The sequence below is a fragment of the Burkholderia reimsis genome, assembly GCF_003294055.1.
Taxonomy (GTDB): domain Bacteria; phylum Pseudomonadota; class Gammaproteobacteria; order Burkholderiales; family Burkholderiaceae; genus Burkholderia; species Burkholderia cepacia.
Genome location: NZ_QMFZ01000032.1, coordinates 1 through 57,009, shown reverse-complemented (window position 1 = coordinate 57,009; position 57,009 = coordinate 1). Strand labels below are relative to the sequence as shown.

The 57,009-nt window shown below is 67.7% G+C and carries 50 protein-coding genes (1 of these 50 only partly in view); 30 read left to right on the top strand and 20 right to left on the bottom strand.

Translation table 11 applies throughout. From position 1 onward, the window contains the following. Positions 1-497: the end of a cobaltochelatase CobT-related protein gene (locus DPV79_RS30115; protein WP_113047186.1), read on the top strand. It extends 1,225 nt beyond the left edge of the window; the window shows 497 of its 1,722 coding nt (coding positions 1,226-1,722); its start codon lies beyond the left edge, outside the window; its stop codon occupies positions 495-497. Positions 498-573: 76 nt separating this feature from the next. Here DPV79_RS30115 and DPV79_RS30110 read toward each other — a convergent pair whose 3' ends face one another. From DPV79_RS30110 to pdxR, 6 genes are all read right to left on the bottom strand, one after another. Beyond that, positions 574-1,341: a sulfite exporter TauE/SafE family protein gene (locus DPV79_RS30110; protein WP_060373053.1), complete on the bottom strand. Its 768-nt coding sequence runs from the start codon at positions 1,339-1,341 to the stop codon at positions 574-576. Further along, complete coding sequence (pta, locus tag DPV79_RS30105) at positions 1,338-2,372, bottom strand: phosphate acetyltransferase (protein ID WP_113047185.1); 1,035 nt, start codon at positions 2,370-2,372, stop codon at positions 1,338-1,340. Before pta ends, DPV79_RS30110 begins: the two co-directional genes overlap by 4 nt. Positions 2,373-2,509: 137 nt before the next feature. Further along, complete coding sequence (xsc, locus tag DPV79_RS30100; RefSeq protein ID WP_059494990.1) at positions 2,510-4,327, bottom strand: sulfoacetaldehyde acetyltransferase; 1,818 nt, start codon at positions 4,325-4,327, stop codon at positions 2,510-2,512. Positions 4,328-4,487: 160 nt separating this feature from the next. Further along, complete coding sequence (locus tag DPV79_RS30095; RefSeq protein WP_113047184.1) at positions 4,488-4,886, bottom strand: nuclear transport factor 2 family protein; 399 nt, start codon at positions 4,884-4,886, stop codon at positions 4,488-4,490. Positions 4,887-5,287: 401 nt separating this feature from the next. Beyond that, positions 5,288-8,182, bottom strand: coding sequence for a GH92 family glycosyl hydrolase (locus DPV79_RS30090; protein WP_113047183.1), 2,895 nt, complete (start codon positions 8,180-8,182; stop codon positions 5,288-5,290). A 530-nt stretch (positions 8,183-8,712) separates the two neighbouring features. Next, on the bottom strand, positions 8,713-10,239 hold the full coding sequence (gene pdxR / locus DPV79_RS30085; RefSeq protein WP_113047182.1) for a MocR-like pyridoxine biosynthesis transcription factor PdxR: 1,527 nt from the start codon (positions 10,237-10,239) through the stop codon (positions 8,713-8,715). 269 nt (positions 10,240-10,508) lie between these two features. Here pdxR and DPV79_RS30080 point away from each other — a divergent pair, with 269 nt between their 5' ends. Both DPV79_RS30080 and phnY read left to right on the top strand, forming a co-directional pair. Continuing rightward, complete coding sequence (locus DPV79_RS30080; protein ID WP_113047181.1) at positions 10,509-10,850, top strand: GNAT family N-acetyltransferase; 342 nt, start codon at positions 10,509-10,511, stop codon at positions 10,848-10,850. A 58-nt stretch (positions 10,851-10,908) separates the two neighbouring features. Next, a complete protein-coding gene (gene phnY / locus DPV79_RS30075; protein ID WP_113047209.1) occupies positions 10,909-12,363 on the top strand; it encodes a phosphonoacetaldehyde dehydrogenase in 1,455 nt (484 codons plus the stop codon). A 45-nt stretch (positions 12,364-12,408) separates the two neighbouring features. Here phnY and DPV79_RS30070 read toward each other — a convergent pair whose 3' ends face one another. Further along, positions 12,409-14,649, bottom strand: coding sequence for a TonB-dependent receptor (locus DPV79_RS30070; RefSeq protein WP_059651037.1), 2,241 nt, complete (start codon positions 14,647-14,649; stop codon positions 12,409-12,411). A 322-nt stretch (positions 14,650-14,971) separates the two neighbouring features. Between DPV79_RS30070 and DPV79_RS30065 the strand changes: the two genes are divergently transcribed. After that, positions 14,972-16,036: an asparaginase gene (locus tag DPV79_RS30065; RefSeq protein ID WP_021161381.1), complete on the top strand. Its 1,065-nt coding sequence runs from the start codon at positions 14,972-14,974 to the stop codon at positions 16,034-16,036. Between the two features lie 99 nt (positions 16,037-16,135). Here the strand turns inward: DPV79_RS30065 and DPV79_RS30060 are convergent, their stop codons facing one another. Further along, positions 16,136-17,110, bottom strand: coding sequence for a LysR family transcriptional regulator (locus DPV79_RS30060; RefSeq protein WP_027791264.1), 975 nt, complete (start codon positions 17,108-17,110; stop codon positions 16,136-16,138). Between the two features lie 141 nt (positions 17,111-17,251). On the opposite strand from DPV79_RS30060, the gene DPV79_RS30055 reads away from it, so the two are divergent. Beyond that, the gene (locus DPV79_RS30055) at positions 17,252-18,658 is read left to right on the top strand and encodes an aspartate ammonia-lyase (protein WP_021161379.1); all 1,407 of its coding nucleotides are present in this window, start codon (positions 17,252-17,254) and stop codon (positions 18,656-18,658) included. A 106-nt stretch (positions 18,659-18,764) separates the two neighbouring features. After that, on the top strand, positions 18,765-20,276 hold the full coding sequence (locus tag DPV79_RS30050; RefSeq protein ID WP_113047180.1) for an amino acid permease: 1,512 nt from the start codon (positions 18,765-18,767) through the stop codon (positions 20,274-20,276). Between the two features lie 50 nt (positions 20,277-20,326). Here DPV79_RS30050 and DPV79_RS30045 read toward each other — a convergent pair whose 3' ends face one another. After that, on the bottom strand, positions 20,327-21,010 hold the full coding sequence (locus DPV79_RS30045) for an alpha/beta hydrolase (RefSeq protein WP_113047179.1): 684 nt from the start codon (positions 21,008-21,010) through the stop codon (positions 20,327-20,329). A 272-nt stretch (positions 21,011-21,282) separates the two neighbouring features. On the opposite strand from DPV79_RS30045, the gene DPV79_RS30040 reads away from it, so the two are divergent. The 7 genes from DPV79_RS30040 (at position 21,283) to DPV79_RS30010 (ending at position 28,865) form a co-directional block, all read left to right on the top strand. Further along, positions 21,283-21,591 (top strand): DUF485 domain-containing protein, encoded by a 309-nt coding sequence (locus tag DPV79_RS30040; RefSeq protein ID WP_021161374.1) that lies wholly within the window; start codon positions 21,283-21,285, stop codon positions 21,589-21,591. Next, the gene (locus tag DPV79_RS30035; RefSeq protein WP_060226388.1) at positions 21,588-23,318 is read left to right on the top strand and encodes a cation acetate symporter; all 1,731 of its coding nucleotides are present in this window, start codon (positions 21,588-21,590) and stop codon (positions 23,316-23,318) included. The genes DPV79_RS30040 and DPV79_RS30035 overlap by 4 nt, the downstream gene beginning before the upstream one ends. A 452-nt stretch (positions 23,319-23,770) precedes the next feature. After that, positions 23,771-26,143, top strand: a complete 2,373-nt coding sequence (locus DPV79_RS30030) for an ATP-binding protein (RefSeq protein WP_113047178.1) — start codon at positions 23,771-23,773, stop codon at positions 26,141-26,143. A gap of 10 nt (positions 26,144-26,153) precedes the next feature. Then, positions 26,154-26,894, top strand: coding sequence for a methyl-accepting chemotaxis protein (locus DPV79_RS30025; RefSeq protein ID WP_373925391.1), 741 nt, complete (start codon positions 26,154-26,156; stop codon positions 26,892-26,894). Continuing rightward, the gene (locus DPV79_RS30020; protein WP_113047177.1) at positions 26,891-27,472 is read left to right on the top strand and encodes a hypothetical protein; all 582 of its coding nucleotides are present in this window, start codon (positions 26,891-26,893) and stop codon (positions 27,470-27,472) included. Before DPV79_RS30025 ends, DPV79_RS30020 begins: the two co-directional genes overlap by 4 nt. Positions 27,473-27,504: 32 nt before the next feature. Beyond that, positions 27,505-28,464: a chemotaxis protein CheX gene (locus DPV79_RS30015; protein WP_042976276.1), complete on the top strand. Its 960-nt coding sequence runs from the start codon at positions 27,505-27,507 to the stop codon at positions 28,462-28,464. 35 nt (positions 28,465-28,499) lie between these two features. Next, positions 28,500-28,865 (top strand): response regulator, encoded by a 366-nt coding sequence (locus DPV79_RS30010; RefSeq protein ID WP_011355572.1) that lies wholly within the window; start codon positions 28,500-28,502, stop codon positions 28,863-28,865. Between the two features lie 40 nt (positions 28,866-28,905). Here DPV79_RS30010 and DPV79_RS30005 read toward each other — a convergent pair whose 3' ends face one another. Continuing rightward, complete coding sequence (locus DPV79_RS30005; RefSeq protein WP_113047176.1) at positions 28,906-29,436, bottom strand: DMT family transporter; 531 nt, start codon at positions 29,434-29,436, stop codon at positions 28,906-28,908. 90 nt (positions 29,437-29,526) lie between these two features. On the opposite strand from DPV79_RS30005, the gene DPV79_RS30000 reads away from it, so the two are divergent. The 4 genes from DPV79_RS30000 to DPV79_RS29985 all read left to right on the top strand — a co-directional run bounded on the left by DPV79_RS30000 (position 29,527) and on the right by DPV79_RS29985 (position 32,560). After that, a complete protein-coding gene (locus DPV79_RS30000; protein ID WP_059623303.1) occupies positions 29,527-30,432 on the top strand; it encodes a LysR family transcriptional regulator in 906 nt (301 codons plus the stop codon). A gap of 139 nt (positions 30,433-30,571) precedes the next feature. Further along, a complete protein-coding gene (locus tag DPV79_RS29995; RefSeq protein ID WP_059706632.1) occupies positions 30,572-31,159 on the top strand; it encodes a hypothetical protein in 588 nt (195 codons plus the stop codon). A gap of 91 nt (positions 31,160-31,250) precedes the next feature. Next, a complete protein-coding gene (locus DPV79_RS29990) occupies positions 31,251-31,616 on the top strand; it encodes a DUF3592 domain-containing protein (RefSeq protein ID WP_113047208.1) in 366 nt (121 codons plus the stop codon). 149 nt (positions 31,617-31,765) lie between these two features. Further along, the gene (locus DPV79_RS29985) at positions 31,766-32,560 is read left to right on the top strand and encodes an enoyl-CoA hydratase (protein ID WP_042976285.1); all 795 of its coding nucleotides are present in this window, start codon (positions 31,766-31,768) and stop codon (positions 32,558-32,560) included. Between the two features lie 151 nt (positions 32,561-32,711). On the opposite strand, the gene alr is transcribed toward DPV79_RS29985, so the two are convergent. After that, a complete protein-coding gene (gene alr, locus DPV79_RS29980) occupies positions 32,712-33,833 on the bottom strand; it encodes an alanine racemase (protein WP_059623299.1) in 1,122 nt (373 codons plus the stop codon). Positions 33,834-34,134: 301 nt separating this feature from the next. Here alr and DPV79_RS29975 point away from each other — a divergent pair, with 301 nt between their 5' ends. Continuing rightward, entirely contained in the window at positions 34,135-34,506 is a 372-nt protein-coding gene (locus DPV79_RS29975) for an MAPEG family protein (RefSeq protein ID WP_021161362.1), read from the top strand. Positions 34,507-34,548: 42 nt separating this feature from the next. Here the strand turns inward: DPV79_RS29975 and DPV79_RS29970 are convergent, their stop codons facing one another. Beyond that, the gene (locus DPV79_RS29970; RefSeq protein ID WP_113047175.1) at positions 34,549-35,508 is read right to left on the bottom strand and encodes a LysR family transcriptional regulator; all 960 of its coding nucleotides are present in this window, start codon (positions 35,506-35,508) and stop codon (positions 34,549-34,551) included. A 119-nt stretch (positions 35,509-35,627) separates the two neighbouring features. Between DPV79_RS29970 and DPV79_RS29965 the strand changes: the two genes are divergently transcribed. From DPV79_RS29965 to DPV79_RS29925, 8 genes are all read left to right on the top strand, one after another. Then, positions 35,628-39,167 (top strand): ABC transporter ATP-binding protein/permease, encoded by a 3,540-nt coding sequence (locus DPV79_RS29965; RefSeq protein WP_113047207.1) that lies wholly within the window; start codon positions 35,628-35,630, stop codon positions 39,165-39,167. A gap of 535 nt (positions 39,168-39,702) precedes the next feature. Beyond that, positions 39,703-40,455 (top strand): glutamine ABC transporter substrate-binding protein GlnH, encoded by a 753-nt coding sequence (glnH, locus tag DPV79_RS29955; RefSeq protein WP_113047173.1) that lies wholly within the window; start codon positions 39,703-39,705, stop codon positions 40,453-40,455. 15 nt (positions 40,456-40,470) lie between these two features. Next, complete coding sequence (gene glnP / locus DPV79_RS29950) at positions 40,471-41,178, top strand: glutamine ABC transporter permease GlnP (RefSeq protein ID WP_021160890.1); 708 nt, start codon at positions 40,471-40,473, stop codon at positions 41,176-41,178. After that, positions 41,175-41,903 (top strand): glutamine ABC transporter ATP-binding protein GlnQ, encoded by a 729-nt coding sequence (gene glnQ, locus DPV79_RS29945; RefSeq protein ID WP_021160891.1) that lies wholly within the window; start codon positions 41,175-41,177, stop codon positions 41,901-41,903. The genes glnP and glnQ overlap by 4 nt, the downstream gene beginning before the upstream one ends. A gap of 20 nt (positions 41,904-41,923) precedes the next feature. After that, positions 41,924-42,973 carry a C45 family autoproteolytic acyltransferase/hydrolase gene (locus DPV79_RS29940; RefSeq protein ID WP_113047206.1) on the top strand — a complete coding sequence of 350 codons (1,050 nt, stop codon included), beginning with the start codon at positions 41,924-41,926 and terminating at the stop codon, positions 42,971-42,973. 15 nt (positions 42,974-42,988) lie between these two features. After that, positions 42,989-44,323, top strand: a complete 1,335-nt coding sequence (locus DPV79_RS29935) for an aspartate aminotransferase family protein (RefSeq protein ID WP_113047172.1) — start codon at positions 42,989-42,991, stop codon at positions 44,321-44,323. 29 nt (positions 44,324-44,352) lie between these two features. Further along, entirely contained in the window at positions 44,353-44,907 is a 555-nt protein-coding gene (locus tag DPV79_RS29930; RefSeq protein WP_060315218.1) for a carboxymuconolactone decarboxylase family protein, read from the top strand. Positions 44,908-45,067: 160 nt separating this feature from the next. After that, positions 45,068-45,838 carry an extensin gene (locus tag DPV79_RS29925; protein WP_113047171.1) on the top strand — a complete coding sequence of 257 codons (771 nt, stop codon included), beginning with the start codon at positions 45,068-45,070 and terminating at the stop codon, positions 45,836-45,838. A 95-nt stretch (positions 45,839-45,933) separates the two neighbouring features. Here the strand turns inward: DPV79_RS29925 and ahpF are convergent, their stop codons facing one another. From ahpF to DPV79_RS29900, 5 genes are all read right to left on the bottom strand, one after another. After that, positions 45,934-47,532 (bottom strand): alkyl hydroperoxide reductase subunit F, encoded by a 1,599-nt coding sequence (gene ahpF / locus DPV79_RS29920; protein ID WP_113047170.1) that lies wholly within the window; start codon positions 47,530-47,532, stop codon positions 45,934-45,936. 128 nt (positions 47,533-47,660) lie between these two features. After that, positions 47,661-48,224 carry an alkyl hydroperoxide reductase subunit C gene (gene ahpC / locus DPV79_RS29915; RefSeq protein ID WP_006488685.1) on the bottom strand — a complete coding sequence of 188 codons (564 nt, stop codon included), beginning with the start codon at positions 48,222-48,224 and terminating at the stop codon, positions 47,661-47,663. A gap of 327 nt (positions 48,225-48,551) precedes the next feature. Further along, complete coding sequence (locus DPV79_RS29910) at positions 48,552-48,917, bottom strand: type II toxin-antitoxin system VapC family toxin (RefSeq protein WP_113047169.1); 366 nt, start codon at positions 48,915-48,917, stop codon at positions 48,552-48,554. Beyond that, complete coding sequence (locus DPV79_RS29905; protein ID WP_021160898.1) at positions 48,911-49,129, bottom strand: hypothetical protein; 219 nt, start codon at positions 49,127-49,129, stop codon at positions 48,911-48,913. The genes DPV79_RS29910 and DPV79_RS29905 overlap by 7 nt, the downstream gene beginning before the upstream one ends. A 90-nt stretch (positions 49,130-49,219) precedes the next feature. After that, entirely contained in the window at positions 49,220-50,116 is an 897-nt protein-coding gene (locus tag DPV79_RS29900) for a LysR substrate-binding domain-containing protein (protein WP_048026027.1), read from the bottom strand. A 177-nt stretch (positions 50,117-50,293) separates the two neighbouring features. On the opposite strand from DPV79_RS29900, the gene DPV79_RS29895 reads away from it, so the two are divergent. Genes DPV79_RS29895 through DPV79_RS29885 form a run of 3 tightly spaced genes read left to right on the top strand, consistent with a single transcriptional unit; the run spans position 50,294 to position 53,302 of the window. Beyond that, positions 50,294-51,460: a branched-chain amino acid ABC transporter substrate-binding protein gene (locus DPV79_RS29895; protein WP_027791290.1), complete on the top strand. Its 1,167-nt coding sequence runs from the start codon at positions 50,294-50,296 to the stop codon at positions 51,458-51,460. Positions 51,461-51,519: 59 nt separating this feature from the next. Then, positions 51,520-52,044, top strand: coding sequence for an L-2-amino-thiazoline-4-carboxylic acid hydrolase (locus tag DPV79_RS29890; RefSeq protein WP_021160901.1), 525 nt, complete (start codon positions 51,520-51,522; stop codon positions 52,042-52,044). Beyond that, positions 52,037-53,302 carry a Zn-dependent hydrolase gene (locus DPV79_RS29885; protein ID WP_059857875.1) on the top strand — a complete coding sequence of 422 codons (1,266 nt, stop codon included), beginning with the start codon at positions 52,037-52,039 and terminating at the stop codon, positions 53,300-53,302. The genes DPV79_RS29890 and DPV79_RS29885 overlap by 8 nt, the downstream gene beginning before the upstream one ends. A gap of 87 nt (positions 53,303-53,389) precedes the next feature. Here the strand turns inward: DPV79_RS29885 and DPV79_RS29880 are convergent, their stop codons facing one another. Further along, positions 53,390-53,872: a GNAT family N-acetyltransferase gene (locus DPV79_RS29880; RefSeq protein ID WP_113047168.1), complete on the bottom strand. Its 483-nt coding sequence runs from the start codon at positions 53,870-53,872 to the stop codon at positions 53,390-53,392. 29 nt (positions 53,873-53,901) lie between these two features. Then, positions 53,902-54,738, bottom strand: a complete 837-nt coding sequence (locus tag DPV79_RS29875; protein ID WP_059623286.1) for a c-type cytochrome — start codon at positions 54,736-54,738, stop codon at positions 53,902-53,904. A 257-nt stretch (positions 54,739-54,995) separates the two neighbouring features. Between DPV79_RS29875 and DPV79_RS29870 the strand changes: the two genes are divergently transcribed. Then, the gene (locus DPV79_RS29870) at positions 54,996-55,838 is read left to right on the top strand and encodes a DUF3626 domain-containing protein (protein WP_113047167.1); all 843 of its coding nucleotides are present in this window, start codon (positions 54,996-54,998) and stop codon (positions 55,836-55,838) included. A 46-nt stretch (positions 55,839-55,884) separates the two neighbouring features. On the opposite strand, the gene DPV79_RS29865 is transcribed toward DPV79_RS29870, so the two are convergent. Further along, the coding region (locus DPV79_RS29865; RefSeq protein ID WP_113047205.1) for a hypothetical protein at positions 55,885-57,009 on the bottom strand (1,125 nt) is incomplete at its 5' end.

Here is a 57,009-nt window from a genome sequence, read left to right as displayed (position 1 = left end):
CGACGCTCGCGTGGAACGGCGGCCGCGCGCGGCAGGACTGGCTCGCGCGCGGCAAGCCGCGCCATCCGGGCCGGCTCAACGAAACCGGCCATCTGGTGTTCAAGGACGCGGATACGCGCTGGCGGCATGCGCGCACGGGCATCGCCGCGCTGTTCAAGGCCGACCTGTTCCGCGAGGGCGTCGACGGCGAAGCGGTCGAATGGGCGTGTGCACGGCTCGCGGCGCGGCCGGAAGCGCGCAAGATCCTCGTCGTGATCTCGGATGGCAGCCCGATGGACGGCGCGACGGCGCTCGCGAACGATCCGTTCTACCTCGACAATCACCTGAAGCAGGTGGTCGCGCGCCAGGAGGCGGCCGGCCGCGTCGACGTCCTCGGGCTCGGTGTCGGGCTCGATCTCGGCCCGTACTACCGGCACCGGCTCGCGATCGACCTTGCGTCGGCGCCGGACATGAAGCGGCTCGTCGAAATCGCGCGCTGGATCGGCGCGCGGCGGTGAAGCGAGTAGTGTGCGTGCGCATCGCGGCGCGAATGCCGCGCGTCGGAGGGTTCGATGCGGCATGCGCCGCGCGGCACTACGCGCCGCGCAGCAGCGGCGGCAGCGACGTCGCGATCAGCCCGATGCCGATCGCCATCAGCACGCCGAACGCGAGCCGGCGCAGCGCGACCGGCGACAGCGGCGGCGGGTAGTGGCGCGCGGCGACCGTCGTCAGCATCACGACCGGCGTCGCGATCGCGGCCAGCAGCCAGATGTCGCGATCGATCTGGCCTTCGCATGCGCTGTACAGCACCCGCGTGGCCGAGGTCGTCGTGAACAGCACGATCAGCGCGCAGCGGATCTGCACGAGCGTCAACGGCTGCCGGTAGAACTGGAAGATCAGCGGCGGCCCCGACACGCCGAACATGCCGCTCAGCAGCCCACCGAACAGGCCGCTGACGAAGAAGCTGCGGTTGTCCGAGCGCGCCGTGAGCGGCGTCGGGCGCAGCGCCGCGCTCAGGCCGCCGTACAGCACGACCGCGCCGAGGATCAGTTGCAGCAGGTCGGCCGCCGAGCGGCTCAGGCATTCCAGCAGCAGCACGCCCGCGACCACCGACGGCAGGATGCCGAGCGTCGCCGCGCCGACCGCGCGCCAGTCGATGTGATGCAGCCGGCCGGGCAACGCGGCCGCGCCGTTCGCGAGCGACACGACGCTCATCAGCGTGGCGACGGTGGCGAGCGGCGCCAGCCCGAAGCCGCTCGTCGCGCCCATCACGATCATCCCGAGCCCGAAGCCGGTGACGGTCTGGAAATAACTGCCGGCGCCGATCACCGCGATCAGGATCGCAAGTTTGTCGGCCGTCATGCGTGCGCGGCCTCGCCGGTCGCGGCGCGTCGCGCGGCCGCCTGCGCCTGCACGGTGGTTGCCGCGATCACGTGATACACGTCGTCGGCGCCGCAGCCGCGCGACAGGTCGTTCGCGGGCCGGCGCAGCCCCTGCAGCAGCGGCCCGACGGCCTTCGCGCGGCCGATCCGTTCGGCGAGCTTGTAGCCGATGTTGCCGGCCTCGAGGCTCGGGAACACGAGTACGTTCGCATGGCCGCCCACCTGCGAATGCGCGATCTTGCGCTCGGCGATCTCCGCGACGATCGCCGCGTCGAGCTGCACGTCGCCGTCGATCGCGAGGGTGGGGCGCAGTTCGCGCACCTGCGCGGTCGCGGCCGTCACCTTGTCGACGGCCGCGTGATGCGCGCTGCCGCTCGTCGAGAACGACAGCATCGCGACGCGCGGTTCCTCGCCGAGCAGCGCTTGTGCGCTGTCGGCGGCGGCCATCGCGATTTCGGCGAGCTGGCCGGCATCCGGATCGACGACGAGCGCGCAGTCGGAGAAGATCAGCCCGCCCTTGATCGTGTGGAACGGTTCGCACAGCATCATGAGGAAGAAGCTCGACACGATCCGGAACGCCGGGTCCACGCCGATCAGCTGGATCGCCGCGCGCACGACGTCGGCCGTCGCATGCACGGCGCCCGCGACCGAGCCGTCCGCATCGCCGAGCCGCACCATCAGGTTGGCGTACGTCAACGGATCGCGCACCGCGTCGCGCGCTGCTTCGGCGGTCATGCCTTTTTTGGCGCGCAGCGCATGCAACGCGTCGGCATACGCATCGCGTTGCGGGGCGTCGGCCGGATCGACGAGCGTCATGCCGTCGAGATCGATCGCGTCGCGCGCGGCTGCCGCGTGGATGGCCGCACGGTTGCCGACGAGCACGATGCGCGCGATGCCGTCGCGCGTCGCGCGCGCGGCGGCGTGCAGCACGCGCGGATCGTCCGCTTCGCACAGCGCGATGCGCATCGGCGCGCGGCGCGCGGATTCGAGGATGCGGTCGAGGGCTTTCATCGTTCGCTCGCTGAGGAATGGAAAACGGGAAGGAAAAACGGCCGGATGCGGCGGCCCGCACGGGGCACGGCGTCCGGCCGGGTTCAGGCCGCGCGGCGATGCGCGCGGCCTGAAGCGGTTGCGTCAGCGACGCGGGCTCACACGTAGTCCTTGTATTTGTCGAGCATGCGAACCGGCTTCGACAGCGCATCGCGGCGGAACGGATCGCCGAGTTCACGCGTGCACATGATCTCGATGATCGTGGTCTTGCCTTCGTTCATCTGCATGTCGATCGCGCGCTTGAGCGCGGGGCCGACGTCCTCGAGGCGGTCGACCGTGATCCCTTCGGCGCCCATCGCGCGCGCGATCGCCGCGAAGCTCTGGTTGTCGAGTTCGCCCGCGACGAAGCGGCGGTTGTAGAAGTCGACCTGGTTCTTCTTCTCCGCGCCCCACTGGCGGTTGTGGAATACGACGGCCGTGACCGGGATGTTGTGGCGCACGCAGGTCATCGTTTCCATCAGGCTCATGCCCCACGCGCCGTCGCCCGCATACGACACGGCCGGACGATGCGGGGCGGCGACCTTCGCGCCGATGATCGTCGGGAACGCATACCCGCAGTTGCCCCAGCTCATCGCCGCGAAGAAGCTGCGCGGCTTGTTGAAGCGCAGGTAGCTGTTCGCGACCGAGTTGATGTTGCCGATGTCGGTCGACACCATCACGTCCTCGGGCATCGCCTTCTCGAGCTCGCGCAGCACCTGGCGCGGATGCAGGTACTGGCCGCCGCTGAACGGCTTCTCGTGCTTTTGCTCCTCGATCATGTCGAGGCTGTATGCGTCGCGCTCGTGCGTCCAGTCGTCGAGTTCCTTTTCCCACGCGGCCTTTTCGGTCGCGATCTGGTCGGCGCGATCGCCGCGCGAGCCGTCGCACGCGAGCGTGCGGCCTTCGAGGCGTTGCGTGAGCGCGATGGCCGCCGCCTTCGCATCGCCGCAGATGCCGACCGAGATCTTCTTCACGAGGCCGAGCATCTTGTGGTCCGCGTCGATCTGGATGATCTTCGCGTCCTTCGGCCAGTAGTCCATCCCGTGCTGCGGCAGCGTGCCGAACGGCCCGAGGCGCGAGCCGAGCGCGATCACGACGTCCGCGCGCGACAGCAGTTTCATCGCGGCCTTCGAGCCCTGGTAACCGAGCGGGCCGCACCACAGCGGATGGTTCGCCGGGAACGAGTCGTTGTGCAGGTAGCTGTTGACGACCGGTGCGCCGAGCCGTTCGGCGAGCGCCTTGCATTCGTCGATCGCATCGGCCATCACGACGCCGCCGCCCGAGATGATCACCGGGAACTTCGCCTGCGCGATCAGCGCGGCCGCATCGTCGAGGCTCTGTTCGCCGCCGGCGCCGCGATCGAGCCGGCGCGGTTGCGGAATCTCGACCTTGACCTTGCCGTAGAAGTAGTCGCGCGGGATGTTCAGTTGCGTCGGGCCCATCTCGGCCTGCGCGCGGTCGAAGCAGCGCGCGGTGAATTCGGCCATCCGCGCCGGGTGCGTGACGTGGCCCTGGTACTTCGTGAATTCCTGGAACATCGGCAGCTGGTTCGCTTCCTGGAAACCGCCGAGGCCGATGCCCATCGTGCCGGCTTCCGGCGTGACGATCACGACCGGGCTGTGTGCCCAGTACGCGGCCGCGATCGCCGTCACGCAATTGCTGATGCCGGGGCCGTTCTGGCCGATCACGACGCCGTGGCGGCCCGACACGCGCGCATAACCGTCGGCCATGTGGCCCGCGCCCTGTTCGTGCACGACCGGGATCAGGCGGATGCCGGCGGGCGCGAAGATGTCCATCGCGTCCATGAACGCGGAGCCCATGATGCCGAACATGTCGGTCACGCCGTTGGCCGCGAGGGTTTCGACGAAGGCTTCGGACGGCGTCATGTCCTGCGGACCGCTGGCCGATGCACGCAGGGAAGTGGATTGTTCGCTCATGGGTTGTCTCCGATTGTTCAATTAACGGAACGTCTTGTTCCAGATGCTATTTGCCGGGAAAAGCCGGTCAAGTCATTCCACCTGCTGCGGGGAAATGTGGAATGAAATGAAATGATTCGTTTCAAAATGCGCGCGGGTACGGTGGGGCCGAGTGGTGCGCTCAGGCCTGCTGCTTCGGCCGTTCCTTGCGGAACGCACGCTTGACGGCGATCAGCCCGTCGCGGAATTCGAACAGGTCGCAGCCTTCGGCCTCGATGCGCCAGCCTTCGGCGTGCGTGCCGGTGAACACCCACTCGGACACGCCGCGCTCGCCGGTCACGTAGTGGCGGCCGTGGCCCCAGTGCGCGTCGGGGAAGGTCTTGAACACGGCTTCGAACGCGGCGCGCACGGCATCGCGGCCGACGAAGCGCGTGCCGTGGATGTCGGGGCCGCCGGCCGCGTCGAATACGCAGTCCTCAGTCATGAAGCCCATCAGCGCATGCGCGTCATGCCGGTTGAATGCGTCGGAAAACGCCGCGAGCGTGGCGGCCGTGGCGGGGGCGGTGAGCGTATCGGACATAACGTGTCTCCTGTCGAATGGTGGGCGGTGCGCAAGGCGCTGGCGCGCATGCGGCACGCGGTATCGACACGTTAGTGAGCGCTCGTTTTTGGCGGTAGCGCCAGTTCGGGGGATTCGGTTGGGCCAGCGGCGGATGCAGGGAAGGTTCGCCCGTTCACGGGGTGTCCGACCCGGCGGATTGTGTGGCTTGATCCGGTTTCGTGCCGTGTCGCATGGCGCGAATGACGTTGTCGCGAATCAGGTCGGTGACGGGGCGTGCCGGGAAATGACGGAAGAAGGATTCGACCGGCATCGGGGCCGGACCCGCGTCGCTCCGGCGGTTTTCAAACCGCGTCGCGGGCAGGCAGAAGGAGCCGGGGGTACATCGCTGCGTGCGACGTACCCCCGAGGTCATGCAGGCATCACGACGCCGTCATGCCGATACCGAACACGTGCATCTTGCCGGCGCTGACCTGCCGCGGCAGCACGATACTCGTCACCACCTTGCCGGGCGGCACCGGAATCTTCTGCGCGAAGATGTAGGTCTTGACGTTGTCCTGCTGGCCGTTGCCGGCATTGCGATAGGCCATCGTGACGGCCACCGTCGAGCGTGGGCTCGCGCTGCCGCCGTTCAGGGTCCAGTCGTCGAAGGCCAATGTGACGGCCTGGCTCGACCCGTCCGCGAAGTTCAGCTGCGCGATCCCGCTGCTCGGGCCGTTGTTGGACGAACCGAGCACCACGACGCCGGTGCCGGCCGATCCCGGCGGCAGCATCACGGTTTGGCCGACGGTCACGGTGTTGTCGAGCGAGAGCGGCCCGCCCGCCACCGTCACGGTGGCGCCGGCCACCGAGAACGGCTTGCCGGGCTGCACGCCCGCCGCGCCGAGCGCATTGACCGAGTAGCTGAACAGGCTGCCGTCGAAGTCCGCGCCCTGGCCGTCGGTATTGGTCGCACCGTCCATGCTGAAGCCGCGGTTGTTGTAGCTGTCGGCCGCGTTGAGCGCCACCGGTACGCCGAACGACGGCGGCTGCGCCTGGGCACCCCATCGAGACGGTGCGCTGCCCATCGCGAAGTGCAGCGTCGCACCGTTGGCGATGTCGTCATAGGCGACCCATGCGGCAGGGTGGGCACGACCGTCGATCGACAGCGACTGCACGTAGTTCGACGCCGGCGCGCCTGCGGCACGGATCCGCCAGGTGTGGCCGTTGCCGAGCCGCACGTCGATCTGCGGGAACTGCGGGCTGCCGATCGCCAGGCCCGCGACGCCGGGGATCTGCGGGTACAGGCCCAGCGCGCCCCACACGTACCAGCCCGACACGGCGCCGAGGTCGTCGTTGCCCGGCAAGCCGTCGGGGCCGGTGCCGAACGCGCTGGCCATGATCTGCTGCACCACGCGCTGCGTGCCCGACGGTTGCGCGGCCCAGTTGTAAAGCCACGGCACCTCGAAGGTCGGCTCGTTGCCCATGTAGAAATTCGGCAGGCTCAGGCCGGCATTGAGCACCGTGAAGAACTGGTCGAGCCGCGACGTCACGGCCGTATTGCCGCCGAGCTGCGCGAACAGGCCCGCCGCGTTGTACGGCACCATCCACGTGTACTGTTCGGCATTGCCCTCCACGTAGTTGTCGCCGCTGCCCGGCGTTTCGGGTATCCACGCGCCGTTCGATTGCCGCGCCGCGATCAGCGGCGGCGTCAGCGCGGTGTTGAGCAGGTTCTGCCAGTAGGCCGAGCGGCTCAGCAGCATGCGCTGCGTGGCGGTATCGCCGAGTGCGCCGGCAAAGCGCGAGATCGCGAAGTCGCTGCTCGTGTATTCGAGCGTCGACGAAGCCTGCCCCCACTCGCCGCCGGTGATGTAGCCGCCCTGCAGGTAGCTCGCGCGGCCGCCGTTGGTGGTCACGTTGTTGCAGGCGGTGCCGGGGATGTTCGCCATCTTCACCATGTGCTGCAGCGCGGCGCGCGTATCGAAGCGCCGCGCGCCGAATGCGTAGGCACTCGAAACGATCAGCGAACCGGCATCGCCCGGCATCACGCCGTCCTCGACGTTGTCGTTGACCCAGTGCGGAATCGCGCCGCACTGATCGGCGTCGTTGACCAGCGACTGGATCATGTCGCTGGTCTCGGACGGGTTGAGGATCGACTTGAGCTGGATCAGCGAACGGTAGATGTCCCAGCCCGAGAACGACGAATACTGCGCGTTCTGGCCTTTGGCGAGCTGGTGCACGGTATTGTCGAAGCCGATGTACTGGCCGTTCGCGTCGCTGAAGATGCTGGGCGCCCACAGCGCGTGATAGAGCGCCGTGTAGAACTTCTTCTTCGCGTCGAGCGTCCCGCCTGCCACGCGGATCGCGTTGAGGCGGTCGTTCCAGGTTCGGTCCGCCTGCGTGCGCACGCCTTCGAAATCCCAGCCGCGATTTTCCGCGTCGAGGTTGGCCTTTGCATTGGCGGCGCTGACGTACGAAATGCCGATCTTCATCCGGACCGCCTGGCCGGGACGGAAGCCGAGTTGCGCCACGCCGTGCGAGATCGACGCCGACGTGAACGCCTGGTCGAACGCGGCATAGAAGTAGACGGGCACCGGCACCGAGTTGCCGCAGAAGCCGCCGCCGATCGTGCTGCCCGAGAGGGCGCTGCCGGAAACCTGCGTAATCGCGCCGGTGGTCGAGGTCTTCGTATTGGTGCGTGTCGCGTCGAGTACCAGCAGCGCGGGTTTGCCGGCCGGGTAGGTGAACCTGCCGAAGCCGGTGCGCAGGGTGGCGGTCAGTTCCACCTTGATCTGCGAATCGAGCACGACCGAGTAGTAGCCGGGCCGGGCCGTTTCATTCGCATGACTGAAGGTCGGAACGAGCCGCGTTGCGTCGGTGGTCGGCATGACCGGGAATTCGCCGTTGTTGCCGCTGCAGCCGGCACCCGGCATGTGCGTGACGCTGAAACCCTGGATCGAATGGAGGTCGTAGTAATAACCGGCCGGCGAGTTCGGTTCCTTGCTGTCGTTCGGCGCCGGCGTGGTGTTGGTGTCGGGCGCCCATTGCACCATGCCCGACGGCAGCCCGGCGGCCGGCACGACGCTGCCGGCCTGTCCCGCCGGCACCGGGTTCGGCGAATTGCTCGCGAGTGTGCCGATCAGCGGGTCGACATACTGCGTCAACGACAGGCTGCGGTTGTCGTCGAGGTTGGTCGTGTCGGCCGCACCGGCCGACGATTCCGCCGGATGTGCGGCCAGTATCGACGCCGCCGTTCCATCGCTGCCGTCACCGCCTCCGCACCCGCTCAATGCGCACGCCGCGGCCAGCAACGCCGCGAGCGTCGTGAATCGACTCATGATCGTCCCCTCCAGTCGGAGATGCCTTTTTGCCTTGACGATCCCGACGATCGAATCACGGGATCGCTGTGGGTTGTTGCTGTCGTGTTGCGTCGTAACACTAGGATTCGTATGAATTCGCTGTCAATCCGAATAACGGATTTGTAATGTTTTTATTAGATTTACTAAACGAGTGGAAACGATGCGCAGGCGGTGGCGCGGTATCGGAAGGTGCAGCGGATGCAGCGAGCGCGTGGCGAATGCAGGGTTCTACGGCAAGGCGAGAAACAACGTGCCGATCTGGGGCGGCGCACGTGAACGCAGCCTCTACCCGAAAGGCAGCCTGCAGACGCGAGGCCGTGAGTTGCCCGGCAGCGCAACCCGATCGATCGTTACGATCGGCACCTGCGCGCGTCGCACGGGAGCGACACGCGCGACACCGGCGACATGCTTGCCGCGCAACGAAAGTCGCGATCGTTTCCGGATGCGTGATTGTGCACGAGGAGCGAGGGCGGTCATGCATCGGTGGCACGACGCCTCTCCGCATCCGGTCAGGCGCCCGGCTTCTGCGCCCGCACGCACTGCGCCAGCGCCCGCACGCCCGGCTCGATCCGCTCGAGCGGAATCGCGGAGAACCCCATCCGGAAGCAGCGTCGCGCGTCGCCCGTATCGTTCATGAAGAACACGTTCCCCGGCTCGATGAGGATGCCGGCCGCCTGCGCGTCGGTCGCGAGGCGCGTGGCATCGAGCCACGGCGGCCCCTCGACCCAGCACGACGCACCGCCCGTCACACGCACATGACGCGCTTCCGGCAGATGCGCATCGAGCGCGGCCATCAGCGCTTGCGAGCGCTCGCTGTACGCATGCGCGAGCCGGCGCAGCAGCGCGTCGTGATGGCCGAGCGCGAGAAAGGTTGCGAACGCACGCTGGATATACGCGACCGGATGGCGCACCATCAGCCGCCGCAGCGCGCGCAACTCGCGGATCAGCTCGCGCGGCCCGACCACGTAGCCGAGCCGCAGCCCCGGCGCGAACGTCTTCGACAGGCTGCCGACGTAGATCACGCGGTCGGCCGTGTCGAGGCTCTTCAGTGCCGGATGCGGCGTGCCGGAGAACGTGTTCTCGCTCTCGTAGTCGTCCTCGATGATCACGAAATCGTGCTGCCGCGCGCAGTCGAGCAGCGCGCGGCGGCGTTCGACCGGCATCGTCGCGGTGGTCGGGCACTGGTGGCTCGGCGTCACGTACACGTAGTCGCAGCGCGCCAGCGTATCGGCGAGCGCATCGGGCGCGATCCCGTGGCCGTCGACGGGCAGCGGCAGCAACCGCGCGTTGCGGTTCTCGAAGATGTTGCGCGCGTCGGGATAACCGGGATTCTCGAAGCCGACCGTCGTGTGCTTGCCGCACAGCAGGTCCGCGATCAGGTACAGCGCCTGCTGGCAGCCGTTCGTGACGACGATCTCGTCGGGCATCGCGAACACGCCGCGCCGCGGCAGCACGCGCGTGCGGATCTGCTGGATCAGCGATTCGTCGTCGCGCTCGATCAGGTCGGGTGCCCAGTTGCGGATTTCCATCACCGACAGCGCCTTCAGGCAGCATTCGCGCCAGTCGTTGGTCGGAAACAGCGACTGGTCGAATTGTCCGTAGATGAACGGGAATTCGTAGTGCTGCCAGTTCGCGGGCTTCACGATGTTGCGCTGCCTCGACGGCGGATGCGCGATGCGCTTTTCCCATGCGGGGCGGCCCGGCATGTTGTCGTTGCCGTCCGGTTTCTCGCCGGTTTTGGCCGCCGCGAAGCCGGGCACGCCCTCGAGCATCTTCGGGTTCACGAAGTGCCCGCTGCGTTCGCGCGAGATCAGGTAGCCCTCCTCGACGAGCATCTGGTACGCGAGCACGACGGTGTTGCGCGCGACGCCGAGCTGGTCGGCGAGCTCGCGGCTCGACGGCAGCGCGGCATCGGGGGCGAGCTGGCCGTCGAGGATCGCGGCCACGAGCATCCGCCGGATCTGGTCCTGCAGGCTCGACGCCGACGACCGCCGGAACTGCTGGGCCCATAGGGCGGTCGGGGTACGGCTCGGCATGCTTCCTCCTGTGATCGGTACGGGAAACGCGGGGCGGTGCGCGTGGGGTGCGCGCGGCCCGCGAGAGGCGCGGTTTCGCGAGAATACGCGCGTCGCGCCGCGGATGTGGACTCAATGAAAGGTGTCGTCTGGCACTACTGCGCGCCGACGTGGCAAGACGATACTCAACTCGTCGCCCCTGGACGATCCGGATAACTCCCCGGTACGCGGGCGCGGGAGGGCGTGCGCGCATCGCGTTCGCCCGCATCGTGATGCGAAGGGAGGAGGCCATGCACGTCGTCGTGTTCAGGGATCGCTGCGAGCGCGTGATCCGCATCGTGTTCGACGACACGCGCGCGACGGCGGTCGCGTATCGCGACGACGAGGCGATCGGCGAGCTCGGCATCGACGACGACGGCGGCGGTGCCACGCGATCGCCATCGCTTGCGCGTCTGTACGTGGAACCCGCCTATCGACGCAGCGGCATCGCGCACACGCTGCTGGCGTGTGCATCGCGCGAATTCGGACGGCCGATCCGCATCGATCCCGGCGCGCGTGAGTGGCCCGACTCGCCGGCATGGGCGACGTTGTGCCGCTGCCTCGAATACGAAGGGCTGGTCGTGGTGCGCTAGTGCGCGCCGGGCACCCGCTGGCGTGGCCACGATCACGCATCACGACAACGGAGACGACATGAGTACGGTCCTGAAGCCGATTCCCGCATCCGACGTGCGGCACGAAGCGTTGCGTATCGACGGGCAGCGCGTGTGGCGCGACGCGGTGATCGAAGTGCGCAACCCTTACGACGGCGCTCTGGTCGGCACCGTGCCGAAGGCGACGCTCGACGACGTGCGGCGCGCGTTCGCGGTCGCGCGAGCATACCGGCCGGCGCTCACGCGCCACGATCGCGCGGCGATCCTGCGCCGCGCGGCCGACATCGTGCGTGCGCGCACGGCGGAGATCGCGGCGCTGATCACGGCCGAGGCCGGGTTGTGCATCAAGGATTCGACATACGAGGCGGGCCGCGTGGCCGACGTGCTGACGTTCGGCGCCGGTGAAGTGCTGAAGGACGACGGGCAGATCTTCTCGTGCGACCTGACCCCGCACGGCAAGAAGCGCCGCGTGTACACGCAGCGCGATCCGCTGCTCGGCGTGATTTCGGCGATCACGCCGTTCAACCACCCGATGAACCAGGTCGCGCACAAGATCGTGCCGTCGATCGCGACCAACAACCGGATCGTCGTGAAGCCGTCCGAGAAGGTGCCGCTGTCGTGCTACCTGTTCGCGGACATCCTGTACGAAGCGGGCCTGCCGCCGCAGATGCTGCAGGTGCTCACCGGCGACCCGAAGGAGATCGCCGATGAACTGATCACGAACCCGGCGATCGACCTCATCACGTTCACGGGCGGCGTGTCGATCGGCAAGTCGATCGCGGCGCGGATGGGCTACCGGCGCGCGGTGCTCGAACTCGGCGGCAACGATCCGATCATCGTGATGGAAGACGCCGATCTCGACGAAGCGAGCACGCTCGCGGTGTCGGGTTCGTACAGGAACTCGGGGCAGCGCTGCACCGCGATCAAGCGGATGCTCGTGCACGAGTCGGTGGCCGATCGCTTTACGGAGCTGGTCGTCGAAAAAACGCGTGCGTGGTCGTACGGCAATCCGGCCGATCCGTCGGTGGACATGGGCACGGTGATCGACGAAGCGGCCGCGAAGTTCTGCGAGCAGCAGGTGAACGACGCGATCGCGCGCGGGGCGCGCCTGCTGGTCGGCAACGTGCGCGACGGCGCGCTGTATTCGCCGACGGTGATCGATCGCGTGACGCCCGACATGCCGCTCGTGAAATACGAGACGTTCGGGCCCGTGTCGCCGATCATGCGTTTCCGCGACATCGACGAAGCGATCAGGATGTCGAACAGCACCGACTATGCGCTGTCGTCGTCGGTGTGCACGAACCGCTTCGACCACATCACGCGCTTCATCACCGAGCTGGAAGTCGGCAGCGTGAACGTGCGCGAAGTGCCGGGCTACCGGCTCGAGCTGACGCCGTTCGGCGGCGTGAAGGACTCGGGGCTGGGGTACAAGGAAGGCGTGCAGGAAGCGATGAAGAGCTTCACGAACGTGAAGACGTATTCGCTGCCGTGGTGAGCGCGGCGAGGAGGGGCGTACCACGCCCTCCCGCCGCCAACCGCGTTACTGATAGAAGTTGAGCGTGACCATCGCCGAACGGCCCGGCGCCCAGGTCGCGTAGATCGGGTACGCGCTCGCGTAATACTTCTTGTCGAACAGGTTCTGCACGTTCAGCTGGACGTCCATCGTCTTGTTCACGCGCCAGGTGGCGGCCGCGTCGAAGCGCGCGTAGCCGGGCGTCCATTTCTTCGTCGTCGCGGATACCGACGCATAGGTCTGGCTCATCACCGTCGCACCGGCGCCGAGCGTGAGCTTCGGCATCACGTCGTAGCTCGTCCACAGCGTGAAGTTGTGCTTTGGCACCATCACCATCGGCAGGCCCGATGCGCCCGGGCTGCCGGGGCCCGCGTCGGTCGTGATCGCGTTCAGGTACGAGTAGCCGCCGAACACGTGCCACTTCGGCGTCATGTTGCCCGCGAAGCCGAATTCGAAACCGCGCACGCGCTGCTTGCCCGCGTTGACCGTGTGACCGAGGCCGTCGCTCACGCGCGCATTGGTCTTCTCGGTCTGGAACAGCGCCGACGTCAGCGACAGTTGATCCCGCAGCACGTCCCACTTCGCGCCGATCTCGATGTTGCGCGAGCGCTCCGGCGCGAGGTCCTGGTTCGTCGCGGTGATCTGGTCGGTGCCGCCGCCGAGGCCGCCGTTCGACCCCGGCGGGTTCGACGACGTGCCGTACGACGCATACAGGCTCACGTTGCTCACCGGCTTGAACACGAGGCCGAACTGGTAGCTGAACAGGTTCGACGTGTTCGACAGGTCGGCGACGCCGGCCTGCTTGCCGGTCGTGTCGTAGCGGTCGAAGCGCAGCCCCGTGTTGAACTGCCAGCGCTCGGACAGCTTCACGGTATCGAAGATGTACGCCGACACGGTGTCGGTGCGCGTGTTCGTCGTCGCGCCGGGGAAGCCCTTGTCGCCGTTCAGCACGATGCTGCCGGTCCACGGCATGTTCGGGTTCCAGCCGCCCGCGAGCGGCGTGCAGTTGCCGGCCACCGAGCACGGGCCGCCCGAGCGGATGTTGTGGCCGGCCGAATCCGACACGAGGTAGCCCTCGTAGCGCGCCTGTTCATGGCTGAACTCGACGCCGGCCGTCATCGTGTGCTTCATGCCGAACAGGCTCGCGCTGCCGGTCACCTCGGTCTGGTTCGAGAAGCCGTTGAGCGCGTACTTGCCGCTCTTTGCCTGCAGGCTCAGCATGTTCGGGTTCGACGCGAGGATCTGCGGGTTCGTCGCGACGTAATCGAGCGTCGAGCGGCCGAACATCGTCGTGTTCTTCAGCTTCCAGTCGTCGTTGAGCTTGTGCTCGACGCGTACTTCGGCGGTGTCGGTCTGCCCGTAGCGGTAGTCGCGCGTGTTCAACCCGAAGAACTGCCCGCGATCGGTCGGCACCGGCGTGCCGCCCGACGCGCGGAACGGCACGCTGAAGTCCGGCATGTCGTACGAGTTCATGTGGTAATAGCTGACCGTGACCGTGGTCGGCGTGTTCAGCCCGAACACGATCGACGGCGCGACACCCCAGCGCTTGTTGTAGACGTCGTTGCGGCCGGCCTGGTTCGCGTCGTGACCCATCACGTTCAGGCGCACGGCCGTCGTGTCGTTGATCTTGCGGTTCGCGTCGACCGTCGCGCGCTTGTAGCCGTCGGTGCCGAAGCCGATGCTGCTGTTGATGAAATCGTCGTTCTTCGGTGTCTTCGTGACGATGTCGATGCTGCCGCCCACCGAGCCGCGGCCCGCGTAGACCGAATCGGGGCCCTTGATCACGCTGATCTGCTCGACCGCGAACGTTTCGCGGTTCTGCAGCCCCGAGTCGCGCATCCCGTCGACGAAGATCGAGTTGCGCGATTCGAAGCCGCGGATCACCGGGCGGTCGGCCGACGGGTTCGCGGCCGCATCGCCGCCGAGGAACGTGATGCCCGGTACCGAGCGCAGCGCGTCCGCGAACGACGTGACGTTTTTTTCCTTGATCAGTTGCTCGGGGATCACCGTGACCGAGCGCGGCGTATCGAGCAGCGGCGCGGTGAACTTGTACGACGGCGATTGCTTCACCTGCATGTCCGACGGCGCGGACGACTGGATCGTGATTGTCGGCAGCGTCGCCTGCACGTCGGCGGACGGGGCCGGCTGGTCGGCGGCGGGCGCGGGAGAGGGTACCGTTTCGGCGGAAGCGAGCAGCGGGGTCAGGAACACGGAGCAGGTCAGCGCCGACACGAGGGCGCGAGGCCTCGTCTTGAACTGGGCGGGCATATCGAGAGGCAGCAGAAGGTTCGGTGAGCGGGCGCGTCTTCTCGATGCAGGCCGGGCAGTGCGGAACATCGGAAAACGTCAATGTAAATGCGTATGATTCGCGTTTGCGATCGCAATTGTACGGATTGGTACCAATTCTGTAAACGATTGAATGGTTTTTGTACTAATTCGGTCAGGTCTTCGTGGGGGCGCGATCGCCTTTGCGTCATATGCAACACCGCTTTCCATGGCCGGGCCGGCGCGTGGCGCGGCGACTCGCTACACTGCCGTACCGGTTGGATGGGCCCCGGCAAGCAGGCCCCGAGCATGGAGACAACATACGATGGACACCCAACGCGCAGCAGTCGTCACGTACCGCGGCAAGGCGATCGAGAACACGCACGTCGCCGATGTGGCGGTGGTCGATGCACGCGGCAGGCTGCTGGCCCGGTTCGGCAATCCGTTCCGGATGACGCTCGCGCGGTCGGCGGCGAAGCCGGCCCAGGCGCTGTCGGTGATCGAGACGGGTGCGCCCGAGCGCTTCGGCTTCGACGATGCGGACATCGCGCTGATGTGCGCGTCGCACAGCAGCGAGGACCGGCATATCGAACGCACGCGCGCGATGCTCGCAAAAGTCGCCGCGCAGGAATCGGACTTGCGTTGCGGCGGCCATCCGCCGTTGTCCGACGCGGTGTACCGTGCGTGGATCAAGCGCGACTACACGCCGACCGGCGTATGCAGCAACTGTTCGGGCAAGCATGTCGGGATGCTGGCCGGCGCGCAGGCGATCGGCGCCGCGATTGCCGATTACCATCTGCCCGAGCATCCGATGCAGGTGCGCGTGAAGCAGGTGATGGCCGATGCGTGCGGGCTGCGCGACGACGAAGTGGGCTGGGCGATCGACGGGTGCAACCTGCCGACGCCGGCGTTTCCGCTGGACCGGCTGGCGCGCCTGTACGCATCGCTGGCCGACGGGGCGGATACGGTGGAGGCGGGCGGTGACGCAATCAGCGATCGCGTGCGCGCGCTGGCGCGCATTCATCGTGCGATGACCGCGTATCCGGAACTGGTGGCCGGCGACGGGCGCTATTGCACGGTGCTGATGAAAGCGTTCGACGGGCAGGTGGTCGGCAAGCTCGGCGCCGATGCGTGCTACGGGATCGGCGTGCGTGCGTCGGCGCGCACGCGGCAGCTGGGCGCCGATGGCGCGCTCGGCATCTCGGTGAAGATCGAGGACGGTAATCTCGACGTGCTCTACATGGTCGTCAGCGAGCTCCTCGAGCGGCTGCAGATCGGCACGGCCGGGCAGCGCGCGCAACTGGCCGCTTTCCATCGGCCGCCGATGCGCAACACGCAGGGCGTCGAGATCGGGCACGCCACGTTCCCGTTCGAATTGCAGCCGGCCTGACCGGCGCGGATGCGCCGCTGCCGCCGGCCCGCACCCCGGGCCGGGCGCGGCGGCGGGCCCATGCCGGCCGGCTGGCCAGCGCGGGCGTGAACGCGGGTGCTACGTGCGCGCGCCGCGAATCTTCCCCAGCTCCAGCGCCGACAGCTCGCCGATATGCGCGAGGTGTTCCGCGAGAAAGTCCTTCAGGACGCGCAGCTTCGCCGAGCTGCGCCGGTTCGCCAGATACGCGATGTAGATGTATTCGCCCGTCAGCCGGTTCAGCAGCCGGTAGCGCGGCAGCACGGCTTCGAGCCGCCCGCTCGCGAGCAGGTCGCGCACCAGCCAGATCTCGAACTCCGCGATGCCGAGCCCCGCGCAGGTCGCTTCGAGCAGCAGCTCCGAATGGTCGGTGACGAGGTTGCCGGCCGGCAGCAGGCTGTGATGCGCGTCGCCGTTCACGAGCTCCCAGCGCGGATCGCCTTCGGGGTGCACGTAGCGCAGGCAGTTGTGTTGCTTGAGGTCGTCCGGCGTGGACGGGCGCCCGCAGCGGTCGAGATAGCCGGGCGTCGCGCACAGGATGCTGTCGTTGCGCGACAGCCGGTGGACGACGAGGTTGTCCAGATAGTTCTCGCCTTCGTGAATGTCGAGGTCGAAGCCGCCGGCCACGAGGTCGTTGTGGTTGTCGGTGAGGCGCACGTCGAGCTGGATCGTCGGGTAGCGCGCGAGAAACGGCGCGACCAGCGGGGCGAGATGGCGGCGGCCGAACGCAACCGGCGCGGTGAGCTTCAGCGGGCCGCTCGGCTGCGCATTCAGCTCGGCGACGACACGCAGCGTGTCGTCGAGATCGGCGATCAGGGTGACGGCGCGTTCCAGGTAGATATGGCCGGCCTCGGTCAGCGTGACGCTGTGCGTCGAGCGGTGCAGCAGCGCGACGCCGAGTGCCTCCTCGATCGCCGTGACCTTGCGCGCGACCGTCGACGTCGACACGTGCATCTCCTTCGCGACCGCCGAAAAACTCCCTGTTTCGACCACTCTCACGAACGCGCGCATTGCGCCCATGTGATCGATGCCGGTTTCTCTCGCGCCTTTTTTCATTCGATTCTCGCTGTTGCGTCCCACGCAAAACCGCTTTCGATAATACATAAGCGAGCTTGTTTTTGCAAAGGCATAGAATGCGAACCCGTCGCGTCGGGAAGCGGCGAACGGCAAGCGGTACGAGACATCCAGGAGGGCACGATGACAGAAAACGGCTTCCGCGTCGAAGCGGATCTTTTAGGCAAACGAAGTATTCCGGACGACGCGTATTACGGCGTCCATACGCTGCGCGCGAAAGAGAACTTCGACATTTCGGGCCGCACCATCGCGTCGCTGCCGTACCTCGTGATGGCGCTCGCTGCCGTGAAGGAGGCCGCGGCCGACGCGAACTGCGAGCTCGGGCTGCTGCCGCGACCGTACCGCGATGCGATCGCCGCCGCGTGCGTCGAGATTCGCGAAGGGCGCCTGCACGACCAGTTCGTCGTCGACGTGATCCAGGGCGGGGCCGGCACGTCGACCAACATGAACGCGAACGAGGTGATCTGCAACCGCGCGCTCGAACTCATGGGGCACGCGCGCGGGCAGTACGAATACCTGCATCCGAACGAACACGTCAATCTCGCGCAGAGCACCAACGACGTCTATCCGACCGCGATCCGCGTCGCGACCTGCTTCGCGCTCGAGCACCTGCTCGAAGCGATGGCGCGCCTGCGCGATGCGTTCGCGGAGCGGGCCGACGCGTTCGCCGGCCTGCTGAAGCTCGGCCGCACGCAATTGCAGGACGCGGTGCCGATGACGCTCGGCCAGGAATTCTCGACCTACGCGGTGATGCTGACGGAAGACATTGCACGCCTGCAGGAAGCCGGCTGGCTGATTCGCGAGATCAACCTCGGCGCGACCGCTATCGGCACGGGCATCACCGCGCATCCGCAGTACGCGGAGAAGGCGCTGGCGGCGCTGCGGCGCATTACCGGGCTCGACCTGAGCACCGCGCCGAACCTGATCGAGGCGACCCAGGATTGCGGCGCGTTCGTGCAGGTCTCGGGCGTGCTCAAGCGGATCGCCGTGAAGCTGTCGAAGATCTGCAACGACCTGCGGCTGCTGTCGAGCGGCCCGCGCGCGGGGTTCGGCGAGATCAACCTGCCGCCGGTGCAGGCCGGCTCGTCGATCATGCCCGGCAAGGTGAATCCGGTGATCCCGGAAGTCGTCAACCAGGTCGCGTTCGAGGTGTTCGGCAACGACCTGACCGTGACCTTCGCCGCCGAGGCCGGGCAGCTTCAGCTCAACGCGTTCGAGCCGGTGATCGCCAGCGCGCTGTTCCGCAGCTTCAGCCACCTGACGGCCGCCTGCACGACGCTGGCGCAGCGCTGCGTGAGCGGGATCACCGCGAACCCCGAGCGGCTGCGCGAAACGATGGAGCGCTCGGTCGCGCTCGCGACCGCGCTGAATCCGTACATCGGCTACAAGCGCGCGACCGCCGTCGCGGCCGAAGCGCACGCGACCGGCAAGTCGATTCGCGAGGTCGTACTCGAGCGCGAGTGGATGACCGATGCACAGGTAGACGAAGCGCTTCGGCCCGAAGCGCTGATCCGGCCGCGCGTGCTTTGACGCCGGCTGAAGGCCGCCGGCGCGCGCGTCGAGCGCCCGGCGGGCCGTCATTTCATCAGCGCCCCCGCGCGGGGCGCGACACATCAAGAAACTACGGAGACTCACGATGAACCACAGCAGCGAGCGCCCGGCCGGTCCGGCCGGCGGCGCGGATTCCCGTCATGCCGATCCCGACGCGATGTTCGCGTCGCACGAGGCCGGTTACGCGAAGCAGTTGAAGCCGCGGCACGTGCAGATGATCGCGATGGGCGGTGCGATCGGCACCGGCCTCTTTCTCGGTGCGGGTGGACGCCTGCAGAGCGCGGGGCCCGCGCTCGCGCTCGTGTATCTCGTCTGCGGTGTGTTCGCCTTCCTGATCATGCGCGCGCTCGGCGAGCTCGTGATGCACCGGCCGACCAGCGGCAGCTTCGTGTCGTACGCGCGGGAGTTCATGGGCGAGCGCGCATCGTTCGTCGCGGGCTGGATGTACTACCTGAACTGGGCAACGACCGGCATCGTCGACATCACGGCGGTCGCGATCTACATGAAGTACTGGGCCGTGTTCACGGACGTGCCGCAGTGGGTCTTCGCGCTCGGTGCGCTCGGGATCGTGTCGGTGATGAACATGATCGGCGTGAAGGTGTTCGGCGAGATGGAGTTCTGGTTCTCGCTCGTCAAGGTGGGGACGCTCGCGGTGTTCCTCGCGGTCGGCGCGGTGTTTCTCGCGAGCGGCCATCCGGTCGCCGGGCAGATGCCGGGGCTTCACCTGGTCGCGGATCATGGCGGGATCTTTCCGCACGGGCTCCTGCCGGCCGTGCTGATCGTGCAGGGCGTGGTGTTCGCGTACGCGAGCATCGAGCTCGTCGGCGTCGCGGCGGGCGAGACGGCCGATGCGCGCAAGGTCCTGCCGAAAGCCATCAACAGCGTGATGTGGCGTATTGCGCTGTTCTATGTCGGCTCCGTCGTGCTGTTGACGATGCTGCTGCCGTGGACGGCATACAGCTCGCACGAAAGCCCGTTCGTGACGTTTTTCAGCAAGCTCGGCGTGCCGTACGTCGGCACTGTGATGAACGTCGTGGTGCTGACCGCCGCGCTGTCGAGCCTGAACTCCGGCCTCTATTCGACCGGGCGCGTGCTGCGCTCGCTGGCGATGGGCGGATCGGCGCCGCGCTTCGTGTCGCGGATGAACGCACGCGGCGTGCCGTACGGCGGGATCCTGATCACGGTCGCGATCAACGCGATCGGCGTGCCGTTGAACTACATCGTGCCGGCGCAGGCGTTCGAGATCGTGCTGAACATGGCGTCGCTCGGGATCATCACGACGTGGGGCTTCATCGTCATGTGCCAGATCCTGTTCCGCCGCGCGGTCGATCGCGGCGAGCTGAAGGCGGTGTCGTTCCGGATGCCCGGCGCGCCGTTCACGTCGTGGCTCACGCTGGCCTTCCTCGTCGGCGTGCTGGTGCTGATGGCGTTCGACTATCCGGGCGGCACGTGGACCATCGCGATGATTCCGGTCGTCGTGCTCGCACTCGTGGTGGGCTGGAAGCTGGCGAAGCGCGGTGCCGCGCGAGAGCAGGCGGCGCATGCGCGTGCGTCCGTGGCCACGGGTGCCGTCGCCGATCCGGCGCGGGGCACCTGACGGGACACGCCGGGCGCGCCGGTGTGGTCGCGCCCGGCGCGCCGGTGTGATCAGTTCAAGCCGGCGCGTTCGCCGACCCATCGGCTGAAATCGCCGGCCATCTCCGCAGTCAGTTCGTGGCCGGCTTCGTACAGCCGCGTATCGTGCGCGACGCCGAGCGACGTGAGTTTCGCGTCGGCGGTGTCGGCCCACGCGACGGGCAGCTTGTCGTCGAAGCGGCCGTGCACGATCAGCGCATGGAGCGGGCGAAGCGCATCGCGCGGCGCGATCAGCGGATCGATTTCGGGCAGGATGCGCCCGCACAGCACCGCGAAGGCGGCGACATCCTCCGGCGACGTGAGGCCGACGCCCGCGCTCATGATGCCGCCCTGGCTGAAGCCGGCGATCACGGTCGGCAATGCGGAATCCGCGCCGTCGCGGGCGCGGAAGGCACGCAGCAGCGTGATCAGCTGAATGCGGCTTTCGTCCGCGCGGGCCGCGTCGATTTCGGGGCCGTTCGGGCCGAAGCGCACTGGAAACCATGCATGCTGGCCGGGCCCGAACGTGAGCGGGGCGCGCAGGAACGCGATCTCGATCCGCGGATCGATGATGCCGGCCAGGTTCAGCAGGTTGGTTTCGTTGCCGCCGACGCCATGCAGCAGCAACAGGCGGGCAATGGGGCGGCCGGCGGCCGGGCGCAGCCGGTATTGGAGGCCCGACTCGGGATCGGTGGTCAGCGGCAGGACGTCGGTCATTGCGTGAATCCGGAAAGGGAACGATGCGACAGTCTAGAGCGTACGGGCGGGCGGGTGAATCATCGGCGAGCGATTGATTGTTTCCTGACGGGAATGAATTCGGTGCATCGAGCCTGCCGCTCATGCGCAGGCGATGCCGCCACCACGCCCGAACCCGCTAGGGAAAACCATAGTGCCCGGAATGCCGCGCGCGCACGATCGAGTAAGCACGCAGTCAGCTTCGCTATTCAGAATCGCCGAACTCATTCAAAAAGCAAACCAGGAGACAGGCGATGCATGATGGGTTGGTGAAAAAAATCGAAGCGCATCCGAAGTATGCGCAGCTCAAGCGACGGCGCAATACGCTCGGCATCTGTCTGACCGTGCTGATGCTGATCGTCTACTACGGCTACATCGCACTGATCGCATTCGACAAGTCGTTTCTCGCGAAGCCCGTGAGCACCGGCGTGACGAGTGTCGGCGTGCCGATCGGCATGGCGGTGATCGTATTCACCGTCGTCATCACCGGCATCTACGTGCGCCGCGCCAACAACGAATACGACCAACTGACGCAGGACATCCTGCAGGATGTCGCCCGATGAACAAGACACTTTCGACGATGCTGGTTGCGCTGCTGGCCGCGAGCGCGTGCGGCGTGGCCGTCGCGGGCGGCGGCGATGTCGGGCAGACTGCCAAGCAGGCGACCAACACCACGGCCATCGTCCTGTTCGCGCTGTTCGTGGCAGGGACGCTGTGGATCACCAAGTGGGCGGCTTCCCGCACGCGTTCCGCCGCGGATTTCTATACGGCCGGCGGCGGCATCACCGGGTTCCAGAACGGGCTGGCGATTTCGGGCGACTACATGTCGGCCGCCTCCTTCCTCGGCATTTCCGCCGCGGTGATGACGTCGGGTTACGACGGCCTGATCTATTCGATCGGCTTTCTGGTCGGCTGGCCGGTCATCACGTTCCTGATGGCCGAGCGGCTGCGCAACCTCGGCAAGTTCACCTTCGCCGACGTCGCGGGCTACCGCTTCGAGCAGGGGCCGATCCGCAGTTTCGCCGCGGTCGGCACGCTGGTGGTGGTGGCGTTCTACCTGATCGCGCAGATGGTGGGCGCGGGGCAGCTCATCAAGCTGCTGTTCGGTCTCGACTACTGGGTGGCCGTCGTGATCGTCGGCGCGCTGATGATGGTCTACGTGCTGTTCGGCGGCATGACCGCGACCACCTGGGTGCAGATCATCAAGGCATGCATGCTGCTCGCGGGCGTGACGTTCATGGCGATCATGGTGCTCGCGCAGTACGGCTTCAGCCCGGAGGCGCTGTTCGCCCATGCCGTGGAGGTCAAGACCGCGATTGCGGCGAACGCGGGCAAGTCGCCGGACGACGCGACCCGTATCGGGCTGTCGGTCATGTCGCCGGGCGGGTTCATCAAGGATCCGGTCTCGGCCATCTCGTTCGGCATGGCGCTGATGTTCGGCACCGCCGGCCTGCCGCACATCCTGATGCGCTTCTTCACGGTGCCGGATGCGAAGGAAGCGCGCAAGTCGGTGTTCTGGGCCACCACCTGGATCGGCTATTTCTACGTGCTGATCTTCATCATCGGCTTCGGCGCGATCACGCTGGTGCTGACCAATCCCGAGCTGTCCGACGTGGCCAAGGGCGTGATCAAGGGCGGCGCGGGCACGGCCAACATGGCCGCGGTGCTGGTGGCCAAGACGGTGGGCGGCGACGTGTTCTACGGCTTCATCTCGGCCGTGGCCTTCGCGACGATCCTGGCGGTGGTCGCCGGGCTCACGCTGTCCGGCGCGTCCGCGGTGTCGCACGATCTCTATGCGACCGTCTTCAAGAACGGCAAGGCCGACAGTGCCGACGAGTTGAAGGTGTCGCGCATCACGACGCTGGTGCTCGGCGTGATCGCCGTGCTGCTGGGCATCGCGTTCGAGAAGCAGAACGTCGCGTTCATGGTGTCGCTGGCCTTTGCCGTGGCGGCGTCGGCCAACTTCCCGGTGCTGTTCCTGTCGATGATGTGGAAGGGCTGCACCACGCGCGGCGCGGTCATCGGCGGGTTCCTGGGGCTGGCATCGTCGGTGGGGCTGACCATCGTGTCGCCGTCGGTGTGGGAGGCAACGCTCGGTTATCCGAAGGGTTCGGCGTGGTTCCCGTACACGTCGCCCGCGCTGTTCTCGATGACCATCGGCTTCGTGGGCGTGTGGCTGTTCTCGGTGCTTGACTCGAGCGCGCGCGCACGGTCGGAAAAGGGCGCGTTCGCCGCGCAGCAGGTGCGCTCGGAAACGGGCCTGGGAGCGACCCGCGCCAGCAGCCACTGACCGGCCGCCGGTCACGCCCGCCCGGGGGCCGACGATGCCGTTCATCGCATCGTCGGCCCGGGGGCGGGCGGTATCGTTTTCACCCGTCCGTCCAATGATTCAACGGCAATAAAAAATCGCGCATTCAACCGGATTCGCCGATAATTCGCAAACGTTTTACGAAATCCATTTAGCGGTCAATTCGCGGATCGAATAAATAAAAACAAAATATCCGAATCCCGGATTTGCGGTCGCGTAGGCGCACCGGCAGAAGCCTTGAGGCACAAGGTTAACGGCAGATCCCGGCAATACTTTAGGGTTCTTTCGCCACAATTATTCATTGCATTTTTATCAATGAACGATTGATTTCCGGTCATCGGAGCGTCATACACCATCCCCGATAATTCGGCGCTCACATTCTTTCAATAGACCAAACGGCGGTCGAAGCCGGATCGCCGCGGGGAGCTGGACTCATGACCATCCGTCACCGCATTACGCTGCTAGTCGTCCTGACGTTCTTCGCGCTGTCCGCGATCGGCATCTATGCCGTGTACCAGACGCGCAAGAGCGCGTCGGAGGTGCGTCAGGTCACCCAGGGCATCGTGCCGAGCGCGCTCGCGTCGGCCGATCTCGTCGCCGATGTGAAGAACATCCAGATCGCGACGATGACGCTCGTCTACGCGCCCGACGCGAATACCGCCGCCCAGGCGCGCGACGAGCTGAAGGCGAAGCAGGCCGCGCTGCGCGCCGCACTCGACGTGCAGGCGAAGTCGGCGGTCGGCCAGGCGCAGGTCGGGCTCGTGTCGCAGGCGAAGGACAGCGCCGCGAACTATTTCGCGGCGATCGACGACACCGTGAAGATGAAGGCCGACGGCAAGTCGGAGATGGTGCAGGCGTATCTGTTCGCGAACGTCGCGCAGTATCGCGACGAACTCGAAAGCATCGTCGACACGCTGCGCGTCGAGAAGAACCGCCAGAAGGACGTCGCGATCAGCGCGCTGAACGGGATGCTCTCGACGACGGCGACCGCGATCGCGGGCGTCGCCGGCACGGTGATCGTGCTGCTGACCGCGCTCGGCTTGCTGCTGTATCGCCAGATCACGCGCCCGCTGATCGGGATGCAGACGGCGATGAGCGAGATCGCGGCGAGCCAGGATTTCACGCGCCGCGTGCCGGTGGGCCGGATGGACGAAATCGGCCATTCGATCGTCGCGTTCAACGGGATGATCGAGAAGATCCAGGAGAACGCCGCGCAGCTCAAGCAGAAGACGGCCGACATCCAGGCGATGCTGCAGAACATGCAGCAGGGGATCCTGACCGTCGTCGAAGGCGGCGTCGTGCATGCCGAGTATTCGGCGTACCTCGAGACCATCTTCGAGACGAACGACATCGCCGGCCGCGACCTGATGGCGCTCGTGTTCGACGATTCGGCGATCGGCGCCGACGCGCGTTCGCAGGTCGACGCGGCCGTGCATGCGTGCCTCGGCGAAGACAGCATGAACTTCGAGTTCAACGAGCACCTGCTGGTGAATGAGGTCGCGAAGCGGATGCCGGACGGCCGCGAGAAGTGGCTCGACCTGAGCTGGTCGGCGATCACCGACGAGACCGACACGGTGGTGCGCCTGATGCTGTGCGTGCGCGACGTGACCGAGATCCGCGAGCTGACCGCGCAGGCCGGCGAGCAGCAGCGCCGCCTCGAGATGATCGGCGAGATCCTGTCGATCAGCCAGGACAAGTTCCACGACTTCGTGCACAGCGCGAAGGGTTTCCTCAGCGAGAACGAGCGGATGATCCGCCAGCACGAGCGTGCCGATCACTCGATCGTCGCGGCGCTGTTCCGCAACATGCACACGATCAAGGGCAATGCACGCACGTACAGCCTCCAGCACCTGACGAACATCGTCCACGAAGCGGAGCAGGCGTACGACTCGCTGCGCCGCGCGGACGGCGGCCCAGAGTGGAACCGCGACGCGCTGATGGACGACCTGGCGCGCGTGCGCGAGGCTGTCGAGCACTACGCGACGATCAACGCGGTCACGTTGGGCCGCAGCGGTGACGCGGTGCAGGGCGGCGCCGACTTCCTGATGGTCGAGCGCGCGCACATCAGCGAGAGCCTGCGCGTGCTCGACGGCGCCGATCCGGCGAACGCGGCCGACTGGCACGCGGCACGCGATGCCGTACGCCGCATGCTGAGCCAGTTGGGCACGCAGGGGATCGGCGATGCGCTCGGCGGCGTGATCGAGTCGCTGCCGTCGCTCGCGGCGGAACTCGGCAAGCCGGCGCCCGTCGTGCATATCGACAGCCACGGCCAGCGCGTGCGCAGCGAAATCGTCGCGACGCTGAAGAACGTGTTCATGCACCTGCTGCGCAACGCGATCGACCACGGGATCGAATCGTCCGACGAACGCCGCGCGGCGGGCAAGGCGGCATCCGGCACGATCGACATCGCGGTCGGCGTGGGCGGCGGCGAGCTGTGGTTCGTGCTGAGCGACGACGGCCGCGGCCTCGCGCTCGACCGGATTCGCGGCATCGCGCGCGAGCGGGGCTGGATCGATGCCGACCACGACGCGGCGCTGTCCGACGACGCGGTGGCCGAGCTGATCTTCCGCCCGGGTTTCTCGACCGCGAGTGCCGTGACCGAAGTGTCGGGGCGCGGCGTCGGCATGGACGCGGTGCGCAACTTCCTGAAGCGCGACGGTGGCGATATCGCGCTGCGCTTCACCGACGATCGTGTCGGCGCGCCGTATCGTACGTTCGAAACGATCGTGTCGTTGCCGGCCCGCTTCGCGGCGGACGGTGCCGCTCACGAGCGCGCGCGCAGCGCGGACGTCGGCGCGGTGGAGTGACGAAGTGATCGTGCAGGCGTGGATGATCCAGATGGCCGCCGCGCTGGCGGGCGGCGCAGTCGTCGCAATCGTGGCGGCGATCGGTTTTCGCGTGATGCGCAAGCGGCTCGTTGCGGCGCTGGAGCGCGATGCGCGCACGTTGCGCGATGCGCTCGACGCGGCCGGCGAGCGTGCCGAACAGGCGGCGGCCGCGCACGCGGAGGCGGCCGACGCATGGGCGCACCGCGAGGCGCAGCTCGAGGATGCGCTGGCACGCGAGACTTCCGCGGCCGGCACGCAGCGTGACGCGCTGCAGGCCATGTCGGCCGATCGCGCCGCGCTGGCGCAGCACGCGCAGAAGATCGCCGACGAAGCCGCGCGCCTGCGCGGGCTCGCCGGCACCTTCGAGCGCTGGCACGAGCAGATGATCTCGCTGACCACGCAGAACCAGGACATGCGCACGAAGAACCAGGAACTGTCGGCGATCGTCGCGCACGTGTCGATCGTGTCGCTGAACGCGTCGATCGAGGCGGCGCGCGCCGGCACGGCCGGGCGCGGCTTCTCGATCGTCGCGAGCGAGGTGCGCGGGCTGGCCGCGCGCTCGCAGCAACTGTCGAACAGCTATCGCGACAGCCTGAACCGCAACGATCTCGTGACGGCCGCGACGTTCCAGGACATCCAGGCCGGCGGCAAGATGATCACGGCCGCGCTGGCGACCGTCGAGGCGCTGGCCGGGCAACTGCATGCGCGGATCGACGGAGGCGCGGCGTGATCAGCGCGCAGGCGAAAGCCGGTTTCGAGCGGATCTTCTTCGATGCGGCGCGCACGCGGCTCGCATCCGGCGGTGCGTGCGACATCCGGCCGTCCGCCGGCGCGGCGCATGACGGGCACGATCACGCACACGCGAAGTCGCGCGCGAAGCCGACGGTGCCCGAGCACGTCGCGGCGCTGACGATCTCGGCGCTGCATTTCCGCCTGCTGCTCGCGCTGCGCTTCAGCGACGACGACGCGACGCGCCGCTATTTCGCCGGCGCGACCGCGGGCACCGGCAGCCAGCGGCCGCTGCCCGAAGCGTTCATGGAGGTCGCGAACCTGTGCTGCGGCGCGATCAACCAGGCGCTGACCGCCCCGTTTCCCGACCTGGGGATGTCGACGCCTTATCTGCTGAGCGGATTGAGCATCGATTACCTGGGCGCGCTGTCGCCCGATCACGTGGCCGCTTACGACCTGACGCTCGACGGCGACGTGCGGGTCGGCGCGACGCTGTGCGTATGCGCGAACGCGCCGGTCGATTTCCATGTGCCGGAAACGGCCGTGATGGAAACCGGCGGCGAGCTCGAACTGTTCTGACCGACCCTGACCGACCATTAGGAAACCTTGAGATGACCGTAGACCAACCCGTCAGCAAGGTGCTCGTGCTGGACGACAGTCGCGCGCACGCCGACGCGATCAAGCGTTTCTGCGACGAGCACAACCTGGTCGGCCTGACCGTGCGGCGCAACCGGCTGCTGAAGGTGCTGCGCTCGAACATCGACCTCGGCGCGATCCTGCTGGCCGAGGATTACGGCGGCTCGCCGGCCGAGAGCGCGATCATCGCGACGCAGATCGATGCGCTGCGCCCCGAGCTGCCGATCATCCTGCGCCGCGACTCGCATGCGTCGCGCGACGGGTTGCCGGAGGCGCTCGCGCGTGTTGCGTGCGCGGCATACGTCGCGGACGACATGACGCCGCTCAAGCGCGCGATCGACGAATACCTGTTCGGCCGCGATTACCCGAACGCGCTCGTGCGCGGCATCTCGGAGATCACCGAGGCGCGCATCGACAGCCTGTTCCCGGGCATGACGATCGAGCACGAAACGCCGTGCATCGTGCGCGACCAGATCATCTTCGGCGAAGTGTTCAGCCTGATCGCGCTCGAAAGTGCGTGGTGCCGCGGCTACATGCTGCTGCAGACGAGCGAGCAGCCGCTGCTAGACATGCTCGGCGGCACGCGCGACGCCGGCCGCGCGCCGGATTTCCGCGACGTGAACAGCGTGCTCGGCGAACTCACCAATCTCGTGTGGGGCGCGTTCAAGAACCGCTATCTCGGCGACGCCGAGGCGCTGGCGCGCCATCCGGTGCAGGTGCCGCTCGTCGTCAATCACAAGCAGAAGTTCATCTCGTTCGGCGGCGACTGCCCGCAGCTCTGCTTCAAGTACCGGATGACCGACCCGGCGTCGGGGCGCGCCGTCTGCATCGACCAGCGCTTCGTGTTCAGCCTGAGCTGGTCGCCGGAGGATTTCCGCGAATCGGTGCAGGACGTGGGGCCGATGGTCGAATCGGGTGAACTCGAACTGTTTTGAATGTTGAAGTCGCAACAAGGAAAGGGGAATACAGCATGGCAAAGATTCTGGTGGTCGACGATTCGGGCACGGTGCGCGACGAGGTCGCGGGTTTCCTGCGCAATCACGGGCTCGACGTCGCGACGGCCGTCGACGGCAAGGACGGGCTCGCGAAGCTCAAGGCGACGCCCGGCGTGCGCCTCGTGATCAGCGACGTGAACATGCCGAACATGGACGGCCTGACGATGGTCGAGAAGATCCGCGGCGAACTGGCGAATTCGACGGTCAACGTCGTGATGCTGACGACCGAAAGCAGCCCGGCGATGAAGGAGCGCGGCAAGGCGGCCGGCGTGAAGGGCTGGATCGTGAAGCCGTTCAAGGGCGACGCGGTGCTCGACGCGTTGAAGAAGCTCGCGGGCTGACGCACCGGGCGCCGGGGCGCGCCCGCGACCGGTCGCGCATTCAGCGCTGCGGTTCGGGTTGCGCGGTCGTCGTTTCGCCGGCTGCGGCCGGCATGCGTGGCGCGGGCGTCTGCCATTGCACGACGATCATCCCCGCGAAGATCAGCGCGACGCCCGCGACGCGGCCGGGTGTCGCGAGCCGCTGCGCGAGCCCCATCAGCCCGTAGTGGTCGATCAGCAGCGACGCGAGCGTCTGCCCGGCGACGACGCACACGATGAAGGTCGTCGCGCCGAGCCGCGGCGTCAGGATCAGCGCGAGCGTGATGTAGATCACGCCCGCGAGGCCGCCGAGCCACATCCACAACGGGCGCTGCAGCGCGTCGCCGACGAGCGGCGCGTTCGCGCGGGTGGCCAGCAGCACGGGCAGCACCGCGAGCAGGCTGACCGTCAGCGACGCGACGCTCGCCCACAGCGGGTGGCCGAGCGCGCGCCCGAGCGCGGCGTTGCTGCCGCCTTGCAGCGGCACGAGCGCGCCGGCGGCGAAAGCTGCGGCGGCGAGCGGAAGGGTGGCGAAGGAAAGGGACGTCGTCATCGTGGTCGGTCGCGAAAGGATATTGAAATGAGTGTCGTCCATTAAGATGGCGAATGGAAATTCGTTCTTCGGATGCTTCATATTCCTTTCATGAATAACCTGGCCCGCATCGACCTGAATCTGCTCGTGACGCTGCATGCGCTGCTGAGCGAAAGGCACATCTCGCGTACCGCCGTCCGGCTGCACCGCAGCCAGCCGGCCGTGAGCCACGCGCTCGCGCGGCTGCGCGAGATCTTCGGCGATCCGCTGCTCGTGCGTCGCGCGGGCCGGCTCGAGCTGACCGCGCGCGCGAACGAACTCGTCGAGCCGCTGAACGACGTCCTCGGCCGGCTCGGTGCGCTGATCGAGCCGCCCGCGTTCGACCCGTCCGCGGCCACGCGCGTCTTTCGCATCGCGATGTCCGACTACGGCGCGCGGATCGTGCTGCCGGCGCTCGTGAAGACGCTGCGTGCCGATGCGCCGGGCATCGAGCTGATCGTGTCGCAGGCCACGCGCGAGGCGATGCGGATGCAGTTGATGGACGGCGAGATCGACCTCGCGCTCGGCGTGCTGCCCGCGTTGCAGCATGACCTGCATGCGCAGCCGCTGTTCGTCGAATCGTTCGCGTGCGTGGCCGATGCGGGCCGCCTGCCGCGCCGCGGCGAACTCGCGCTCGACGCGTGGCTCGCGCGGCCGCATGCGCTGGTCGCGATGCGCGACGGGATGGACAACGAAGTCGATCGCGCGCTCGCGCGGCTGCGCCGCGAGCGGCACATCGCGGTGATCCTGCCGTTCTGGGGCGTCGCGAACGACCTGATCGCCGGCACCGACCTCGTGCTGACCGTCGCGCGACGCAATCTCGACCGCGTGCGCGACGATGCGCGCCTGCGCGTGTTCGAGCCGCCGTTCCCGATCGACTCGTTCGAGTTCGCGCAGCACTGGCATGAACGCCGGCACGGCGACGCCGCACACATCTGGCTGCGTCAGACGATCGCGCGCGTCGCGAGCGGCGGGTAGGCGCGCGGCGCGGCCGGCCGCGTGCGCAATTTACAGCCTGCCGCGATGTCCGTATCCTGCGGGTGCCGAGGGCGGCGTGCCTGCGCGACATGCGCGGCACGCCCGGCATCCACAACAGTCAGGAACGGGACACTTCCCCATGAAACACAAAATCGATCGGGCAGCGCTCGTGCGCGGCGCATGCGTGACGCTGGTGGCTGCGCTGGCAGGCGGGTGCGCCGGTACCGCGCAGCAGAATGCACAACAGGCCGCCGCCGTCGGCAGCGGTTCGTCGTACACGTGCTACCCCACGCAGGCCGATGGACAGGTGACGGCCGGCAAGGGCGCGAACGGGTGTTATTTCGTGCTGCACGATCCCGCGACGAAACAGCCGCTGCCGAACACGCATTATGCGTTTGCGCTGTACACGAGCGCGGCCCAGGACAACCAGGAACTCGAAGTCGAAGGCACCACCGACGCGCAGGGGCGCACGGCCTACGTGCGTTCCGCCGCGCCGATCGACGCGGCGCGCATGGTGCTCGTCCGCACGATCGGCGACGGCCCGATGGGGCGCATCCCGGTGCTGGTCCGGCCGACGGACGGCAAGCGCGTTCCGTTCGCGAAGTACAAGGTCATCGGCTGCAACGGGCCGTACGAAGGCACGACCGACGAAACGGGGCGCGGCGTGATGTACCGCTGCAAGACGCAGTCGAAGATCGACGTGTCGTTCTACTCGTCGCGCCCGTAAGGTGAGCGGCCGGGTGTCCGGCGCCGCCGCCGCGCCGCAGACGGAGACGCTGATCGCGAAGGGCGTCGTGTTTACCGTCGTGGGCACGTGCATGCTGATCGCCGTCGCGCTGTACGCGCAGTCGACGCGTGAATTCCTGCGGACCTCGGTCGTCGTGCCGGGGCGCGTCATCAAGCTGAACGCGGGTCCGCATCATCCGGAGATCGCGTTCACGACGCTCGCGGGCGAGCAGGTCGAATACGCGCAGGGCGGCGGTGTCAGCGTGCAGGACGGTGAGGCGGTCGAGGTACGCTACGCGCCCGACGCGCCCAGGATGACCGCGCAGATGAATACGTTCGGTGCGATCTGGGGCGCCGTACTGGCCCTCGGCGGGATGGGCATGGTCTTTTTCGTCGGCGGCGTCGTTCAACTGCGATTGGGCGTGCGCGCGTGGCGCAGCGGGCGCAAGCGCGCGTGAGGGCCTGAGCGTTCGAGCCCGCTGCGCCACGACTGGACGCCGCCCGTAATGTGGAGGACGATTTCAACACCGTGCCGTGAACGGGCGTGCATCGCCGCTGCGCGTTCACGTCGTGTCGAACCCTGCCGAACCCCGTCGAGCGAATCATCATGGAATCCGATCAAGAGACTGCCGGGCCGATCCTGTTGCGCGACGCGCACGACGGCGTCGTCACGCTGCGACTGAATCGCCCGCAGCAATTCAACGCGTTATCCGAGGCGATGCTCGCGAGCCTGCACGATGCGTTCGATACGCTGGCGGCCGATCCGCACGTGCGCTGCGTCGTGCTGGCCGCCGAAGGCCGGGCGTTCTGCGCGGGCCACGACCTGCGGCAGATGCGCGGCACACCCGAGCTCGATTACTACCGCACGCTGTTCGCGCAGTGCAGCCGCGTGATGCTCGCGATGCGCGCGTTGCCGGTGCCGGTGATCGCACGCGTGCACGGCATCGCGACGGCGGCCGGTTGCCAGCTCGTCGCCGCGTGCGATCTGGCCATCGCAGCCGATACCGCGCGCTTCGCGGTATCGGGCATCAACGTCGGGCTGTTCTGTTCGACGCCGGCCGTTGCGTTGAGCCGCAACGTCACGGCGAAGCGCGCGTTCGACATGCTCGTGACCGGGCGTTTCGTCGATGCGGCGACGGCCGCCGCGTGGGGGCTCGTCAACGAGGCCGTGCCCGAGGACGCGCTCGACGCGGCCGTCGCACGCAAGGTCGCCGAGATCGTCGCGAAGAGCCCGGCCGCGGTGCGCTACGGCAAGCAGATGTTCTATCGCCAGCGCGAGTTGCCGCTCGACGAAGCCTATGCGTATGCGGGCGACGTGATGGCGCGCAACATGATGGAAGAGGATGCGGGCGAAGGGATCGACGCGTTCCTCGAGAAGCGCAAGCCGACGTGGCGTTCGTAGTGCGACGGCGAAGGCCGGCGAACGGCGCGGAAGGGCCGTAACCCGGGCCTGTCCCGTACACCGGAAAACGAACGGGCTGCCCGAGGCAGCCCGCAACCGAAGCGGCACTTGCGGCGTAGCGCGCGGCCGCGCGCCGCCGCGGCGACCCGTGTCAGCGCCCGTAGCTTCCGGTCCGCAGCGCCGGCTGTTCGCTCGACGCACCGGGCGGCACGATCACGACCGGCACGCGGCGCGCGAGCGCGCACATCAGCTCGTAGCCGATCGTGCCGCTGGCTTCCGCCACGTCGTCCACCTTCACCTGGTCGCCCCACAGCTCGACGCTCGACCCGATGCCCGCGTCCGGGCACGGCGTCAGGTCGACGGTCAGCATGTCCATCGACACGCGGCCGACGACGCGCGTCATCACGCCGTCCACCGCGATCGGCGTGCCGGTCGGCGCATGGCGCGGATAGCCGTCCGCATAACCGCACGCGACGACGCCGATCCGCATCGGCCGGTCGGCCGTGAAGCGGCGGCCGTAGCCGACGGTTTCTTCCGGCGCGAGCGTCTGCACGCCGATGATCTTGCTCGTCAGCGTCATCGCGGGCATCAGCGGCGTGTCGGCGATATCCCGCGACGCACCCGTCGGCGACGCACCGTACAGGATCGTGCCGGGCCGCACCCAGTCGCGGTGCGCGTGCGGATGCCACAGCACGGCCGCCGAGTTCGACGTCGAGCGCTCGCCGGGAATCCCCGCCGTGGCCGCATCGAACTGTTCGAGCTGCCAGTCGGCCTGGCCTTCGTCGGCGTTCGCGAAATGCATCATCAGCGTGATCTTGCCGATCGACGGCGCGCCGGCCGCGCGCTCCCACGCCGCGCGGAAAACGTCGGGCCGGTAGCCGAGGCGGTTCATCCCGGAGTTCATCTTGAGCTGGATGTCGATCGGCTGCCGCGGCTTTGCCGCGATCAGCAGGTCGAGCTGTTCGTCGCAGTGCACGGACACCGTCAGCCGATGACGGTCGGCCAGCTCGACGTCGGCCGGCTCGAAGATCCCTTCGAGCAGCAGCACGGGCTTGTCCCAGCCGAGTTCGCGCACGCGCACGGCTTCGTCGAGGTCGAGCAGCGCGATGCCGTCGGCGGCGGCGAGGCCCGGATAGATCCGCTCGATGCCGTGGCCGTATGCGTCGGCCTTGACGACGGCCCACACGCGCGATTGCGCGGCGGTGCGGCGGATGAAGTCGAGGTTGTGGCGGATGGCGTCGGGGCGGATATGGGCGACGATGGGACGGGGCATGGCGATGTCTCGGATCGGATGTCGTTGGGCGCGCGCGGCGGCGTGGGTCCGGCAGTCCGGCGCGAAAACACGCCGGGCCAGTGTTGAGCGCTATCTTATTGGTGTTCGACCAGTTTTAATTAACGTATTTGTCGACGATTTGGTGGAAATTTTTGTGTTCGTCCTGGCTGGGCGCTTCTGTCGACAGGCCGCGCAGCCGAGTCTCCCGTCTAGAAAACCGGTGCGCGAACGGCATGACGCAATGCTAAGCTCTCGGCGATCTTGTCATTGATCAATGTAACGATAAAGGAGGAGACTTTTGATGACGACGTCCCAGCTGTGCCTGTTCATCGTCGCGCTGTTGCCGTTCACGATGACGTTTCTCGCGAAGGCCCGCAAGGGTTACGACAACCGCGCGCCGCGCGACTACCTGGCGAAGCTCGAAGGCTGGCGCGCGCGGGCGCAGGCCGCGCACCAGAACGCATGGGAGGCGCTCGCGCTGTTCACGGCCGCGCTGGTGGTGGCATGGCACAACGGCGCGAACGTGCATCGCGTCGACCAGCTCGCGATGGCGTTCGTCGCGATCCGGATCGTCTACACGCTGATGTACCTGCTGAACTGGGCGTCGCTGCGTTCGCTCGTGTGGTTCGGCGGGATGGCGTGCGTGGTCGCGTTGTTCTTCGCTGCACCGTAGGCGCCGGCAGGCAAGGCGAGGCCGGCTTCGTGTGCCGGCCCGTCAGGCGCCGCCCGCGCCGCGTGCGTGACTGTCGTTGGATGCGGGCGCAACGATCTTCGCGAGCGTGGCGGGTGGCGCGGCTTCGGTTTCGGCTTCGCGACGCAGGAACGCGATCAACGGATCGAGCAGCCGGTGCCGCGCAAACGGGTTGCGACGCAGCACGAAGCGCCATGACGCATCGCGTGCGAGGCCCGGCACCAGCGGCACCAGGCGCCCGCTGCGCAGTTCGGGCTCGATCAGCGGCACGCGGCCGAGCGCGATGCCCGCGCCGCCGACCGCCGCGCCGATCACCTGGCTGAAACTGCTGTAACGGACGATCTTCGTCTCGAAGTCGTCCGGCAAGCCGAATTCCGATGCCCAGTTGTGCCAGTCGATCTCTGGGCTGTTCTCGTGCATCTCCTGCAGCAGCCGCGAGCGGCACACGTGCCCCGATGCGTACGGAAACAGCTCGGGGCTGCACACCGGGAACACCGTCTCCCGGATCAGCACGTCGTCGTCGTCCCGCAGCCGGTGCGCGGGCACGTGCACGATCGCCAGATCGACGCCGCTGCGCGCGAAATCCGGTTCGTCATCGAGCACGACGGCGTGCAGCGGCGTGTCGGGATGAAGCGACGAGAATTCCGCGAGGCGGCGCGCCAGCCACATTGCCGAAAACGGCGCGTTGGCGGAGACGGTGAGCCGTTGCGCGGTGCCGCGAATCTCGGCGCAGGCATCGGTGAGGCGCGACAGCGCGTCGCTGACGGCCGGCAGCAGGCGCTCGCCGGCGGGCGTGAGACCGATGCCGCCGAGCCCCGTGCTGCGTTCGAGCAGCCGCGCGCCGAGCGATTCCTCGAGCGCGCGAATCTGGTGGCTGACCGCGCTCGTCGACACGTTCAGCTCGACCGCCGCGCGCGCGAACCCGCCGAGGCGGACGGCCGCCTCGAAAGCCCGCAACGCGCTGAGGGGAGGGAGGTGCGACATGCCGGGTATTGTAGTTGACTCAACACCCGTTGAAAAATCATCTTTTGCCGCGCGCAGGCGGCGCGGGTAGCCTCGATCCGGTCAAGAAAAAATGCAACCAGACACTACCGGAGGGCTTCATGTATTTCGACCGACGACTATGGGCAATGATGGCGGGACTGCGCTGGCGGGTCGCCGCGGCCGTCGCGCTCGGACTGCTCGCGATGGGTGTCGGGATCCTGCGCTTCGTGTTCCTCGGCCGCGTGCTGGCGCTGGTCTTTTCCGGCGCGCCGGCGCGCAGCATCGGCGAAGCCGTCGTTGCAACGGCGGCCTGCGTGCTGCTGCGCGCGTGGCTCGACCATCGCCGCACGGTGCTCGCGCAGCACACGGCCGGGCGCGTGCAGGCCACGCTGCGCGCGCGGCTGTTCGACCGGATCGCGGCGCTCGGCCCCGCATGGTTCAGCGGCGAACGCACGGGCGGCGTGATGCTGGCCGTCGTCGACGGCGTCGAGCAGCTGCAGACCTTTTTCGGCACCTACCTGCCGCAACTCGTGATCGCCGCCTGCGCGCCGGTGATGATCTTCGCGGTGCTCGCGTGGTGGGACGTGCCGACGGCCGCCATCCTGCTGGTCGCGGCGATGGTCACGCTCGCGCTGCCGCAACTCGTGCATCGTGCCGACAAGCGCGCGGCGCTCGCACGCTCGGCCGCGTTCAAGGCGTTCGGCGAGGAGTTTCTCGACGCGGTGCAAGGCCTGCCGACGCTGAAGGCATTCGGGCAAGGCACGGCGTTCGGCGCGAAGCTGGCCGCGAAGGCGCGCGCGCTGTCCGACAGCACGTTCTGGGTGCTCGCGCTCGGCCTGCTGACGCGGCTCTTCACCGATCTCGGCACCGGCCTCGGCGCGGCCGCCGCGATCGCGGTCGGCGCGTGGCGCGTGCGGCACGGCGACATGAGCCTCGAGGCGCTGCTGATCGTGCTGATGGCCGGCAGCGAGATCTTCCGGCCGCTGCGCGACCTGCGTTCGGTATTGCATCAGGGGATGATCGGCCAGTCGGCGGCGAATGCGATCCACGCGCTGCTCGACGCGCGGAGCCACACGCCTTCCACCGATGCGCCGCGCGTGCAGGGCCTGCGGCCGGAGATCGCGTTCGACGCCGTCAGCTTCGCGTATCCGGGGCGTCGCGCCGACGCGCATGCGGCGCTGAGCTTCTCGGTTCGCGAAGGCGAGACGGTCGCCATCGTCGGGCCGAGCGGCGCGGGAAAATCGACCATCGTGCGCCTGCTGCTGCGCCAGCACGATGCGCAGGGCGGCGCGGTCCGCATCGGCGGCCGCGACGTGCGGACGCTCGATGCCGGCCAGGTGCGCGAGATGATCGCGGTCGTCGCGCAGGATGCGACGCTGTTCGACGGCAGCGTCGCCGACAACCTGCGGCTCGGCCGCCCCGACGCGAGCGACGCGGACATGATCGCCGCCGCGCGTGCGGCCAACGCGCACGATTTCATCTCGGCGCTGCCGGACGGTTATGCGACGCGCATCGGCGAACGCGGGCTCATGCTGTCGGGCGGCCAGCGCCAGCGCCTCGCGATTGCCCGCGCGCTGCTGCGCGACGCACCGATCCTGCTGCTCGACGAGGCGCTGTCGTCGGTCGACGCGGAGAACGAAGCGTTGATCCAGCAGGCACTCGACCGGCTCACGCGCGGGCGCACCACGCTCGTGCTCGCGCACCGGCTGTCCAGCGTGATCGGCGCCGACCGCATCCTGGTGCTCGACCAGGGGCAGGTGGTCGACGAGGGCACGCACGCGGCGCTGATCGCGCGTGACGGCCCGTATCGCCGCCTGATGGGGCCGCAACTGGAGGCGGTCGCCGAATCGGCCGGCGTGGCGACGACGGCCGGCGCGACCGCGCGCGCGTCGTCCGGCCCGCAGGTGCGGCCGCTGTACGACGATGCGGCGGAGATCGGCTGGCCGGAAACGCTGCGGACGCTGCTGCGGTTCGTGCGGCCGTGGACGGGCAAGGTCGTGCTGACGGTGCTGTTCGGGATCGGCCGCGTGCTCGCGTTCATCGGCGTCGGCGTGATCGGCGCGCTGGTGGTCGGTGCGGTACCGGGCGGCCATGTGAGCCCGGCGCTCGTCACGGCACTGCTTGTGATCGCGCCGGTGGCGGCCGTGCTGCACTGGCTCGAATCGTGGCTCGCGCATGACATGGCGTACCGGCTGCTCGCGGAAATGCGCATCGCGCTGTTCGCGACGCTCGAACGCCTCGCACCTGCCGGGCTGCTGCGCCGCCGTTCCGGCGATCTCGTGTCGCTCGCGACGCAGGACGTCGAGACCGTCGAGTATTTCTATGCGCATACGCTGGCGCCCGCTTTCGTCGCGGTGCTCGTGCCGGCCGCCGTGCTGGTGCTGCTCGCGTCGGTCGCGTGGCCGCTCGCGCTCGCGCTGCTGCCGTTCCTGTTGTGGGCCGGGCTTGCACCGGTGCTGGCGCGGCGCGAGGTCGACCGGCTCGGCACCGGCGCGCGCGAAGCGCTCGGCCAGCTCGGCGCGCACCTGACCGAGACGATCCAGGGGCTCGCGGAGCTGACCGCGTTCCAGGCCGTCGCGCGCCGGCGCGAAGCGTTCGTGGCCGAAGTCGATGCGTACCGGAAGCAACGCGCCAGGCTGCTCGACGACCTGTCGACGCAGAGCGCCGCACTGGAAGTCGCGAGCGGGCTCGGCGGGCTGGTCGTCGCGGCACTCGGCGCGCTGCTGTGCGCGCGCGGCTGGGTTCCGCGCGAGTCGTTGCCGCTGCTGGTGCTGGTCGCGGTGGCCGCCTTCATGCCGGTTGCCGAAATCGGCCAGGTCGCGCGCCAGCTCGCCGACACGATCGCGTCGACGCGCCGCCTGCGCGCGCTGGAGAAGGAGCCCGTGCCGGTGACGGACGGCACGCATGCGCTGCCCGCCGATCCGGCGGTGCGCTTCGAGGCGACGTCCTTCACGTACCCGGGCCGCAGCGTGCCCGCGCTCGACCGCGTGAGCTTCGACGTGCCGCCCGGCAGCACGGTCGCGCTGGTCGGTGCGTCGGGCGCCGGCAAGTCGACGGTCGCGAGCCTGCTGCTGCGCTTCTGGGATCCGCAGCAGGGCCGCGTGACGCTCGGTGGCGTCGACCTGCGCGACCTGCGGCTCGACGACCTGCGCCAGCACATCGCGCTGGTTGCGCAGGATACCTACCTGTTCAACGACACGCTGGAGGCGAACATCCGGCTCGCGGCGAACGACGCGTCCGACGCGGACGTGCAGCGCGCGATCGAGCATGCGGCGCTCGGCGAATTCGTCGCGCGGCTGCCGGACGGACTCGCGACGCGCGTCGGCGAGCGCGGCGTGCAGTTGTCGGGCGGCCAGCGCCAGCGCGTCGCGATCGCGCGTGCGTTCCTGAAGGATGCGCCCGTGCTGATCCTCGACGAAGCGACGTCCCACCTCGACACGATCAGCGAGCAGCAGATTCGCGCGGCGCTGGAAGACCTGATGACGCAGCGCACGTCGATCATCATCGCGCACCGGCTGTCGACCGTGCGTAATGCCGACCTGATCCTCGTGATGGAGCAGGGCCGCGTGATCGAGGCCGGACGGCATGCGGACCTGCTGGCGCGGCAGGGCGCGTATGCGCGGCTCGTGTCGCATCAGGCAAGCGGGGTGGCGGTGTAAGCGACGTCGCATCGGCGCGCTGGCCTCGCTTCCGGCGGTTCCGCGCGCGTGTCGCAACATTCGTCGAGTCACGCCGGCGGGTGCCTGCGTCTCGGGGGCAGCCACCCCGGCACCGTACCCGATCGCCGACGCTTCACGCTGACAAACCCTATGCGCGGGCCGCGACGATTGTCCGAGCGCCCGCGCGATCCTCCTCCTCTCGTGCGTGACGCCCTGGGCCGCAAGCCGGCCCGGTCACCGCCAACTGCGCCCAGGCGCCGCCGCCGTCCGGTGCGGCGTGATCCGGCCCGGGTGCTTCCCCCGGGTGCTTCCCCCGCGCCACCCTCCCATTCCTCCGATTGATCCGCGCCGCGCGCCCCGGGTTTGTTTCGATGCATTTATCCGTTGCGCGTTTTTTTGTTGTCGTAGTATCGCGGTTGACAACACTTGTTGCACTAAGGTCTAATTCGACATCGCATGTTGCGGTGCGGCTTGATGTCGTCGTTACCGCCGGCCGGCTGGCCGGTCACATCGCTCAATCATGCGGAGAGAAACCATGAGTCGCCGTTCCTTCCTGAAAGCCGTCGCGGTCGTTGCCGCGCTCGGCGCAAACCTCGCACACGCGGATACCAGGACGCTCGTCGTCGGCACCGATACGTCGTTCATGCCGTTCGAGTTCAAGCAGGGCGACAAGTATGTCGGCTTCGATCTCGACCTGTGGGCGGAGATCGCGAAGGACCAGGGCTGGAAATACACGATCCAGCCGATGGATTTCGCGGGCCTGATCCCGGCGCTGCAGACGCAGAACATCGACGTCGCGCTGTCGGGGATGACGATCAAGGAAGAGCGCAAGAAGGCGATCGACTTCTCCGCGCCGTACTACGACAGCGGTCTCGCGGCGATGGTGCAGACCGGCAACACGACGATCAAGTCGATCGACGACCTGAACGGCAAGGTGATCGCCGCGAAGACGGGCACCGCGACGATCGACTGGATCAAGGCGCACCTGAAGCCGAAGGAGATCCGCCAGTTCCCGAACATCGACCAGGCCTACCTCGCGCTCGAAGCCGGCCGGGTCGACGCGGCGATGCACGACACGCCGAACGTGCTGTTCTTCGTGAACAACGAAGGCAAGGGCAAGGTGAAGGTCGCGGGCCAGCCGGTCAGCGGCGACAAGTACGGGATGGGTTTCCCGAAGGGCAGCCCGCTCGTGCCGAAGGTCAACGCGTCGCTCGTGAAGATCAAGGCCGACGGCCGCTACGCGCAGATCTACAAGAAGTGGTTCGGTGCCGAGCCGCCGAAGATGTAAGCGCGACGGCGCACCATGGCGCGGCCGGGCGGCCGCGCCGGTCTTGAATCGAACGGGGAGCGACAAGTGAATTTCGATTGGTCGGCGATCTGGGCGGCGTTGCCGGACCTGATGGACGGGGTCCGGTTGACGGTGTTCATCGCATTTTTCGGGCTGGTGGGCGGCTTCATCGTCGGGATGATCGCGGGCATGTTCCGCGCATACGGACCGAAGGCGATGAACGTGCTCGCCCAGGTTTATATAGAGTTGATTCGCGGCACGCCGATCGTCGTGCAGGTGATGTTCCTGTACTTCGCGCTGCCGCTGCTCGCGCATATCCGCATCGACGGCCTGACGGCCGCGATCATCGCGATCACGGTGAATTCCGGCGCGTATCTCGCGGAAGTGGTGCGCGGCGCGCTGCTGTCGATCCCGAAGGGGCTGACGGAGGCGGGGCTCGCGATGGGGTTGTCGATGCCGCGCGTGCTGCTGAAGGTGGTCGGGCCGCTCGCGTTCCGGCGGCTGATTCCGCCGCTCGGCAACCAGTGCATCGTGAGCCTGAAGGACACGTCGCTGTTCATCGTGATCGGCGTCGGCGAACTGACGCGCAAGGGGCAGGAAATCATCGCGGGCAATTTCCAGGCGGTCGAGATCTGGAGCGCCGTGGCCGTCATCTACCTGCTGCTGACCGGCGCGATGACGCTGACGCTGCGGCTCGTCGAAAAGAGGATGAGAATTCTATGAGCATGATCGAATTCCAGAACGTGTCGAAGAGTTTTGGCCACGTGCCGGTGCTGAAGCACATCGACCTGAAGATCGACGCGGGCGAGGTGGTCGTCGTGATCGGCCCGTCCGGCTCGGGCAAGTCGACGATGCTGCGCTGTATCAACGCGCTCGAGAAAATCACCGGCGGCGAACTGCTCGTCGACGGCCAGAGCGTGCGCGGCAACGCGACGACGATCCGCAACATCCGGCTCGAAGCCGGCATGGTGTTCCAGCAGTTCAACCTGTTTCCGCAAATGACCGCGCTCGAGAACGTGATGTTCGGGCCGATCCAGGTGCGCGGCGCGTCACGTGCCGACGCACGCGACCAGGCGATGGCGCTGCTCGACAAGGTCGGCCTCGAATCGCGTGCGAATCATTACCCGTCGGAGCTGTCGGGCGGTCAGCAGCAGCGCGTCGCGATCGCGCGCGCACTCGCGATCCGGCCGCGGCTGATGCTGTTCGACGAGCCGACGTCGGCGCTCGATCCGGAATTGCGCCACGAAGTGCTGAAAGTGATGCAGGATCTCGCCAACGAAGGGATGACGATGATCGTCGTCACGCACGAGATCGGCTTCGCGAAACGGGTCGGCACGCGCCTGCTGTTCATGGATCAGGGCGGCATTGCCGAGGACGGCCATCCGGTCGACCTGATCGACCGGCCGCCGACCCCGCGCCTGAAGGAATTCCTGAAACACGTGTCCTGAACGAAACCGAAATGGCCGACCTGCCGCTTTCCCTTACCCCTGTCATCGCCGGTGCGCCGTTCGACATCGGCGTGCGCCTCGGCGAACTCGCCGGTCCCGTGTTCGACGCGTACATGCAGCAGAGCAGCGCATGGCAGGCCGTGCGCCGCTGGCGCGGCCATCCGTTCGTCGATGCGTTGCGGCAGGCGGCGCTGGCCGCGTACCCCGATCTCGTCGCGGAACTGGACGGGATCGCGGCGGGTGTCGGCTGGCCGGCCGAGGACATCTTCCTGTGGAACTGCCGCGGCGAGCTGATCCACAACGCGCCGGACGGCTGCACGACGCTGGCCGCGCGCGACGCGGCCGGCACGCGCTGGATCGCGCACAACGAGGACGGCGATCCGTTCCTGCGCGAACGCTGCCTGCTCGTCGACGTGCAGCCCGTGGGCAAGCCGGGCTTCGTCAGCTTCTACTACCCGGGCTCGCTGCCGGGCCACACCTTCGCCGCGAACCGGGCCGGCATCGTGCAGGCGATCAACAACTTGCGGATCAAGACGCCCGCGCCGGGCGTGCCGCGCATGATCCTGGCGCGCGCCGTGCTCGATGCGGCGTCGCTCGACGAGGCCGCCGACGTGCTGCGCGTGAATGCGCGCGCGAGCGGCTTTCACCATACGCTCGGCGCGACCGGCGACACGCGGCTGCTGAGCATCGAGGCGAGTGCCGCGCGCTGCTCGGTCGTCGACGTGGCGACGCTGGCCGGGCACGCGAACCATCTCGTGCATCCGGGCTGTGAAGCAGAGGCGCAGATCGTCACGCAATCGTCGGCCGACCGCCAGCGCCGCGTCGACGCGCTCGTGCCCGGGATCGACGCGATCGATGAAGCCGCGCTGCTGCGCGTGCTCGGCGATCGTGCACCGGAAGGGTTGCCGATCTACCGCGACGATCCTGCGGACCCCGACGACGAAAATACGCTGGCCACGGCCGTGTTCGCGATCGGCGCGGCGTCGATCGACGTCACCATTTACCAACAAGGCACGCAGCGTTTCGCGACGCGCATCGTGCCGTCCGGACGCGCGCACGACGCATCCTGATCCATGAGGCAACGCATGACGACCGTTTTCCATCGCGCTCCGCGCGCCACCTTGCCCGTCGCCGTCGCAGGCGACGGCATCGAGATCATCGACTCGACCGGCAAACGCTACATCGACGCGTGCGGCGGCGCGGCCGTTTCGTGTCTCGGCCACAGCAACCAGCGCGTGATCGACGCGATCAAGCGGCAGGCGCAGCAACTGGCCTACGCGCACACGTCGTTCTTCACGACCGACGTGGCCGAGGAACTCGCCGACCGGCTCGTCGAAGCCGCGCCGGCCGGCCTCGAACACGTGTATTTCGTGTCGGGCGGCTCCGAGGCGGTCGAGGCCGCGCTGAAGCTCGCGCGCCAGTATTTCGTCGAGAAGGGCGAGCCGCAGCGCCGCCATTTCATCGCGCGACGCCAGAGCTATCACGGCAACACGCTCGGCGCGCTCGCGATCGGCGGGAATGCGTGGCGGCGCGAGCCGTTCCTGCCGCTGCTGATCGAGGCGCACCACGTGAGCCCGTGCTTTGCCTATCGCGACCGGCAGGCGGGTGAAACCGACGAAGCGTATGCGCAGCGCCTCGCGGACGAGCTCGAGCAGAAGATCGCCGAGCTCGGCGCGGACAACGTCGCGGCATTCGTCGCGGAAACGGTGGTGGGCGCAACGGCCGGCGCGGTGCCGCCGGTGCGCACGTACCTGAAGAAGATTCGCGCGGTGTGCGACAAGTACGGCGTGCTGCTGATCCTCGACGAGATCATGTCGGGGATGGGCCGCACGGGTTACCTGTACGCGTGCGACGAAGACGGCGTCGCGCCCGATCTGCTGACGATCGCGAAAGGGCTCGGCGCCGGCTACCAGCCGATCGGCGCGACGCTGGTGAGCGACCGCATCTACCGGACGATCGTCGACGGCTCGGGTTTCTTCCAGCACGGCCACACGTACCTCGGCCATGCGACCGCGTGCGCGGCCGCGCTCGAAGTGCAGCGCGTGATTGCCGAAGAGAAGCTGCTCGACAACGTGAAAGCGCGCGGCGAGCAGTTGCGTGCGTCGCTGCGCGAGCATTACGGCGCGCATCCGCATGTGGGTGACGTGCGCGGCCGCGGGCTGTTCGTCGGCGTCGAGCTCGTGCGCGATCGCGACACGAAGGCGACGTTCGATCCCGCGCTGAAGCTGCACGCGGCGGTCAAGCGCGAAGCGATGCAGCGCGGGTTGATGGTGTATCCGATGGGCGGGACGATCGACGGCGTTCACGGCGATCACATCCTCGTTGCGCCGCCTTTCATTTGCACCGCGCAGCAGATCGACACGATCGTCGAGCGGCTGTCGGGCGCGATCGACGCGGCGCTCGCGTCGGCCGGCGCGTGAGCGCATCCGCACATCATCGGGACATGACCATGACAGACAGACTGCCGCCATTCGATCCCGCGTCGGCCACCGACGCCCAGAAGGCCGTGCTGGCCGACATTCTCAGCGGCCCGCGCGGCAACCTGAACGGGCCGTTTCTCGGCTGGATCGCGAGCCCCGAACTGGCCCAGCACGCGCAGAAGCTCGGCGCGTTCTGCCGTTATCGCACGGGCCTGCCGCTGCGGTTGTCGGAACTCGCGATTCTCGTGACGGCCGCGCGCTGGCGCTCGCAGGCCGAGTGGCACATCCACCATCCGATCGCGCTCGAAGCGGGGGTGCCGGCCGCGACGGCCGACGCCATTCGGCTCGGCGTCGCGCCCGCATTCGAATCGGACGACGATGCGCTGATTCATGCATTCGCGAGCGAGTTGTACGACACGCGTCGCGTGAGCGACGCGACGTTCGCGCGGGCGCAGGCACGCTTCGGCCACGAAACCGTCGTGAATCTCGTTGCATTGCTCGGCTACTACGCGCTCGTCGCGATGACGCTGAACACGTTCGGCATGCGTGCGGACGGGCAGACCGAGTTGCCGTTTCCGGAGTAAGGGCGGCGTTCCGGCCGTGCCGGAGCGGGGCGGCGATACGTCTGACGAACATCGTGACGACCTGCTCCCGGCACAATGCAACCAAATGTATTCGTGCGGGATCGACGGCCGATCGCCGCGTATGATGGCTTGTTCACGTCGACATGATCGGTGAGCAAGCATGACGAGTACCCGCAAGACCTTGATGATCGCCGGTGGGCTCCTGGTAGCCGCGGCCGGCACTGCCTACGTGATGCTCCTGCGCGCGGACCACCGTGCGATCGAAGATTCGGGCATCGGCGATTCCGCCGCGCCGGTTGCCGTGGCACCAGCGAACAACGATCACGCGGTGCAGGGCACGATCGCGCCGCCGGCCCCGGCGGCCCGGGCCGATACGGCATCGAAGCAGGCAGCCGTTTCCCCGCAGCCGCCCGCCCCGGCAGCGCCCGCACCTGCACCCGCGCGTGTCGGTGCCGCACCCGCATCCGTCCCCGCCGTTCCTGTCGTGAGCGAGAAAGCGCCGCCGAGCGCACCGGCGCCGAAGGTCAACGTCGTGACCGTCGATGCGCAGGATTCGACCCCGCCGGCCGCAGCGCCGGCTGCGAAACCTGCCCAGCCGGTCGCCCCCGCGCAGGTCACGCAACGCGCACCGCGCAAGCGCGACGGTCTCGAACGCCACGCGGCCGCCGCGCCTTCCGCCACGAAATCCGAAACGCCGGAGACGGCCGCGCTCGTGAGGGAATCCGCGAAGCTCGACCCGTCGTTGCCGCCGCCGCCGATGTCGTCGACATCATCGATATCGTCGAGCACCGGTTCGTACCGGCAGGGGAGTTCGTCGTCGGGCGCGAATCCGGTTGCCGCTGCGATGACCGAGCAACTGGTCAGGCAGTCGAGCAACTTCAAGCCGACGACACCCGCGTCGGCGAACGGCGATCCGGCCGCGACCAAGTAAGCGCGATCGGCTTCGACATAAAAAAGGACCCCGCACGCCGACCAAAGCATGCGGGGCCAAGAGAGACAAACTGTTGTGCCGATGGGCGACGCGCGTTACGCGGCGACCGCTTCCTCGGCCTGCGCTTGCGCGGCGGCCACCGGTGCGACGTCCTGCCGGATCAGGTGGTCGAACGCGCCGAGCGATGCCTTCGCGCCTTCACCCACCGCGATCACGATCTGCTTGAACGGCACCGTCGTCACGTCGCCGGCCGCGAACACGCCCGGCACCGACGTCGCGCCGCGCGCATCGACGACGATCTCGCCGTGCTTCGACAGTTCGACCGTACCCTTCAGCCATTCGGTGTTCGGCACGAGGCCGATCTGCACGAACACGCCTTCCAGATCGATGCGCTGCGTGTCGCCCGAGCGCAGATCCTTGTAAACGAGGCCGTTCAGCTTGCTGCCGTCGCCGGTCAGCTCGATCGTTTGCGCCTGCGTGACGATCGTGACGTTCGGCAGGCTGCGCAGCTTGCGCTGCAGCACTTCGTCCGCGCGCAGTTGCGCACCGTATTCGATCAGCGTGACGGCCTTCACGATGCCGGCGAGGTCGATCGCGGCCTCGACGCCCGAGTTGCCGCCGCCGACCACCGCGACGCGCTTGCCCTTGAACAGCGGGCCGTCGCAGTGCGGGCAGTACGCGACACCACGGTTGCGGTATTCACGCTCGCCGGGCACGTTGATTTCGCGCCAGCGTGCGCCGGTCGCGAGGACGATCGTCTTCGCCTTCAGCACCGCGCCGTTCGCGAGGCGGATCTGGTGCACGTCGCCCGGAATCAGCGCATCGGCACGCTGCACGTCCATGATGTCGACGTCGTACTGCTTCACGTGCTGTTCGAGCGCGGTCGCGAACTTCGGCCCTTCGGTTTCCTGCACCGACACGAAGTTTTCGATTGCCATCGTGTCGAGCACCTGGCCGCCGAAACGCTCGGCGACCACGCCCGTCGCAATGCCCTTGCGTGCCGAGTAGATGGCGGCTGCCGCGCCCGCCGGGCCGCCGCCGACGATCAGCGTATCGAACACCGGCTTGTTTTCGAGCGACTTCGCGGCACGTGCGCTGGCGCCCGTGTCGAGTTTCGCGAGGATTTCCTTCACGCTGCTGCGGCCCTGGCCGAACGAGGCGCCGTTCAGGAACATCGTCGGCACGGCCATGATCTGGCGCGACTCGACTTCATCCTGGAACAGCGCGCCGTCGATCGCGACGTGGCGGATGTGCGGGTTGATCAGCGACATCACGTTCAGTGCCTGCACGACTTCCGGGCAGTTCTGGCACGACAGCGAGAAGTACGTTTCGAACGCGTAGTCGCCGTCGAGCGCGCGGATCTGTTCGACCACGTCGTCATCGAGCTTGATCGGGTGGCCGCCCGTCTGCAGCAGCGCGAGCACGAGCGACGTGAATTCGTGGCCCATCGGGATGCCGGCGAAGCGGATGCCGGCCGGCTTGCCGGGCTCGCCGATCGAAAACGACGGCTTGCGCTCGGCATCGTCGCGGCGTTCGGTCACGGTCACGCGATCCGTCAGCGACGCAATCTCGTTCAGCAGCGCCAGCAGTTCCTGCGATTTCGCGCCGTCGTCGAGCGAAGCGACGAGTTCGATCGGGCGCGTGATTTTTTCGAGGTACGCTTTCAGTTGGTTCTTGAGATTGGCGTCGAGCATGGCGTTTCGGATTCCGTATTGATGATTCTGGTCGGGCACGTCGTGCCGGAGGAGGGCGCGGGCCGCATGCGGCGGCGGCCCGTCTTCGTGTGTCTCGCGCGCCTCGTGCGAGGCGCGCGGAGCGATCGTCAGATCTTGCCGATCAGGTCGAGCGACGGGGTCAGCGTTTCCGCGCCCGGCGTCCACTTGGCCGGGCACACTTCACCCGGGTGCGCCGCGATGTATTGCGCAGCCTGCACTTTGCGCAGCAGTTCGCCTGCGTCGCGGCCGATGCCGTTGTCGTGGATTTCGCACAGCTTGATCTCGCCTTCCGGGTTGATCACGAACGTGCCGCGCAGTGCCATCCCTTCTTCCTCGATCAGCACGTCGAAGTTGCGCGACAGCGTGAGCGTCGGGTCGCCGATCATCGGGTACTTGATCTTGCCGATCGTGTCCGACGTGTCGTGCCATGCCTTGTGTGTGAAGTGCGTGTCGGTCGACACGCCGTAGATTTCGACACCCAGCTTCTGGAATTCCGCGTAACGGTCGGCGAGGTCGCCCAGCTCGGTCGGGCAGACGAACGTGAAGTCGGCCGGGTAGAACACGACGACGGACCACTTGCCCTTGAAGTTCTCTTCCGAGACGGGCACGAAGTCGCCGTTGTGGTAAGCGGTTGCCTTGAACGGCTTGATTTGGGTGTTGATGATCGGCATCTGGTGAGTTCCTTTGCTTCAGTGGTGAGTGGAATGTTGCCAGTATCCGGGTTCACCCTGAGCTTGTGAAATTGCTTGTTTCAATCCGGGGCATCGGGAATTTCTATCTGCTTCCGGCCCTTGATTGGGTGGGGCTTGTGAGGCGGTGGGCGGATAGCCGATGAATGCGGGTTGACAGCGGGGCAGTTTGGCGTGATGTGCCGGCGCGAGTAGCTGGCACATTGCGTGCGCAGGATGGTCGTCTCGCGCGTTCGTATCAGGTGCTGCGGGAGGGCCGAGTTCCGGCGCATACAACGGGCTCGGACTCGGAGGTGACTTGGCGCTGACTCAGAGCTTGTAGGGCACGCGAACGCCGGGTTCGGTGGCAGGGAAGTCCTTCGTGTTGCGCGACACGAGCAGTAGACCGTTCACTTGTGCCGATGCCCAGACGATTGCATCGGGAAGGAGTATGCGGCGTTCCTTGCGGATTGTCACGGCACGATTCGCAACCGGGCTGTCCAGTGCGATGACATCGAACGACGACAGCCACGCGCGGATGGGTGCCTCGTCCTGTGCGGACGTGCCGACCAGGACCTCCATCCACGAGATCGTGCTGATCGCCCGATAGTCGTAGCGGCCCAGTTCCGCACGAGCGGATTCCACGCCGCCCAGATAGTCGATCAGGATGTTGGTATCGAAGAGAGCTTTTACCATTCCGAGCGCAGTTCTTCCTGATAGGTGAGCCCGTCGACCTTGCGATCTTTCCAGAGACCGAAGACGTCGTCGGCAAGCCGGTGCTTGTGCAAGGCAATATAGGCATCGATCGCGTCGCGGATGATTGCGGCGCGGGGACGATGTTGAGTCTCGACGATGACGGCCAACTCGTCGAGTTGGCCGTCCGACAGATCGACCAGAATTCGGCTCATGATAGCCTCCGATATATGATATGCATATCATATATACCAGATCTTTCGGCCGCAAGACGATAGCAAGCGAATCGGCGCAGCGTACCCCGCTCACATCCCCGCCATCTTCCTCAACCACTCCGCCAGCCGCCGCGCCCCGTCCGGCATGTCCGCGTCCTCGCGCGTGCACAGGTAGTAGTCGCGCCCGTCGTCGAGCGCGTGATCGAACAGCTTCACGAGCTCGCCATTCGCCAGTTCGCGTTCGACCAGCGGCGCGCGCAGCAATGCCGCGCCGAGATCCGCGCGCGCGGCGCTCAGCGTCAACTGGCCGTCCTCGAACATCGGCCCCACCGCGTGCGACACATGCCGCACCCCGGCGCCCTGCAGCCAGTTGACCCACGTGCTCCGATCCTCGTCGTGCACGAGCGGCGCGCGCGCGAGATCGGCCGGCGTGCGGAACGGCCCGTGGCGCTTCAGGAACGACGGGCTGCACATCGGCACCATCGCGCCCGGCAGCAGGCGTTCGCAGCGATAGCCGGGCCAGTCGCCGGTGCCGAAGCGGATCGACAGGTCCGACGCATCGCTGCGGTAGTTGCGGTGATGCGCGTACAACACGGTGACGTCGACGTCCGTGTTGTCGGCCAGGAACGCATGCAGCCTCGGAATGAACCAGCCGATGCCGAGCAACGGAATCAGGCTGACGGTGATCTGCCGCAGCGACGAGCGGTCGCGCACGAAGCGCGTCGCGCTGCGCAGCACCGAGAACGCGGCGCTGATCGAGCGGTAGTAATCGCGGCCTTCGTCGGTGAGCGCGAGCAGCCGGCCCTCGCGCACCGTCAGCGGCGTCTGGATGAACGCCTCGAGCAGCTGCAGCTGATGGCTGACCGCCGACGGCGTGATGTCGAGCTCGCCCGCGGCGGCGGTCACCGACCCGAGGCGCGCGAAGGCTTCGAACGCACGCACCGCGCGCAGCGGTGGATCGTGCGGCAATTGTTCGATATTTTTCATGTGTCGAATTTTATCGAAAAATCAGGGTAAGCGACAACACAAAAATATCCTGTATTTACAGTGATATAGGTTAATGTGTGGCCAGCGATATAAGCATCCAACAATTGGGTATTTGGGGTTTGGGTGCTCAATATTTAATATTTTTCATGTTTTGATTCGATCCACCCATCCCCGCACATGAAAATCGCTTTCCTTCACGCCAGCCTCGCATTCTCGGCGGCCGCCCTGGTCGCTTCCGTTCCCGCCTTCGCGCAATCCGCGCCGCAGACGGTCCTGATCGGTCTCGCCGCGCCGCTCACAGGCCCGTCCGCGCGGATCGGCAAGGACCTGCAGAACGGCGCGCAACTCGCGATCGACGATGCGAACGCGAAGCATCCGACCATCGGCGGCAAGCCGGTCGTCTACAAGCTCGTCGCGGCCGACGATCAATCGGATCCGCGCACGGCCGTCGCGGTCGCGCAGCAGCTCGTCGACCAGCATGTGATCGGCGTCGTCGGCCACTGGAATACAGGCTGCAGCGTGCCGGCATCGCGCGTCTACCGCGATGCGGGCATCCCGCAGATCGCGCCGGCGTCCACCGGCCATCAGTACACGCAGCAGGGTTATGCGACGGCCTTCCGCATCATGGGTCACGACGATGCGGGCGGCAACTTCACGGGCGCGTATGCGGTGAAGACGCTGAAGGCGAAGCGTATCGCGGTGATCGACGATCGCACGTCGTTCGGCGCGGGGCTTGCCGACCAGTTCATCAAGGGCGTGCAGGCGAACGGCGGGGCGATCGTCGATCGCCAGTACGTGAACGACAAGACGACCGATTTCAGCGGCGTGCTGACCGCGATCAAGGGCAAGCGCGCGGATCTCGTGTTCTTCGGCGGCCTCGATGCACAAGCCGCGCCGATCGCGCGCCGGATGCGCCAGCTCGGCGTGAACGCGCCGCTGCTCGGCGCGGGCGGCTTCGTGAGCCAGACCTTCCTGTCGCTCGCGGGCAAGGACGGCGACGGCGTGACGGCGCTCGAACCGGGCCTGCCGCTCGACCGGATGCCGGGCGGCAAGGCATTCGACACGCAATACCAGGCGCGCTTCCGTGCGCCGATCGAACTGCATGCGCCGTTCGCGTACGACGCGGCGGCCACGCTGATCGCGGCCGCGCAGAAGGCCGGCACGACGCAGCCGGCGAAGCTGGTCGCGGCGGTGCGTGCGATCGACCGGCCCGGCGTGACGGGACGGATCGCGTTCGACGGCGAAGGCAACCTGAAGGACCCGGCCTTCACGATCTACCAGGTGCGCGGCGGCAAGTGGACCGTCGTCGACGTGCTCGGCGGCTCGCGCACCGCAACCAAGTAAGCGAAACGACACGGCGCAACACAGCGCAATACATCGATAAAACGACCCGGACGATCCCCATGACCGAAGCGACCCAGACATCCGCCGCCGCACCCGAGGACACACGCCTCGGGATCCTCGCGCGGCGCCGCATCGAAGCGGAAATCATCAAGCCGATCTACGAGATCATGAAGCGCGAGTTCGGCGCCGAGCGCGCGCAGGCCGTGATCGCGGAAGCCGTGCGCGGCGCGGCCGTCGACGCCGGCCGCACGTTCGCCGCGCAGGAGCCGGGCGGCACGAGCGTGAAGTCGTTCATCGCGCTGCAGGTGCTGTGGGAGAAGGACGATGCGCTCGACGTCGAGGTGCGGCGCGCGGACGACGCGCACTACGACTACGACGTGCATCGCTGCAGCTACGCGGAGATGTATCACGCGATGGGGCTCGGCGAGATCGGGCATCTGCTGAGCTGCGCGCGCGACAGCCATTTCATCCAGGGTTATGCGCCGGACATCGCGCTCACGCGCACGAGCACGATCATGCAGGGCGGCAAGCGTTGCGATTTCCGTTACGCACTGCAATCCGCGCCGGAGAACGGCGATGCGTGACGATCGCGGCAACGTGGATATCGTGAGCGCGCCGCGCGTCGACGGCGACCGCCTGTGGGCGTCGCTCGAGCGGATGGCGCAGATCGGCGCGACGCCGAAGGGCGGCGTCTGCCGTCTTGCGCTGACCGACCTCGATCGCGAGTCGCGCGACCTGTTCGTGCAATGGGCGCAGGACGCCGGCTGCACGGTGCGCGTGGACCGGATGGGCAACGTGTTCGCACGCCGCCCGGGGCGCAATCCCGCCGCCGCGCCGGTCATGACGGGCTCGCACGCCGATTCGCAGCCGACGGGCGGCCGCTACGACGGCATCTACGGCGTGCTCGGCGGGCTCGAGGTCGTGCGTGCGCTGAACGACGCGGGCGTCGAGACCGAGCGCCCGATCGACGTCGTGATCTGGACCAACGAGGAAGGCTCGCGCTTCGCGCCGGCGATGGTATCGGCCGGCGTGTTCTCGGGTGTCTATACGCTCGAATACGGGCTGTCGCGCACCGACGGCGCGGGCAGGACGATCGGCGAGGAACTGGCGCGGATCGGCTACGCGGGCACCGAGCCCGTCGGCGGTTATCCGGTGCACGCGGCGTATGAACTGCATATCGAGCAGGGCCCGATTCTCGAACGGGCCGGCAAGACGATTGGTGTCGTGACGGGCGGGCAGGGGCAGCGCTGGTACGAAGTGACGCTCACCGGCGTCGACGCGCACGCGGGCACGACGCCGATGGAGGTCCGCCGTGATGCGCTGGTCGGCGCCGCGCGGATGATCGCGTTCATCGAGGTGCTCGGCCGTCGTTACGCGCCGGACGCACGCGCGACGGTCGGGATGATCGAGGCGCGGCCGAACTCGCGCAACACGGTGCCGGGCGGCTGCTTCTTCACGGTCGAGTTTCGTCATCCGGACGATGCGGTGCTCGACGAACTGGACGCGGCGCTGCGCGCCGAACTGGCGCGTGTGGCCGATGAAACGGGCCTCGGTGCGCAGATCGAGCAGATTTTCACGTATGCGCCGATCCCGTTCGCGCCGCGCTGCATCGACGCGGTGCGTGACGCGGCACGCTCGCTCGGGCTGTCGCACCTGGACATCGTGTCCGGTGCGGGTCATGACGCGTGTTATGTCGCGCGCGTCGCGCCGACCGGGATGATCTTCGTGCCGTGCGTCGACGGGTTGAGCCACAACGAGGCCGAAGCGATTACGCCTGAGTGGGCGGCGGCGGGGGCGGATGTGCTGTTGCGTGCGGTGTTGCGGAGTGCGCAAGAGGCCTGAGCCCGAGCGTGACGGCAGCGGCCCGGCGGCAGGGTATGCGCCGGGCCGCGCCGGTTTCGGCCTGGCACCGCGAACGCGAAATTCGCGTCAGGCCGCCGGCGAATGCCGATCGATGTATCGGCGCATCACGTAAAACGCAGTATCGGTGCGCCCCGGCATCGTCACCATCTCACCATCGGCCGCAAACCCGAGCTTTTCATAGAACCGGTATGCCACTTCGCGTGCCGTACACCACACGAGCGCGGCCCCGCGTTCTTCCGCATGCCGCACGCACACCTGCACCAGCACGCGCCCGAAGCCCATGCCGCGCACGGCAGGGTCGACGGCCATTCCGCGAAGCCGCCACGCGGGCCGTGCCGGATCGTCGTCGCGCAACTCCTCGCAGAGCGACGCGACCGCCACGATGTTCGATCGGCCGTCGCGCACGCCGACATGCAGCGTCGTCGGCGCATGGTCGCCAGCCAGTTCGCAGGCGTTCAGGTCGCCGTTCAGCAGGATCGCTGCCCGGAGCGGGTGCGTCTGCGCGGCGTCGATCGACGCGATGGTGAACAGCGGGTCGCCTGAAGTCATCAACGTTCCTCGTGCAATCGGGCCGCGCGTTATCGAACGGCCTTGCGCCGCGCCATATACGCGAGATACGCAACGATCTGCTCGAGTTCCCGGTCGCTCAACTGGTCGGGCGGAAACGCCGGCATGACGCGGCCCGGCCAGTCGCGCACCGATGCCGGGTTGCGGATGTAGCGGCGCAGCGCGGCCGGCTGGAAGTAGTCGACCGGGTTCATCGGCGTGTTCAGGTCGGGGCCGGCATGGCTGCTGCCCGCGCCGTCGAGCCGGTGGCACGCGAGGCATTGCGTGACGAACAGGTGCTGCCCCGCGCGGGCCGGGTCGTCGGCAGGCAACGCGGCATCCACGGCAAGCGACGGCCAGCGCGCGAGCGGCGACGATTCGATCGTGATGCGCACGATCTGGTACGGCCACTGCTCGCCGCGCACCGACGCGGCGTCCGGCCCGAGCCACACCAGATAGAACGGCCCCGCGCTGACCTGCTTGCCGGGCAGCTTCGGCCACGGATGGGCCGGGTCCTCGATCGCGAGCCACGGAACGGCGCCGGCCGGCGCACGGCGGCGCACGAGGTCCAGCGGCAGTTGCGCGGCGAAGCCGTCGGCGGCGCGCGTTTCGAGCACGCCGTCGGCAGGCAGCGGCGTGTCGCCGAGCAGCGCGGCGAACGGCACCGCACGGAACGTCATCGGCCGGCCATACGCGATGTCGCGCGGCACACGGATGTCCGTCGCGTCGGGGCGTGCGAGCAGTGTCTGCCGGGTGAGGGGGCGGGCCGTGCCGTCGGTGTCGAGTTCGAGCGTGGACTGGGCCGACGCGCGTTGTCCGAACAGGCAAACCGTCAGCAGCACGAGCGAAAACCACTGGCGCTTCAGCATTCGTTCTCCGGGAAGGGGCGTTCCGGCGGCGGCAGGAGGCGGGCGCCGCGGCCGATGGAAGGAATCGGGCGACAGTCTATCCGGTACGCGCGGCGCTGGCGACTGCGGCGCGGGGCGGGTGACCGGTTCCGCGCGACGGTGTATCGTGCTTCGTCACGCACCGGTGCGGCGGGCCGCAACCGACGTCGGGCCGCGGGCCCGAGGATACCGTCGGCGCCGCGCGGCCGGGCGGCATTCAACGAGACCGGACAACACGCATGGACTCCCCGGCAGAGCGGGCGCTTGCCCATATCCGACGATCGTGGCCGCCAGCGCGGCAAGGCCACGCATTTCCCGTCACGCTCAACTTTCATCCGGACATGCCGTTCGACGGTATCGGCACGCTCGAGCGGATCGTCCTCGATGGCATCTACCGGTCCCAGTTCGAGACGGCGACGAGCAACGGCGGCCTCACCGCGTATCCCGGCGGCGATCGCTGGCTGTGGGAAAGCCGGATGTTCGGGCAGGCGTACGATGCCGCCGACCCCGCGCTGCGGCCGAAGTACGGCGCGCTGAACCATCTGGGCGATCCCGTCGGCGGGTCGCGCCGCTTCGGGTCCTGTCATTTGCGCCTGCATGGCGACGCGCATCGGCGCACGACCTTCTGTTACCCCGACAGCCATTACCGGCCCGAGCATTTCGCGATTCACGACTGCACGGCGCTGATCGCGCTCGCGGCCGAAAACCGCGCCGGCCTCGATCCGCTGCTCGACAACTACATCGAGGCGCAGGTGCATGGCTTGGTCAGTCTGGACGACGACGTCGACGCGATCGTGCTCGATCCGAGCTATCGCGATACGCCGGTCGAGGCCGCGGCGAGGCGGTCGGGCTGCCGGATCGAGTGGCACGACGGCTTCCGGCTGTCGCTCGACCGGCTGGCCGAGTGCGCGCAATTCCGCGGGCAGGCGGCCGCCGACGCGATCGAACGCATCGCCGTCGACCGCATCGTGACGCCGGCCGTGCTCGGCCGCGCGCGCGACGGCACACTCGACTATCAGACGGCCAAATGGGTGTGGCATTGCATGGCGCGGTTTGGACTGGAGCGCGCAAACGCGGACTGACCGCACTCATCCGGCATGCGCCGCGCGACACTTGCGCGTCGTCGCTTCAATGACTCGAACAAGGCACTGCGCTTTTCGGCATCGGCGTGTCATGCGCCGGCTCGAAATCGGCTTCGCGCGTGCCCGACGGCGTCAGCGACACGAAATGCATCGCGTTGCCGCGCGCCGGGAAACCGGCGATGCCCGTCATGCCCCACGGAATCGGCGAACGCTGCACGCCGCCGACCGCGATGTCCGCCGGCCCGAGTGCCAGCGTCAGCAGCCGCCCGTCGCGGATCGGCACGTACGCATGCGTGCCGGACACCCCGATGCCCGATTCGCGCACCGACGCCGGCAGGCAGTCGAGCGTCGCCGTGCGGCGGCCGTCCGGCGCGATCAGCATCGCGATGCCGCGATCGTCCGCCGTCGTCGTGACGACGATGAAGCGATCGATCTCCGGCACATACGCCGATGCGTAAACGTAGTACTGGATCGCGTCGTTCAGCGCCCCCAGCTTGTCGAGCTTCGCGGTGACCGGGTCGAACATCGCGTATTCGAGCGTCGCGTCCGTGCTGCCTTCGATGAACTTCTGCCACACGAGCAGCGCGGCATGCGGCGAGCCCGCGACCATGGGCCACCACTCACGGCGGTGCGGCGCGACCGCGACGTGGTTCAGCGCGCGCCCGGCCGCGTCGTAGGTCTTCACGTAGACGCCGTTGCCGGTGCCGAGGTTGTCGACGCCGCCGCCGTCGATCCAGTCGGCGGAATAGAACACGACGAAGCGGTCGGCAGCCGTGGCGACGTGCCCCGAGTGGCCGCCCGATTCGACGTCGTTCGGGTAGGGCTTGACCGGTTTCAGGTCGCGGCGGTACACGCCGTAGCGCTGGCTGACTTCCTGCGGCGCGTTCCAGCCGTCCTCGAACGTGACGAAGATGTCGCCGTGCGCGTTCTGCGCGATCGACACCGGTTCCTGCGCCTCGGGGCGGCTGATGAACGTATGGATGTGCAGCAGGTGCGACCCGCCGGGCAGCCATTCGCCGACGTACACGTCATGCGGCCAGTTGCCGTTGCGCATCGCGCCGCGCGGCACGATGCCCGAGCTGCTGAAGAACACCCAGCGCTTGCCGTTGCCGGCGTCGGCCACGCCGATGCCGTGCATGAAGCTGCGCGGATCGGCGCCCGGGTGGGGGGG

What these genes read in the sequence shown, in the direction of transcription:
- DPV79_RS30030 (WP_113047178.1), top strand. Translation starts at nt 23,771, where the DNA reads ATGACCATCCGTCACCGCATTACGCTGCTAGTCGTCCTGACGTTCTTC.
- DPV79_RS29965 (WP_113047207.1), top strand. Translation starts at nt 35,628, where the DNA reads ATGTATTTCGACCGACGACTATGGGCAATGATGGCGGGACTGCGCTGG.
- DPV79_RS29910 (WP_113047169.1), bottom strand. Translation starts at nt 48,917, where the DNA reads ATGGTAAAAGCTCTCTTCGATACCAACATCCTGATCGACTATCTGGGC.
- xsc (WP_059494990.1), bottom strand. Translation starts at nt 4,327, where the DNA reads ATGAGCGAACAATCCACTTCCCTGCGTGCATCGGCCAGCGGTCCGCAG.
- DPV79_RS30110 (WP_060373053.1), bottom strand. Translation starts at nt 1,341, where the DNA reads ATGACGGCCGACAAACTTGCGATCCTGATCGCGGTGATCGGCGCCGGC.
- DPV79_RS30035 (WP_060226388.1), top strand. Translation starts at nt 21,588, where the DNA reads ATGAACAAGACACTTTCGACGATGCTGGTTGCGCTGCTGGCCGCGAGC.
- DPV79_RS29895 (WP_027791290.1), top strand. Translation starts at nt 50,294, where the DNA reads ATGAAAATCGCTTTCCTTCACGCCAGCCTCGCATTCTCGGCGGCCGCC.
- pdxR (WP_113047182.1), bottom strand. Translation starts at nt 10,239, where the DNA reads ATGCCGAGCCGTACCCCGACCGCCCTATGGGCCCAGCAGTTCCGGCGG.
- DPV79_RS30090 (WP_113047183.1), bottom strand. Translation starts at nt 8,182, where the DNA reads ATGAGTCGATTCACGACGCTCGCGGCGTTGCTGGCCGCGGCGTGCGCA.
- glnH (WP_113047173.1), top strand. Translation starts at nt 39,703, where the DNA reads ATGAGTCGCCGTTCCTTCCTGAAAGCCGTCGCGGTCGTTGCCGCGCTC.
- DPV79_RS30000 (WP_059623303.1), top strand. Translation starts at nt 29,527, where the DNA reads ATGAATAACCTGGCCCGCATCGACCTGAATCTGCTCGTGACGCTGCAT.
- DPV79_RS30055 (WP_021161379.1), top strand. Translation starts at nt 17,252, where the DNA reads ATGACAGAAAACGGCTTCCGCGTCGAAGCGGATCTTTTAGGCAAACGA.
- DPV79_RS29995 (WP_059706632.1), top strand. Translation starts at nt 30,572, where the DNA reads ATGAAACACAAAATCGATCGGGCAGCGCTCGTGCGCGGCGCATGCGTG.
- DPV79_RS30010 (WP_011355572.1), top strand. Translation starts at nt 28,500, where the DNA reads ATGGCAAAGATTCTGGTGGTCGACGATTCGGGCACGGTGCGCGACGAG.
- glnQ (WP_021160891.1), top strand. Translation starts at nt 41,175, where the DNA reads ATGAGCATGATCGAATTCCAGAACGTGTCGAAGAGTTTTGGCCACGTG.
- DPV79_RS30050 (WP_113047180.1), top strand. Translation starts at nt 18,765, where the DNA reads ATGAACCACAGCAGCGAGCGCCCGGCCGGTCCGGCCGGCGGCGCGGAT.
- DPV79_RS30095 (WP_113047184.1), bottom strand. Translation starts at nt 4,886, where the DNA reads ATGTCCGATACGCTCACCGCCCCCGCCACGGCCGCCACGCTCGCGGCG.
- DPV79_RS30065 (WP_021161381.1), top strand. Translation starts at nt 14,972, where the DNA reads ATGGACACCCAACGCGCAGCAGTCGTCACGTACCGCGGCAAGGCGATC.
- DPV79_RS30005 (WP_113047176.1), bottom strand. Translation starts at nt 29,436, where the DNA reads ATGACGACGTCCCTTTCCTTCGCCACCCTTCCGCTCGCCGCCGCAGCT.
- DPV79_RS29975 (WP_021161362.1), top strand. Translation starts at nt 34,135, where the DNA reads ATGACGACGTCCCAGCTGTGCCTGTTCATCGTCGCGCTGTTGCCGTTC.
- DPV79_RS30045 (WP_113047179.1), bottom strand. Translation starts at nt 21,010, where the DNA reads ATGACCGACGTCCTGCCGCTGACCACCGATCCCGAGTCGGGCCTCCAA.
- DPV79_RS29930 (WP_060315218.1), top strand. Translation starts at nt 44,353, where the DNA reads ATGACAGACAGACTGCCGCCATTCGATCCCGCGTCGGCCACCGACGCC.
- DPV79_RS29985 (WP_042976285.1), top strand. Translation starts at nt 31,766, where the DNA reads ATGGAATCCGATCAAGAGACTGCCGGGCCGATCCTGTTGCGCGACGCG.
- DPV79_RS29880 (WP_113047168.1), bottom strand. Translation starts at nt 53,872, where the DNA reads ATGACTTCAGGCGACCCGCTGTTCACCATCGCGTCGATCGACGCCGCG.
- DPV79_RS30040 (WP_021161374.1), top strand. Translation starts at nt 21,283, where the DNA reads ATGCATGATGGGTTGGTGAAAAAAATCGAAGCGCATCCGAAGTATGCG.
- DPV79_RS29970 (WP_113047175.1), bottom strand. Translation starts at nt 35,508, where the DNA reads ATGTCGCACCTCCCTCCCCTCAGCGCGTTGCGGGCTTTCGAGGCGGCC.
- DPV79_RS29875 (WP_059623286.1), bottom strand. Translation starts at nt 54,738, where the DNA reads ATGCTGAAGCGCCAGTGGTTTTCGCTCGTGCTGCTGACGGTTTGCCTG.
- DPV79_RS30060 (WP_027791264.1), bottom strand. Translation starts at nt 17,110, where the DNA reads ATGAAAAAAGGCGCGAGAGAAACCGGCATCGATCACATGGGCGCAATG.
- DPV79_RS29905 (WP_021160898.1), bottom strand. Translation starts at nt 49,129, where the DNA reads ATGAGCCGAATTCTGGTCGATCTGTCGGACGGCCAACTCGACGAGTTG.
- pta (WP_113047185.1), bottom strand. Translation starts at nt 2,372, where the DNA reads ATGAAAGCCCTCGACCGCATCCTCGAATCCGCGCGCCGCGCGCCGATG.
- ahpC (WP_006488685.1), bottom strand. Translation starts at nt 48,224, where the DNA reads ATGCCGATCATCAACACCCAAATCAAGCCGTTCAAGGCAACCGCTTAC.
- DPV79_RS29870 (WP_113047167.1), top strand. Translation starts at nt 54,996, where the DNA reads ATGGACTCCCCGGCAGAGCGGGCGCTTGCCCATATCCGACGATCGTGG.
- DPV79_RS29890 (WP_021160901.1), top strand. Translation starts at nt 51,520, where the DNA reads ATGACCGAAGCGACCCAGACATCCGCCGCCGCACCCGAGGACACACGC.
- alr (WP_059623299.1), bottom strand. Translation starts at nt 33,833, where the DNA reads ATGCCCCGTCCCATCGTCGCCCATATCCGCCCCGACGCCATCCGCCAC.
- DPV79_RS29990 (WP_113047208.1), top strand. Translation starts at nt 31,251, where the DNA reads ATGCTGATCGCCGTCGCGCTGTACGCGCAGTCGACGCGTGAATTCCTG.
- DPV79_RS29935 (WP_113047172.1), top strand. Translation starts at nt 42,989, where the DNA reads ATGACGACCGTTTTCCATCGCGCTCCGCGCGCCACCTTGCCCGTCGCC.
- DPV79_RS30015 (WP_042976276.1), top strand. Translation starts at nt 27,505, where the DNA reads ATGACCGTAGACCAACCCGTCAGCAAGGTGCTCGTGCTGGACGACAGT.
- DPV79_RS30080 (WP_113047181.1), top strand. Translation starts at nt 10,509, where the DNA reads ATGCACGTCGTCGTGTTCAGGGATCGCTGCGAGCGCGTGATCCGCATC.
- DPV79_RS29925 (WP_113047171.1), top strand. Translation starts at nt 45,068, where the DNA reads ATGACGAGTACCCGCAAGACCTTGATGATCGCCGGTGGGCTCCTGGTA.
- ahpF (WP_113047170.1), bottom strand. Translation starts at nt 47,532, where the DNA reads ATGCTCGACGCCAATCTCAAGAACCAACTGAAAGCGTACCTCGAAAAA.
- glnP (WP_021160890.1), top strand. Translation starts at nt 40,471, where the DNA reads ATGGCGCGGCCGGGCGGCCGCGCCGGTCTTGAATCGAACGGGGAGCGA.
- DPV79_RS29885 (WP_059857875.1), top strand. Translation starts at nt 52,037, where the DNA reads ATGCGTGACGATCGCGGCAACGTGGATATCGTGAGCGCGCCGCGCGTC.
- DPV79_RS29900 (WP_048026027.1), bottom strand. Translation starts at nt 50,116, where the DNA reads ATGAAAAATATCGAACAATTGCCGCACGATCCACCGCTGCGCGCGGTG.
- phnY (WP_113047209.1), top strand. Translation starts at nt 10,909, where the DNA reads ATGAGTACGGTCCTGAAGCCGATTCCCGCATCCGACGTGCGGCACGAA.
- DPV79_RS30070 (WP_059651037.1), bottom strand. Translation starts at nt 14,649, where the DNA reads ATGCCCGCCCAGTTCAAGACGAGGCCTCGCGCCCTCGTGTCGGCGCTG.